The 57,671-nt window shown below is 43.6% G+C and carries 45 protein-coding genes and 1 pseudogene (1 of these 46 running past the window's edge); 24 read left to right on the forward strand and 22 right to left on the reverse strand.

Features of this window, described 5'->3' with window-relative positions:
* Nucleotides 1-352, reverse strand: a pseudogene (locus LAY57_RS14400) (hypothetical protein); the annotation flags it as partial.
* A gap of 211 nt (nt 353-563) precedes the next feature.
* Here LAY57_RS14400 and LAY57_RS14405 point away from each other — a divergent pair.
* A complete protein-coding gene (locus tag LAY57_RS14405; RefSeq protein WP_249067471.1) occupies nt 564-1,115 on the forward strand; it encodes a helix-turn-helix domain-containing protein in 552 nt (183 codons plus the stop codon).
* Nucleotides 1,116-1,182: 67 nt separating this feature from the next.
* Entirely contained in the window at nt 1,183-1,473 is a 291-nt protein-coding gene (locus tag LAY57_RS14410; RefSeq protein WP_249067472.1) for a type II toxin-antitoxin system TacA family antitoxin, read from the forward strand.
* Nucleotides 1,474-1,538: 65 nt separating this feature from the next.
* Here the strand turns inward: LAY57_RS14410 and LAY57_RS14415 are convergent, their stop codons facing one another.
* Nucleotides 1,539-1,883 carry a hypothetical protein gene (locus LAY57_RS14415; RefSeq protein WP_249067473.1) on the reverse strand — a complete coding sequence of 115 codons (345 nt, stop codon included), beginning with the start codon at nt 1,881-1,883 and terminating at the stop codon, nt 1,539-1,541.
* A 403-nt stretch (nt 1,884-2,286) separates the two neighbouring features.
* Entirely contained in the window at nt 2,287-2,922 is a 636-nt protein-coding gene (locus LAY57_RS14420; RefSeq protein ID WP_249067474.1) for a Uma2 family endonuclease, read from the reverse strand.
* A gap of 306 nt (nt 2,923-3,228) precedes the next feature.
* Between LAY57_RS14420 and LAY57_RS14425 the strand changes: the two genes are divergently transcribed.
* On the forward strand, nt 3,229-3,891 hold the full coding sequence (locus tag LAY57_RS14425) for a class I SAM-dependent methyltransferase (RefSeq protein ID WP_249067475.1): 663 nt from the start codon (nt 3,229-3,231) through the stop codon (nt 3,889-3,891).
* A gap of 109 nt (nt 3,892-4,000) precedes the next feature.
* Here the strand turns inward: LAY57_RS14425 and LAY57_RS14430 are convergent, their stop codons facing one another.
* Complete coding sequence (locus LAY57_RS14430; protein ID WP_249067476.1) at nt 4,001-4,285, reverse strand: hypothetical protein; 285 nt, start codon at nt 4,283-4,285, stop codon at nt 4,001-4,003.
* Between the two features lie 184 nt (nt 4,286-4,469).
* On the opposite strand from LAY57_RS14430, the gene LAY57_RS14435 reads away from it, so the two are divergent.
* Nucleotides 4,470-5,360 carry a LysR family transcriptional regulator gene (locus LAY57_RS14435; RefSeq protein WP_249067477.1) on the forward strand — a complete coding sequence of 297 codons (891 nt, stop codon included), beginning with the start codon at nt 4,470-4,472 and terminating at the stop codon, nt 5,358-5,360.
* A gap of 38 nt (nt 5,361-5,398) precedes the next feature.
* Here the strand turns inward: LAY57_RS14435 and LAY57_RS14440 are convergent, their stop codons facing one another.
* The 3 genes from LAY57_RS14440 to LAY57_RS14450 are packed head-to-tail and all read right to left on the reverse strand — an operon-like array spanning nt 5,399 to nt 7,642.
* Nucleotides 5,399-6,184, reverse strand: a complete 786-nt coding sequence (locus LAY57_RS14440; protein ID WP_249067478.1) for a DUF5131 family protein — start codon at nt 6,182-6,184, stop codon at nt 5,399-5,401.
* Nucleotides 6,185-7,078: a three-Cys-motif partner protein TcmP gene (gene tcmP / locus LAY57_RS14445; protein WP_249067479.1), complete on the reverse strand. Its 894-nt coding sequence runs from the start codon at nt 7,076-7,078 to the stop codon at nt 6,185-6,187.
* A 48-nt stretch (nt 7,079-7,126) separates the two neighbouring features.
* Entirely contained in the window at nt 7,127-7,642 is a 516-nt protein-coding gene (locus LAY57_RS14450) for a GNAT family N-acetyltransferase (protein WP_249067480.1), read from the reverse strand.
* 40 nt (nt 7,643-7,682) lie between these two features.
* Between LAY57_RS14450 and LAY57_RS14455 the strand changes: the two genes are divergently transcribed.
* Nucleotides 7,683-8,180 carry a DUF1648 domain-containing protein gene (locus tag LAY57_RS14455; RefSeq protein ID WP_249067481.1) on the forward strand — a complete coding sequence of 166 codons (498 nt, stop codon included), beginning with the start codon at nt 7,683-7,685 and terminating at the stop codon, nt 8,178-8,180.
* Between the two features lie 363 nt (nt 8,181-8,543).
* Nucleotides 8,544-8,894, forward strand: coding sequence for a hypothetical protein (locus LAY57_RS14460; protein ID WP_249067482.1), 351 nt, complete (start codon nt 8,544-8,546; stop codon nt 8,892-8,894).
* A 153-nt stretch (nt 8,895-9,047) separates the two neighbouring features.
* Here the strand turns inward: LAY57_RS14460 and LAY57_RS14465 are convergent, their stop codons facing one another.
* Nucleotides 9,048-9,533, reverse strand: coding sequence for a gluconokinase (locus LAY57_RS14465; protein ID WP_249067483.1), 486 nt, complete (start codon nt 9,531-9,533; stop codon nt 9,048-9,050).
* A 189-nt stretch (nt 9,534-9,722) separates the two neighbouring features.
* Here LAY57_RS14465 and LAY57_RS14470 point away from each other — a divergent pair, with 189 nt between their 5' ends.
* On the forward strand, nt 9,723-9,956 hold the full coding sequence (locus LAY57_RS14470; RefSeq protein WP_249067484.1) for a Nif11-like leader peptide family natural product precursor: 234 nt from the start codon (nt 9,723-9,725) through the stop codon (nt 9,954-9,956).
* A 64-nt stretch (nt 9,957-10,020) separates the two neighbouring features.
* Here LAY57_RS14470 and LAY57_RS14475 read toward each other — a convergent pair whose 3' ends face one another.
* Genes LAY57_RS14475 through LAY57_RS14485 form a run of 3 tightly spaced genes read right to left on the reverse strand, consistent with a single transcriptional unit; the run spans nt 10,021 to nt 11,110 of the window.
* Nucleotides 10,021-10,413: a phosphomannose isomerase type II C-terminal cupin domain gene (locus tag LAY57_RS14475; protein ID WP_249067485.1), complete on the reverse strand. Its 393-nt coding sequence runs from the start codon at nt 10,411-10,413 to the stop codon at nt 10,021-10,023.
* 16 nt (nt 10,414-10,429) lie between these two features.
* Nucleotides 10,430-10,684: an SWEET family sugar transporter gene (locus LAY57_RS14480; protein ID WP_249067486.1), complete on the reverse strand. Its 255-nt coding sequence runs from the start codon at nt 10,682-10,684 to the stop codon at nt 10,430-10,432.
* A 21-nt stretch (nt 10,685-10,705) separates the two neighbouring features.
* On the reverse strand, nt 10,706-11,110 hold the full coding sequence (locus LAY57_RS14485; RefSeq protein WP_249067487.1) for a VOC family protein: 405 nt from the start codon (nt 11,108-11,110) through the stop codon (nt 10,706-10,708).
* 107 nt (nt 11,111-11,217) lie between these two features.
* On the opposite strand from LAY57_RS14485, the gene LAY57_RS14490 reads away from it, so the two are divergent.
* The 3 genes from LAY57_RS14490 to LAY57_RS14500 all read left to right on the forward strand — a co-directional run bounded on the left by LAY57_RS14490 (nt 11,218) and on the right by LAY57_RS14500 (nt 16,821).
* Nucleotides 11,218-12,090, forward strand: a complete 873-nt coding sequence (locus tag LAY57_RS14490) for an SIMPL domain-containing protein (protein WP_249067488.1) — start codon at nt 11,218-11,220, stop codon at nt 12,088-12,090.
* A 356-nt stretch (nt 12,091-12,446) separates the two neighbouring features.
* On the forward strand, nt 12,447-14,528 hold the full coding sequence (locus LAY57_RS14495; protein ID WP_249067489.1) for a dynamin family protein: 2,082 nt from the start codon (nt 12,447-12,449) through the stop codon (nt 14,526-14,528).
* 214 nt (nt 14,529-14,742) lie between these two features.
* On the forward strand, nt 14,743-16,821 hold the full coding sequence (locus LAY57_RS14500) for a dynamin family protein (RefSeq protein WP_249067490.1): 2,079 nt from the start codon (nt 14,743-14,745) through the stop codon (nt 16,819-16,821).
* A gap of 190 nt (nt 16,822-17,011) precedes the next feature.
* Here the strand turns inward: LAY57_RS14500 and LAY57_RS14505 are convergent, their stop codons facing one another.
* Genes LAY57_RS14505 through LAY57_RS14520 form a run of 4 tightly spaced genes read right to left on the reverse strand, consistent with a single transcriptional unit; the run spans nt 17,012 to nt 27,767 of the window.
* Nucleotides 17,012-18,940, reverse strand: a complete 1,929-nt coding sequence (locus LAY57_RS14505) for a response regulator (RefSeq protein ID WP_249067491.1) — start codon at nt 18,938-18,940, stop codon at nt 17,012-17,014.
* 27 nt (nt 18,941-18,967) lie between these two features.
* Nucleotides 18,968-20,803 (reverse strand): two-component system response regulator, encoded by a 1,836-nt coding sequence (locus tag LAY57_RS14510; RefSeq protein WP_249067492.1) that lies wholly within the window; start codon nt 20,801-20,803, stop codon nt 18,968-18,970.
* Complete coding sequence (locus LAY57_RS14515; protein ID WP_249067493.1) at nt 20,800-25,410, reverse strand: PAS domain S-box protein; 4,611 nt, start codon at nt 25,408-25,410, stop codon at nt 20,800-20,802. The genes LAY57_RS14510 and LAY57_RS14515 overlap by 4 nt, the downstream gene beginning before the upstream one ends.
* 2 nt (nt 25,411-25,412) lie before the next feature.
* Nucleotides 25,413-27,767, reverse strand: a complete 2,355-nt coding sequence (locus LAY57_RS14520; RefSeq protein WP_249067494.1) for a response regulator — start codon at nt 27,765-27,767, stop codon at nt 25,413-25,415.
* Between the two features lie 626 nt (nt 27,768-28,393).
* Here LAY57_RS14520 and LAY57_RS14525 point away from each other — a divergent pair.
* Both LAY57_RS14525 and LAY57_RS14530 read left to right on the forward strand, forming a co-directional pair.
* The gene (locus LAY57_RS14525; RefSeq protein ID WP_249067495.1) at nt 28,394-29,170 is read left to right on the forward strand and encodes a TspO-related membrane protein; all 777 of its coding nucleotides are present in this window, start codon (nt 28,394-28,396) and stop codon (nt 29,168-29,170) included.
* A gap of 30 nt (nt 29,171-29,200) precedes the next feature.
* A complete protein-coding gene (locus LAY57_RS14530; protein ID WP_249067496.1) occupies nt 29,201-29,872 on the forward strand; it encodes a glutathione S-transferase family protein in 672 nt (223 codons plus the stop codon).
* Between the two features lie 77 nt (nt 29,873-29,949).
* Here the strand turns inward: LAY57_RS14530 and LAY57_RS14535 are convergent, their stop codons facing one another.
* Nucleotides 29,950-30,549, reverse strand: a complete 600-nt coding sequence (locus tag LAY57_RS14535; protein WP_338022417.1) for a response regulator — start codon at nt 30,547-30,549, stop codon at nt 29,950-29,952.
* Between the two features lie 823 nt (nt 30,550-31,372).
* On the opposite strand from LAY57_RS14535, the gene lipA reads away from it, so the two are divergent.
* A complete protein-coding gene (gene lipA / locus LAY57_RS14540; RefSeq protein WP_249067497.1) occupies nt 31,373-32,320 on the forward strand; it encodes a lipoyl synthase in 948 nt (315 codons plus the stop codon).
* Nucleotides 32,321-32,449: 129 nt separating this feature from the next.
* Nucleotides 32,450-32,590 (forward strand): photosystem I protein PsaX, encoded by a 141-nt coding sequence (psaX, locus tag LAY57_RS14545; RefSeq protein ID WP_249067498.1) that lies wholly within the window; start codon nt 32,450-32,452, stop codon nt 32,588-32,590.
* A gap of 142 nt (nt 32,591-32,732) precedes the next feature.
* Here psaX and LAY57_RS14550 read toward each other — a convergent pair whose 3' ends face one another.
* Nucleotides 32,733-33,644, reverse strand: coding sequence for a branched-chain amino acid ABC transporter permease (locus LAY57_RS14550; RefSeq protein ID WP_249067499.1), 912 nt, complete (start codon nt 33,642-33,644; stop codon nt 32,733-32,735).
* Nucleotides 33,645-33,725: 81 nt separating this feature from the next.
* Here LAY57_RS14550 and LAY57_RS36515 point away from each other — a divergent pair, with 81 nt between their 5' ends.
* Together LAY57_RS36515 and LAY57_RS14555 are read left to right on the forward strand one after the other, a co-directional pair.
* The gene (locus LAY57_RS36515) at nt 33,726-33,824 is read left to right on the forward strand and encodes a DUF4160 domain-containing protein (protein ID WP_420839088.1); all 99 of its coding nucleotides are present in this window, start codon (nt 33,726-33,728) and stop codon (nt 33,822-33,824) included.
* Between the two features lie 229 nt (nt 33,825-34,053).
* Nucleotides 34,054-34,248 (forward strand): heavy-metal-associated domain-containing protein, encoded by a 195-nt coding sequence (locus LAY57_RS14555; protein WP_249067500.1) that lies wholly within the window; start codon nt 34,054-34,056, stop codon nt 34,246-34,248.
* A gap of 225 nt (nt 34,249-34,473) precedes the next feature.
* Here LAY57_RS14555 and LAY57_RS14560 read toward each other — a convergent pair whose 3' ends face one another.
* Nucleotides 34,474-35,364 (reverse strand): carbohydrate ABC transporter permease, encoded by an 891-nt coding sequence (locus LAY57_RS14560; RefSeq protein ID WP_249067501.1) that lies wholly within the window; start codon nt 35,362-35,364, stop codon nt 34,474-34,476.
* Nucleotides 35,365-35,382: 18 nt separating this feature from the next.
* Here LAY57_RS14560 and purN point away from each other — a divergent pair, with 18 nt between their 5' ends.
* From purN to LAY57_RS14580, 3 genes are all read left to right on the forward strand, one after another.
* Nucleotides 35,383-36,039, forward strand: a complete 657-nt coding sequence (purN, locus tag LAY57_RS14565; protein WP_249067502.1) for a phosphoribosylglycinamide formyltransferase — start codon at nt 35,383-35,385, stop codon at nt 36,037-36,039.
* Nucleotides 36,040-36,103: 64 nt separating this feature from the next.
* Nucleotides 36,104-37,066, forward strand: coding sequence for a protochlorophyllide reductase (locus LAY57_RS14570; RefSeq protein WP_249067503.1), 963 nt, complete (start codon nt 36,104-36,106; stop codon nt 37,064-37,066).
* 544 nt (nt 37,067-37,610) lie between these two features.
* Nucleotides 37,611-41,111 (forward strand): two-partner secretion domain-containing protein, encoded by a 3,501-nt coding sequence (locus LAY57_RS14580; protein WP_249067504.1) that lies wholly within the window; start codon nt 37,611-37,613, stop codon nt 41,109-41,111.
* Nucleotides 41,112-41,439: 328 nt separating this feature from the next.
* Here the strand turns inward: LAY57_RS14580 and LAY57_RS14585 are convergent, their stop codons facing one another.
* A complete protein-coding gene (locus LAY57_RS14585) occupies nt 41,440-42,228 on the reverse strand; it encodes a calcium-binding protein (protein WP_249067505.1) in 789 nt (262 codons plus the stop codon).
* A 110-nt stretch (nt 42,229-42,338) separates the two neighbouring features.
* On the opposite strand from LAY57_RS14585, the gene LAY57_RS14590 reads away from it, so the two are divergent.
* Nucleotides 42,339-45,179 carry a CHAT domain-containing protein gene (locus tag LAY57_RS14590; RefSeq protein ID WP_249067506.1) on the forward strand — a complete coding sequence of 947 codons (2,841 nt, stop codon included), beginning with the start codon at nt 42,339-42,341 and terminating at the stop codon, nt 45,177-45,179.
* A 13-nt stretch (nt 45,180-45,192) separates the two neighbouring features.
* Here the strand turns inward: LAY57_RS14590 and LAY57_RS14595 are convergent, their stop codons facing one another.
* From LAY57_RS14595 to LAY57_RS14605, 3 genes are read right to left on the reverse strand one after another with little or no spacing between them, the layout of a single operon-like run.
* On the reverse strand, nt 45,193-45,981 hold the full coding sequence (locus LAY57_RS14595; protein WP_249067507.1) for a DUF928 domain-containing protein: 789 nt from the start codon (nt 45,979-45,981) through the stop codon (nt 45,193-45,195).
* 2 nt (nt 45,982-45,983) lie between these two features.
* Nucleotides 45,984-48,134: a CHASE2 domain-containing protein gene (locus tag LAY57_RS14600; protein WP_249067508.1), complete on the reverse strand. Its 2,151-nt coding sequence runs from the start codon at nt 48,132-48,134 to the stop codon at nt 45,984-45,986.
* A gap of 11 nt (nt 48,135-48,145) precedes the next feature.
* Nucleotides 48,146-49,780: an NB-ARC domain-containing protein gene (locus LAY57_RS14605; protein WP_249067509.1), complete on the reverse strand. Its 1,635-nt coding sequence runs from the start codon at nt 49,778-49,780 to the stop codon at nt 48,146-48,148.
* A gap of 363 nt (nt 49,781-50,143) precedes the next feature.
* Here LAY57_RS14605 and LAY57_RS14610 point away from each other — a divergent pair, with 363 nt between their 5' ends.
* The 4 genes from LAY57_RS14610 to LAY57_RS14625 form a co-directional block, all read left to right on the forward strand.
* The gene (locus tag LAY57_RS14610; RefSeq protein ID WP_249067510.1) at nt 50,144-51,472 is read left to right on the forward strand and encodes a hypothetical protein; all 1,329 of its coding nucleotides are present in this window, start codon (nt 50,144-50,146) and stop codon (nt 51,470-51,472) included.
* A gap of 48 nt (nt 51,473-51,520) precedes the next feature.
* Entirely contained in the window at nt 51,521-51,859 is a 339-nt protein-coding gene (locus LAY57_RS14615; protein ID WP_249067511.1) for a PEP-CTERM sorting domain-containing protein, read from the forward strand.
* A 71-nt stretch (nt 51,860-51,930) separates the two neighbouring features.
* Entirely contained in the window at nt 51,931-52,164 is a 234-nt protein-coding gene (locus LAY57_RS14620; protein WP_249067512.1) for a hypothetical protein, read from the forward strand.
* 287 nt (nt 52,165-52,451) lie between these two features.
* Nucleotides 52,452-57,671 carry the 5' portion of a VWD domain-containing protein gene (locus LAY57_RS14625; protein WP_249067513.1) on the forward strand. It continues 267 nt past the right edge of the window, so only the first 5,220 of its 5,487 coding nucleotides appear in the window; the start codon lies at nt 52,452-52,454; the stop codon falls past the right edge of the window.

Raw genomic sequence — 57,671 nt, forward strand, 5'->3', positions numbered from 1 at the left:
GTCTCTTTTTACTCTTGCTTAGCCTTTTTTTCTCCGTAATTTCCGATTGTGACAGTTGCGGGTGCGGAATGTGGGTTATAGATGGTCCGGGTTCAACGGCATCGGTGTCTAAATAATCTCGATGGTTGGATACAAACAATCTTCCATATACACTGGGACCTGCGATATGACGGATCTGACCACGGTCAACCCAGAAAATCCTACCATCACCCGGATTTCTAACTAGCAGACCGTTTAAATCTGGGCGATTGCGTTGGAATGACTGAGCATTAACGCTTTTATGAAAAGTGCTTTCAGTTGTAGCAAGGAGGAGAACAGACGAGAGGAAAAAGAATGGAATTAACTTGTTCATATTGACAAAGTGAAGTAATAGCTGTTGGCTATATCAATTCTGTATTGTGGCTGACGCTCCAAATACACCTATCGATAATTCGGTAAGTAATTTAACCAACTTGATACTACTTATCATGTCAACCGATCGCAGCTTTGGCAAGTCGGAAAAAAGCGGATAAAGTCGGAAAAAAACGGGTTATACTAAAATAGTGTTGTATTCAGATATACTGATGGATACCCAAGATGTCTTAAACTCTATTGATGAGCTAGTGTTTGCCAAGACAGGCAAACACCTCGACAACCTGCAATTAGCAATCCTCAAGGGAGTCTTGAATCATCGGAAATACTCGCAAATCGCGGAAGAGTATCACTGTAGCCAGGGTCATATAAGGGATACTAGCTATCAGTTATGGCAGATACTATCAAGTGCGCTGGGCGAAGACGTTAACAAATCAAACTTTCGGGCTACAGTAGAAAGATGGAAAGTAGTAAACTTCTCAAATTCTGGAAATCCTGTCCAAATTGGGCATATTAATTTTTGTAGTAATCCTGCACAAGAATCTGAATCATTTTCGTCAGAGCGATCGCAATCAGAAAATAACAGCAATAATAATGTCAAAAAATATCCAAATTATCAAAAACTTTTAGAAGAAGCTGAACGCAAAGCTAAGCGAGAAGCAGTACCAAAATTGGCAAAACTAGGTTTGAGTGCCGAACAAATTGCAGAATCTTTAGAACTGTCGTTAGCAGAAGTGAATCAGGCAATTCAGGCTGGAAAATAGCGATCGCACCTTTTCATTTCCCCCAGATCTCGCTACAATCAAATTAATTCGTCTCTTACCCAGAACTATGTCAACTTCCATCGAGAGTAGCCAAACAACCAAAATTGAAATAACCCTTACTCAAGCACAAAAACAAACCCTAGAAAAAGCCGCTTCTATTAGGTGTCTAAGTCTGGACGAGTATTTGCTGGAAGCAGCTTTGAATCTAGCAGAAGAACAACCCCTACAGCCGGAGTCGATCGTTCTTTCCGATAAAGACTGGCAAATTGTTACCACAGCAATTGAAAATCCACCAAAACTCAACCCTAGTCTGAAAGCAGCAATCAAAAGATACAAAGAAGAATATCAACAGAAATAAGCAATGCAATGGATCTAACTCAACCTCAAAAATCAGTTTTCCCCGTTCCTCAAAGCGTCCCAAAATCATATTAACCCACAATAACCATCTTCATTCAGGCGAAAAGCGGTTAATCTGACTGTACCATTAGACGGATAATGAAGGTTTACTTTTTGCATCAAACCATCAAACTTTTCATCCAGCAAATAGTTACCCGTTTCTGCATCAATAGCGATAAACCAATTGTAATGAGTTGACATTAATTGTGGACGAATTTGCTCAAAAATTTGGCGACAATGCTTACCTAATTTTTCCCTTTGGGCGATGCGTCTAGCGCGACTTTCTGGACTACTCTGCCGATCGGGAAAAATACGACCTCGGCGAACTTGGCGTTTCTGGGTTGATTCTGTCATCGGAGGAAAGGAACGCATGGATTTGGAGATATTCTTATTGTATACCGCAGAAAGCCTTTTTTTGGCAACAGTTTGGATTGGAAACGCGGTTTTCTCGCCTAAAATGTAAAACTATCGGAAATGCGGGTTGATGAAAGAAAGCATATTTTTGGTTTTCGCGTAGGTTCAGTTTACTATATCGTTTGGTTTGACCGAGATCGTAGTGTTTGTCCAGAATGATAAATGAGACTCAAACCGAGTCACAGTAAGAAAAAGCCTAAATCGACATCAAAATATTTTGATAACTGGGTTTGAGCCTATTTCAAAGTCAGCTATTGTTTAAGTTCCAATAGAATCTCCGTCTGGTCTAAAGGATTAGATAAAATAGCGATACGCGCAGGCTACGCCAACGCACTTTCAGGGAAAGGAAATGCGATCGCACTCATTCCCCTTCATTTTTTTCTGAATCTTCTGTCTCTTCTTCTGACTCCCCAGCCTCAAAATCAACCCGATCGTAAATATCTGCCAGAGATACTTCTACTTGGAAAGAACTAAAAACTAGCGCCGCATCTTCTTCATCGTAAACAGAATAAGACCATCGCTTATTTGCTTGCTTAGAATACTGTTCGATCGACATCTGCGTTTGGTCGAGCAAAATATATTCTTGAAAAGTTGGAATTGTTCGATAAAACCCAAACTTATCAGTGCGATCGTAACCTTTAGTCGATTTCGATAAAACTTCAATAATCACTTGAGGATTGATAATTGTATCCTTGCGATTATTGTAATATTCAGGTTGACCTGCAATTACCATCACATCAGGATAGGTAAAGCGTTTGATTCTAGGTATCCACAACCGCACATCACCGATGAATACTCGGTAATTCTTTCCTTTTTGAGCAAGACTTAACGCGATGTAAATATTTCCAGCAATTTGATTGTGATTTGTAGTTCCACCCGTCATTGGTACTATCTCCCCATCGTGATATTCACTTTTGTATTCGGCTGTCTCTTCCAGTGCCAAATATTCCTCTGGCGTGTAGTAGCGCTGTTCTGTTACTTGTAGAGTAGCTGTCATGGTTATTTTTCCCAAACTTAACTCTTGAATTGTGTCTATTTTAACATGAGGAAAAAGAGCAGAGCGATCGGGCCTTCGCTGGCTCGATACAGCAGATTGCAGGTTTATCAAGTACACCCCAGAAACCCGGTTTCTCTGTACCTCACTTACCTGAAAAGTGTTGGCAAAATGCTCTAGCTCGGTAAACTGCTTGTACTAGCAGTAAAATTACTGTCAAAATGAACAGAACAATCAATTTTTATGCCGATCTGCCTCTGCGAATAAGGCTAGTATAGATTGTAGGCGTTGTCGATTTCTAAACTAAAAATGTCAGCAAATACTCTTGGCTTTGACACTCAATTCTATAATTACCTGTTATCCGCGTCTTTGCGGGAGGCAGACGTACTGCGGCGTCTGCGAGACGAGACCACCTCTCATCCCCGCGCCGTAATGCAGCTAGCGCCAGAACAAGGTCAGTTCTTGGCGCTGCTGGTTCAGCTGATCGGAGCAAAGAAAACTCTGGAAGTCGGCGTCTTTACTGGTTATAGTTCGCTTTGGGTGGCTCTGGCACTTCCAGCAGATGGTAAGATGATCGCTTGCGATGTTAGTGAGGAATACACTTCTGTAGCTCGTCGCTATTGGCAAGAAGCTGGAGTGGCAAACAAGATCGATCTGCGAATAGCGCCAGCACTGGAAACGTTGGATCGATTATTGGCAGACGGACAGGCATCCACGTTTGATTTTGCTTTTATCGATGCGGATAAAGGGAATTACGAGGGTTATTATGAGCGATCGCTCCAACTTGTCCGTCCCGGTGGTTTGATCGCAGTTGATAATGTGTTGTGGTACAAACAAGTCGCCTACCCTGAAAGTCAAGATAACATTACCCAAGTTATCAGAGCTTTCAATGAAAAATTGCATCGCGATGAACGAGTTTTCCTCAGTCTTGTTCCCATAGGAGATGGATTGACTCTAGCTCTTAAGCGGTAACAAAATCGGCGTAGGATATTGTAGGGGCGAGTTTAGCTAAAAATTACCGCTTCAAACGAAAATGGTAACAAAAAATCAGCCCCTACCAAGCCTATTTCAATCGGTTTAATTATTGGTAATACTGCTGCTCAATCCACATCCGCATTTCGGCGTCGGAGGCAACGCAGGTAGAGCGACCTGTAGCTGGATCGTAGGCGTGCCACTCCGTATTACCGCTGCGATCGCTCTTTTGCCAAACCCGCAGATCTTTCCCACTCACAATACCTTTGACTAGACTCTGCCAAAATTTATTAAGAAATGCGAATTTGTGTGGCGTATATTCTTTCAAATTAGTCTCAGTATTATCCCTTAATTCCCGTTGTTGGTTATCTAAAGAAGCTGTAGCTAATTTCATATAAATCTCCTGATAAGTAAGAGGGAATTTATCACCTTAATTTCACTGTAACGGTATCTAAATCGATCGACCATACACAAATCGCATGGCTTGTATGAATAAAATAGATAGATAGGAAGGCTAAAATAATTTGGCGGCTTTTGCGATCGCGCAGAAACCGCTTGTATTCCAGGAGGAAAGAAACATGAAGCTTTCCCAGCTTCGTGCTTTAGTCGCGGTGGCAGACTACGGCAATTTCAGCGAAGCAGCACTGCACATGGAGATATCCCAGTCGGCAGTCAGTCATGCGATCGCGTCTCTGGAGGAAGATTTGGGCGTGGTATTGCTTTCTAGGGGGCGTCACGGGGCGCATCTCACCCCTGTAGGGGAGCTAATCACCGCTCATGCGCGGCAAGTGCAGCGGCTTTTGGAGGCGATTCGGAAAGAAGCGAACTTAGAAAAAGGCTTAGAAGGCGGCATTGTGAGGATTGCCTCGTTTCGTAGCGTGGCGACTCATATCCTACCAACTGCGATCGCGCGATTTCGCAACAGCTTCCCCAATATCACCGTCACTATTACAGAGAATGACGCTTTCACAAATATCGAACAAGCTTTGCGCGAAGGTTATGCCGACATTGGTTTCACCTATTTACCTGCAACAGATGAATTTGAAACTTGGGAAATCTTGCGAGATGATTACATTCTGCTTCTACCACCAACAACTCACCTGAGAAATGCCCAGATTACCTGGAAAGAATTAGCCACCTATCCACTGATCGTAAGTTGCTTGACTCCCTGCAATGAGTGGGTTCGCAAATATTTGTCCATCGCCGAATTTCCCCTCAATATTGCTTATGAAATCAAGGAAGATTCAACCATTGTCAGCATGGTTTCACAAGGTTTGGGGGCGGGTATTATGCCTCGTCTTGCTGCCGAACCCGTACCGCCAGGAGTGCAGGTGTGCAGTTTGCCATCTCATCTGGAAAGGGTAATTGGCGTAGCGCTTTTAGCAAATGCACTTCATGCTCCAGCGGTTTATGCGTTTCTCGATGCGATTAGGAATACGGGCAGATTTGCCGTGAAAACGGCAGTTTGAATTCAGATGTTTAGATATTCCTGAGCCGAAACTAAAGTTTACGTGAGAATCATTTGCGGTGGTTCAGGGCTGCTAGACCCCTGAAAGTGTTTCGTAGAATTCCCCAACATTTGCTGAGTGACAGGCATTTCATCCCATGTCCGATCTTCGAGTAATCGCCCAGCCTTCTTTTTATTAGTTCCGCCCCATTGTTTAAAAAAGAAGGGTACTTCAGCCCTTTGACACCGATCCCGGATATCGATAACCCATGATGGATCTATATGTCTGGCTTTAGGGCCAGATTCACCACCTACAATAACCCAATCTATTCCTGCCAAATTGAGATCGTGTAATGGCCCTAAGAGTGGTTCAAGAGAGAGAAACTTAATTTTTGCTCCAGTTTGGCGGAGGTGATCGATCCGAAATATGTAGTTCTGATTTTCTACACTCACGCCCATCCAAATATTAGGCATCCAAGGTAGTTCATTACTAAGTTCTAAAAGTCGATTTGACCTTTTAGTTAGAATTTGAAAATGATGCCAATGTGCTTTTTGCATGACATCAAAAACTTTTCTAATAAACTCAGTTGGCACATCCTTATGGAATAAATCACTCATGGAATTTACAAATATAGTTCTTGGCTTCTTCCAATGCAGTGGCAGATCCAATATCTGTTCGTGCAAAGTGACTTTAAAACCATTTTTGTAATTCGGTTGTCCCATCGCTTGAAGACGTATCGCCATTCTTTCAGCGTAACAGTTACTGCACCCAGGACTAATTTTTGTACAGCCTGTTAGTGGATTCCAAGTTACTTCTGTCCATTCTATCTGTGATTTTGCGCTCATTTATTCTCTCCTCAATATGTCTTGTGCGATTTTAATTGCCGTAGGTGAGCCACGTCGATTGCCTGATGCAAAACATAGAAGATATAAAGGGTTATTTTTAGAATTATATAATAGTTTTGGATGATCTGCTACTCCTGGAAATATAGTTTTTAATCGTCCCACAAAGTACTGCTTTATCGAATCGAAATTGGCAACTTTTACTATGTCTAATTCTTCGCCGAATAATCCCAGTTGTTTGCGTTCCTCGTAAAACACATTGTACCATTCATTCGTGCCAATTATTATATCTATTTTTTGCCGATATGACTCATTTATTTGGCCCTTTTTTTTAAGTAATCTATTTAAGGCCACACCTATTGGGAAAAGATACCAAAGGTCAATAGCTTGTGTTTGGGCAATAGCTGCAACTGTATCCCAAGGAACCTGCATTCCATAAGGATCTAAAAATAGAACAGCCCGCTCGCGCTTCTCAATCCAATTCTGGTTTTGACATATTTGTCTTATAAACATATTGGCATCTGAGTTTGATAATGAAATATCCCTGTCTGGAAACTCCAGTTTGATATTTTCTAGTTGTTCAAATCGTTTTTTATCCTTTTCAACAAAAATATATTTTGTGAATCTCGGCTCAACTTGAAGCGCAATCCGCGCAGAACCTTCTAAATTAGTCTTTGAGTCTTGTTCAACAATTCCAGCAAATAGCGGTAACTCTGATTGCAGTTCTGATTGCTCATTTTGTTTAAGAGTTAGCCATCCGGTTCCTGCAAAGGCATCTATATACATATACTGCTTAAAATTTTGTTTTCTCATGATTGTTGTATATGCCACAAGATATTTGCGTATACGTTGCAATTTATCAGTTGTCCAATTACCACCAAACATCGCTAACTCCATCCATTAGTTTCAATTTAAAGTACCGATTCTTTGTAGCAAAACAATATTTCAGACTCCATCAAAATATGCCGGATATCGCACGATTCCGCTAACATCTTTCAACGCATCCGGCATAAGTTCCAACACCATAAATGCTTCATCGGGAACTGGGAAGGGTGCTTGCACGCCGAAGTTACTCGCTGTCTGGAAACCAAAACGGCGATAATATTGCGGATGCCCAAGAACTACGACAATACTATGGCCTAAGTCACGGCATTTAGACAAACCCACTTGCACCAGTTGGGTGCCAATAGCTTGGCGCTGACGCGCAGGTGTCACGGCGACGGGTGCGAGTGCGATCGCGCCACTTATCTGTCCTTGTGCTTCAATTGTAATAGGGCTGAACAAAATGTGCCCCAGCACATTCTCATCCTCTTTTGCCACTATCGAGAGTTCGGGAAGGAAATTCGGGGAGTTGCGGATCGTTTCTATGAGTTGGGCTTCATTTGTTTGACCAAAAGCATCTGCCACTACTTCCCGAATTTTGGCTATATCGTTGTTTGTTTCGCTAGAAAAAGTCAGCATAAGATTATTGTTGCATCAATCTAATCATTGGAGCTAAAATATGACATCAAGACCAGTCTTAAACATTCCCCGCTCTACCTTAGATACAGCAATAGAAATCGCCGCTGTAGCAGGCATTCTCTTAACTATTATACTCCTCATCACTAAGTGGGCTGCTTTACCTGATGTTATTCCCATCCATTTTGATATTTCAGGAAAGCCAGATTCCACAGGCAGCAAACTGACTATATTACTATTTCCGGCGCTCAGCATATTGATTTATGCGATGCTGACAGTCATAAATCGTTTTCCCCATACGTTTAATTATCCTTGGCCAATTACAGAAGCGAATGCTAACAGGCAATATCAGTTAGCTGTGGGTTTAATGAGATGGCTGAAACTGGAACTTGTCTGGGAATTTGCTTTTATAGAATGGCAAATTATTCTGGCAGCGTCAGGAAAGGCGTTGGGATTAAATGTGGCGCTTTTGTTGATAATACTCTTGGTTGTGTTTGGCACTGTGGGGTATTATCTTTGGCAAGCATATCAGAGCCGTTAAGTTTCGAGGCTGGCAGTTTAAGTGCGAACGGTAGAACCCTTGCCCCTGCCCCCCAACCCCCGACCCGTTGACGAGGAGGAGGGGCAACAGTATTATCCCAAACTAAACGGGCGACACCGCCCAACGCTACCAAAACTCCCAAAATAGCTCTGAACGCTAAACGACAACAACGTACCAAATCCAGAAATTTTACGTTTTGTTACATAGCTTCTTTTTAGATTGCGGATATACTTAGTTAATCATTCTGATGGAACAGAAGGAAAATAGACTTAAGTTAGATGCCATTTTGTAAATCAGGCGACCATACTTTTTCTAAAACTTAGCTTTACTTACAAAAAGAGAAGACTGATTTAGGAGTTGGGTATGAAATACAGCTTTGACCTCCTGGGAGTATCTCCAGTTTTGTACTTTTTTAATCAGCAACAGCAGATCCAGCAGCAAAAACCACAGAATGGTGTAGAATACGTGGGAGCCTATAAATGCACCCTGGATGCTTTACTAGAATCTGTGGAACCTGTGCCTCCAATGCGAGGTTGGGATTCGGATCGAGTTGTGGATACCGTGATTAACTTCTGGATGAACAACTCCGAGAGCATCCAGTATTGGAAAGAACGATTGCAGGATGCCGGAAGCGACAATCTTTTGGTGGCACGAGTTGGGGATATCGAATCATTACAGGCTGAATTTGAATCCCTGTTAGGGAAGAACAGTTAAAGAATTCCTAGAGCTAGGATTCAGTCATCTCAAAAACCCGGTTTCTGTCGCTCTATCAACTGATATTTCGTTAGCCTAACTCAAAGAAACCGGGTTTTTAGCCCCTATACCTCAGACTGAATCGGTGTTCTAGCAGGGGAGTTTAGCTTTACTTCATATACCAAGAGTTGTTATAATCTGTTGCACGATCGCATCTGGCGGCTGGGACGCATCTACACAAATAGCCGATTCAGGTTCCTCAAGGGTGTCAAACTGGCTTTGCAGCAACTCTTTACTCATAAAGTGGTGCTGACGTATTGCCAGCCGCTTCTGGATAAGTTCAAAGCTTCCCTTCAGGTAAACCAGCCGTATTCGTTCCGGGTCAAAGTAAAGCATCTCGCGATAAGAAGATTTTAGGGCAGAACAGGCCAGTACCATGTGGCGTTCTTCTCCCAGCCATTGAGCTTGAGCCGACTGCATTGCCAAAAGCCACGGAATCCTGTCCGCATCGGTGAGGGGAATGCCTTGGCTCATCTTTTCAACGTTCGCTGGGGAGTGAAAGGAATCCGCGTCGCTAAACTCCCAATTAAGCGCTGACGCCAGCATCATTCCAACGGTAGATTTTCCCGAACCGCTAACCCCCATAATTATAACGATCATCTTGCCATTATTAAGAGTTTTTAGCTATGAATAGTTCAGCTTAATCCTGCTTAACACAGTCGCCTCTTACTTAAGCAATAAAAATTCTGTTTCCCCGAATTGTTAAGATTCTGCCTTAAGAGCAAAGAACAAGTTTAGAGTGGGAGATAAAATTAGTTAAGGTCGTACATAATAGAGGGAGTTTACCAAATGTCCAGAGAAAGCGCGGATCTATTTTTAGAAGCTGCTACTCAAGACGCGATTTTACGCGATAAATTGAAAGCAGCAGGCAATCCAGATGAATTCGTAAAAATTGCTGAGGCTTTGGGCTACAGTTTTACAACTCAGGAGTTAAAGTCTGTAGTTAGAGAAAATAGCGAGCAGGTGACGGTGAGAAGAAAAACAGGTATTTGGCCTTGGCTGCGGCAGGTCACCTGGATTTGATCCGCTCGGCTTGTTACCCCCCCCTTAGCTACCTAAATTCGGGGGAGCGGGATATTTTCAAGCATCAGGTTTCGTTATTGTCGGAAAAACGGATAATGTCATCTTCTCCAAGATATTCCCCATTTTGCACTTCAATCATTACTAGGGGAATCACCCCTGGATTTTCGACCCGGTGAGGCGTAGACAGGGGAACGTAGGTAGACTCTTTTTGCTTGAGCAGTGTTTCCTTACCATCGCAGATGACTTTGGCTGTGCCAGAGACGACAATCCAGTGTTCGCTGCGATGATAGTGCATTTGAGTACTGATGTGATGACCTGGTTTTACCTCGATGCGGTTAATCCGGTAGCGTTCCGCTTCTTCTAAAAGTGTAACCGTACCCCAGTGTCGTATCCGAGTTTTAGCAGGCTCAGAAGTCAAGGTCGTAGTAGCTTGTTCGTCATTTTGGTTTTCAGGCATAGCAGTCTCCTCAAATTCACTTGTACTTTGTTTTTAGGACAATTATTATTAAATTCAAGACAAAGGTTAGCAGGTTGGCGAGAATAACGGGCAAATCATTTTTGGCAATTCCATAAAGTAACCACAGAAACACGCCTAGACTGAAAGTAATTAGCATTCCAAACGAGAAATCTTTAGCTGACTGGGATTTCCAGGTTTTAATTACTTGCGGCAAAAAGGCGATCGTTGTTAATGTACCCGCTACTAGCCCCAAAATAGTCAAAAAATCCATACTTATTTATATTTATAAACATTAAGGCTGTGGTTGGTGGCAGACTGCTTCGATGTTATAGCCATCTGGGTCTAGAACAAAAGCTGCATAATAATTTGGGTGGTATTGGGGCCGCAATCCTGGCTGGCCATTGTCGGTTGCGCCAGCTGCTATAGCCGCCGCATAAAAGGCATCTACGGCTGTTCGCGTCGTAGCCTGGAAAGCAATGTGGAAGCCTGCTGAAGGTGTAACGGCTGTGGGTAGCTCGTTTTTATGACCAATCCAGAAGGGGGGTTCAGTATCGGAATCGGAGCCATAGCCCGCTGCTTTGATCCCGTCAAATTCAATATCCATGCAGCGCTTGAAACCTAGTTCTGCCAATACGGTATCGTAAAAAGCTAGACTTAGCGCAAAGTCTGACACGCCGATAGAAAGATGGTCAATCATGTTAATATTTGCTTTCCGTTTGGTACTGTGTTGCTGCGATCGAATCCCAACTCAACACTAACTCAGACTCTGATTTTGAGCATTTCCTTTGATTGTGCTATCTACTCATGTCTAAATTTTTACCAGGAGTTTACCATACCCTATTCACAGCTGCAACGATTGTGGGACTGTGGATAGGCGCACCTAAAAACAGCAGCGCCGAGAACTTGGTTACCGTAAAATTGAGTAACTTTGACACGCAGCAACTTTCGTCTTCGGGTGGGGAGGCAGGCTTTAGCGTATCGCAGGCTGCTGATAGTTTAACACCAAGTCTGATTAACCGACGTGCGATCGCAGTCATCGGTCAAGGTCAAGCAACCGCACCAGCAGACACAGCACGTCTTGAATTTCGCTTCGCCAGTCGCGCACCCGCCGAGCCACCACCGCCAGCAACAACAGAAGCACCCGCACAGGAAAGTGCTTCTCTACCGGGAGAGGAACTGCTCAAGCCTGTAGTTGACGCCCTCCTTGCCATTAAAGTACCAAAAGATCGCATCACAATTGAAACCAGTTCTTTAGAAAATCCCAAGCTGCTGGTGAAGCTCGACAAGCCAACTCGCGAACGAGTGCAAGAAGTTGTCAAGGTGGCGAGTTCAGCTCTGCAAGGGGGTGACGCTCTGTTTATTCAGGGTATCGGTGCAGAGTATGCGGTGAATAACTGTCAGCCACTGGAGAGTACCGCTCGTCGTGCGGCTTTGAAAGATGCTCAAAATCAGGTGAGAGGTATTGCGTCGGAAATGGGTGTGCAAGTTGGAGAACTTCTGTTGGTAACAGTTTATCCGATCGTCAGTCCTGCATCTGTTTCCGCTTGCGGCTCGAAGGTTGCCGTTCCAACCTCCCCCTTTGCTGCATTCAGTGAAAATACACCCCCTTATAATCCTTCTGCTCCAACGGAGGTGCAGGTGAGGAGTCAAGTCAGCGTCACTTATGCCATTAAATAGGGGCTAGGGAAGTCAAAAGTCAAAAGTCAAAAGTCAAAAGTCAAAAGAAAGAAGAAGGGGGTAGGGGCTAGGGAAGTCAAAAGTCAAAAGTCAAAAGAAAGTAGAAGAGGCTAGGGGCTAGGGCGTGGGGGAGTGGGGCTAGGGGAAGAAGGGGAAGAATCCTTCTTTTGACTTTTGACTTTTGACTTTTGACTTCCCTAGTTAGATCTAGGCAGTTATGAGGCTCTGAAGTTACAGTTGTAGAGACTTGGGTGAGAGTAGGCATACGTGCTTATGCGGATGACGCGATCGCACCCCATATCATACCCGTTACTCGGCCCGATCGCTCAGTCGATCGTTTAATCAGGTAATAAATTATGACTTACACAACTGAACCTGGAAGTTTCATCAAAGATTTGGATAAAGTCGCCAAAGTGCGGCATGATTTTGCCCGCGCTTTCGCTAAAATGTCTGATACTCTCAAAGAAGCCGAATCAGAAGCAGAAGCAGCCTCTGGTGGACTGGGTTTAGCAAGAGATATAGAAGATATCGATTTAGCCAGAAAAAACTTACAGCACGGTGTATTTCGGCTCCTAATTTTAGGAGATATGAAACGGGGCAAAAGTACCTTCCTGAATGCCTTAATCGGTGAAAATTTATTGCCCAGCGACGTGAATCCCTGTACGGCAGTGCTAACCGTTCTCCGTTACGGGCCCCAAAAGAAAGTTACCGTCTACTTTAAAGAAGGTAAACTTCCCGAACAGATGGATTTTCCTACTTTTAAACAGCAGTACACAATTGAACCAGGGGAAGCTAATAAACTAGAAGAAGAGAAAAAAATAGCTTTTCCCAATGTCAATTATGCCGTAGTGGAGTATCCATTACCGCTACTGGAAAAAGGGATTGAAATTGTTGACAGTCCGGGTCTAAACGATACGGAAGCGCGAAACGAACTTTCTTTAAGTTACATCAATAATTGCCATGCTATTCTCTTCGTCTTCAGAGCCGATCAGCCTGTTACGATGACAGAGCGTCGTTATTTGGAAAATTACATCAAAGGGCGAGGGTTAACTGTTTTCTTTTTAATCAACGCTTGGGATGAAATACGCAAGGCGCTGATTGACCCCGATGACACTCAAGAACTGCAAGAAGCTGAAGGGAAACTGCGTCAAGTTTTCCGAACCCATCTAGCTGAATATTGTCAAGTCGATGGTTACGATATTTATGATGAAAGAGTATTTGAGATTTTTTCGCTCAAGGCTCTGCGTCGGCGGGTTAAAAATGTAGATGAGAGTTTAGAAGGGACGGGATTTACAGAGTTTATGGGTGCATTGAATACGTTTTTGACGAAAGAACGGGCAGTTGCACAATTACGGCAAGCTAAAATTCTAGCACGTCAAACTTACAACCACGTCAACGAAGCGATCGATCGCCGCATCCCTTTGCTAGAGCAGGATGTTGAGGAATTGAAACGGCGGATAAGTTCGGTGGAACCGGAATTTAAGAAACTGACTGAGATACGCGATCGCTTCAAAGATGACATTATCAGCACGCGAGACAGGAAGGCAAGAGCGATCGCAGATTCTTTTCGAGCATACATTTTGAATTTAGGCAATACTTTTGAATCTGATTTTTTACGCTATCAGCCTGACATAGGCTTTCTTGATTCCCTAAGTAAAGGTAAACGGGAAGAGTTTAATGCAGCATTCAAACAAGCGTTCGAGCAATACATCAACGATAAAATTTCCGGTTGGGAACTTACCGCCGAACGAGAAATGCAAGATGCCTTCGCCCAACTATCCCAGAGTGCTTCCCAGTACGGTTCCGCCTATACAAAGGTAGCAAATGCCATCAGTGAAAAGTTGATCGGGCAAAAGGTATTCGCTTCTCAAAATATAGGTAGTGAAGAAAGTTCGCCAGCTTGGGCGAGTTGGGCGATGGGATTTTTCTCATTAGCTTTGGGTAACGTTGCTGGTATAGGGCTTGCTGCGGCAGGATTCGATTGGAAAAATATCCTCGTAAACTCTCTAGCAGTAATTGGAATATGGAGCTTTTTATCCATTTTTTCCATTTCTTTGATAACTGGGCCTGTGGGTCTTCTTATACTAGGTTTGGGTGTTGGTGCTTGGCAAGCAGATCAAGCCCGAAAAGAGTTGATCAAAGCCACAAAAAAAGAGTTTGTCAAGTATCTTCCAGAAATAGCGCAGTCACAATGGGAACCCATTCATCAAGCTGTCAAAGATTGTTTTGATGCTTACGAGCGCGAAGTCACCAAGCGGATTAATGATGACATTAACTCTCGACAAGCTGAGTTAGATAATCTACTTCAGCAAAAGTTATCCCGCGAAATTAATCGCGATAAGGAATTAAAGCGTCTGAAAAATGTAGATGCTGAGATTTTATCCGAATATCGTAATCTTGAGTCTGTGTATGAGGATTTACTTTCATACCAATCTTAACCAGAGGCGACACTGCTTTTGTGGGATGGGCGTCTCGCCCGTCCCCACAAACTCAAGGGCAGGTGAGCTACCTATTTCCAGAGTAGGTTGGGCTTTTGGTAACGAAACCCAACACAGCGGCGATCGATGTTGGGTTTCGCTATTGCTCAACCCAACCTACAATTTTAATTCACAAAAAACCCTACTTCCTAATCCATAATAAGGTGTCATCAAAATGAGTTACAAAGTGGAAACCGATCGCTTTCTCAAAGATTTGGAAAAAGTCGCCGAAGTGCGAGCTGAAGTATCCACATCTCTTGGCAGAATGGCCCAAACCATAGAGCAAGCCGAATCGCAAGGAAAACAAACCTCTGGTGGACTCGGTTTAGAAAGAGAAATAGAAGACATCAAAATAGCCAGTAAAAATTTAAGCAAGGGTGTATTTCGACTGATGGTTTTAGGGGATATGAAACGGGGAAAAAGCACGTTTCTCAACGCTTTAATCGGTGAAAACTTATTACCGAGTGACGTCAATCCCTGCACGGCATTGCTAACAGTCCTCCGTTATGGCCTCGAAAAGAAAGTAACTGTTCACTTTAAAGATGGTAAAAGTCCTAAACAGCTTGATTTTAAGAGCTTTAAGCAGGATTACACAATTGACCCCGCAGAGGCAAAGAGATTAGAACAAGAGAAAAAGCAAGCTTTTCCCGATGTTGACTATGCTGTAGTCGAGTATCCGTTACCTTTGCTGGAAAAAGGTGTAGAAATTGTTGATAGTCCCGGATTGAATGATACAGAAGCGCGAAATGAATTATCGCTGGGTTATATCAATAACTGCCACGCAATTTTGTTTGTCTTGAGAGCATCGCAACCTTGCACTTTAGGAGAGCGTCGCTATCTAGAAAATTATATCAAAGGTAGAGGGTTAAGCGTATTCTTTCTAGTCAATGCTTGGGATCAGGTGCGCGAGAGTTTAATTGACCCTGACGACACGCAAGAATTGCAAGAAGCTGAGGGGAGATTGCGGCAGGTTTTCAAAGCTAACCTAGCTGAATATTGCGTTGTTGATGGTTATGATATTTATGATGAACGAGTGTTTGAAGTTTCCGCAATTAAAGCGCTGCGTCGGCGGATGAAAGATGCCTCCGCTTCTCTGGAAGGGACTGGTTTTACAGAGTTTATGGGCGCACTCAACACATTTTTGACGAAGGAAAGAGCTATTTCGGAAATCCGGCAAGCTAGAACTCTAGCACGCCAAACTTCTCACCGAGTTTGCGAAGCGATCGAACGTCGTATACCATTGCTCGATCAAGATGTCAAGGAATTGAAAGAAAGGATTAATTCGGTTGAGCCAGAGTTTAATAAACTGACTAAGATTGGGGATGAATTCAAGCAGGAAATTAAAGCGATCCGCGATCATAAAGCGAGAGGAATTGCAGATTCTTTTCGCACTTATGTCCTCAACTTGGGCAACACCTTTGAAACCGATTTTATGCGCTATCAACCAGACCTAAGATTTGGAGATTTTATCGACCAAGGTAAACGGCAAAGGTTTGAAGCGGGACTTAAACAAGCATTCGAGCAGTACATCAACGACAAGTTTTCAGCTTGGACTCTTACTGCCGAACAAGAAATGAATGCAGCTTTTACACAGCTTGCCAAAAGTGCGGCAACCTATGGCGCTTCATATACCAAGGTAACAGACAAGATTACCGAGAAACTAACCGGAAAAAAGATATCAGCAGACAATACTACTTTGCCTGAAGATAACTCTCCTGCTTGGGCAAATTGGGCGATGGGTTTGGTTTCTTTGGCTTCGGGAAATATTGCCGGAGCCGCACTGATGGGAGCAGGTTTCGATTGGAAAAATATCCTGCTTAATTTAATCGCTGTGATAGGAATCAGCGTGACTGTTTCTACTGTTTTCGGGATTATTTTAGGCCCAATAACCCTAGCGCTGGTTGGATTGGGTGTTGGTCTTTTCCAAGCAGATCAAGCTCGCAAAGAATTGGTGAAAGCTGCCAAAAAAGAGTTGGTGAAATATTTGCCGCAGGTGGCGGATCAACAATGGCAACCAATTCACGATGCCGTCAAAGAATGTTTCGATGTGTATGAAAAAGAAGTGAGCGATCGCATAAACGATGATATTAAATCCCGCCAAGCTGAATTAGATAATCTGCTTCAACAAAAAGAGTCTCGCGAAATCAATTACAAAACGGAATTGGAACGTCTCAAGAAAATTGAATCTGATGTCTCATCTGAATCCCAAACGATTGAGGGTGTATATCAAAATTTTCTGTCTGCTGTTGGGTGAACCTTACCCCCCTGCCCTCCCCTTCAACGGGCAGGGCAGGGGGTTTCATCCAAAAATAAAAAAATATGAATTCGGATGAGCGATCGAATGTCTACAACCAAAAAATATGAATCCGATCGAGCAGTTGCAGCAAATACTTACTATCAGCACATTCGGGGACGAAGACATGAACTGTGGTTGGTATTCTTGCTCATATTACTGGGAGCAACTTCGGGTGTAAAATCGGAATTGCAATAGTAAATTTTGCTCCTTCTCCAATAGCACTTTCGCAACGAATCTCCCCTCCATGTTGCTCCACAATAACTTGATAACTAATCGACATTCCTAATCCCGTCCCAGAGCCAACTTCCTTCGTGGTAAAAAATGGATCGAATACACGCTTTCTTACCGCTTCTGTCATCCCTTGCCCATTATCGGTAATTGTTATTGCCACCCGCTGTGCCTCAACTAATTCAGTGTGAATGGTAATCGTAGGATTGTCATTTGTTAATAATTTAGTAGTCTCCACCAATGAGGAACGATCGATGACAAATGATTTTGCGATCGCATCGTTGGCGAAGCGTGACTCCAAAGAGTCAATCGCATTACTCAGAATATTCATAAACACCTGATTAATTTTTCCCGCATAGCACTCAACCAAAGGTAGCGAACCAAATTCTTTTACCACTGCAATCGCAGGACGATTGGAATTACCTTTGAGGCGGTGCTGCAAAATCATTAAAGTACTCTCGATTCCTTCGTGGATATCCACTCTCTTGAGTTCGGCTTCCCCAAGGCGGGAGAAGTTTTGTAAGCTAAGCACAATTTTGCTAATCCGTTCGGCTCCCGCGTTTATGGAACCAATGAGTTTCGGCAAATCTTCATCCAAAAACTCTAACTCGATCTCTTCAATAAATTGCTGGATATCTGTTGTAGGATTGGGCAAAGCTTCTTGGTACATTTTCACCAGCCGCAACAAGCCAGAAGTATAGCTACTCACATAGGAGAGGTTGCCATAAATGAAGCCGATTGGGTTGTTAATTTCGTGGGCGATGCCTGCCACGAGTTGCCCCAAACTAATCATTTTTTCATTCTGAATTAGGGTTGCTTGCGTCCGTTTAAGTTCGTTCAAAGTTTCTGTTAGCTGTGTTTTTTGCGCTTTCAATTGTGCTTCCGATTGCCGCATCTCTGCCTCAGCCCGTTTTTGATCGGAGATATCGCGCAGAATCGCCAAAACTTCATCCGCTCCGCTAACTACATACCTCGCTTCGTAATGATGCCATTGACCATTGACCTGTTGAACGTACTCGCCTATTTGCATCGTTTGGGTGGAGAGGGTTTCTTCGACGTAGTGCATCGTCCACGCAGCTAAGTCCTCAGAGAAAATCTCCGATACTTTTTTGCCTATCGCTTGGCGATCGCGTACCGTTTGTCCGTAGGGCAAATCGCTGTAATGCGAACTGCAAAAGGGTTTGGTCAATTTCTCATCCTCAAACTCTGTGGTTGAGAAGCGATCGAATTTTGCACCCCGGTAGTCAAGAAAGATACCATCGGCATTGATGCGAAACATCACATCCGGGATAGCATCAACTAAAGCGCGATTTTTCGCTTCCGAAGAGCGAAGCGCCGCTTCTACCAGCTTGCGTTCTTCGATTTCCCGTTGCAGAATTGCATTTTGCTCGCCCAGTTGCTTTTGGAGACGCTGAGCGGTTAGCTGATTTTTGACTCTAACCAAAACTTCTTCAAACTGAAACGGTTTGCTAATGTAGTCCGATCCACCCACATTAAAGGCTCTCACCTTGTTCAAAACATCATCCAGGGCACTCAAAAAAATTACCGGAATATCGCGAGTTTTTTCTGAAGCTTTTAGCTGAGTGCAAACCTCATATCCATCCATTTCCGGCATCATAATGTCGAGCAAAATCAGATCGGGGGGAGCCGCCTGTATTGCCATCAAAGCCGTCTTTCCGTTAAGTGCCTTGCGAACTTCATACCCCTCTTTGCTCAACATATTGGATAAAAAACGCAGGTTATCAGGCGTATCGTCAACGAGCAAAATGTTATCTTTTTTTTCGGATTTTAGATTGTTATCAACCCCGATAATCTTGTCTTTGTTCGCTTCGTATGGATTTTTAATCATTGTTTTACCCCCTGAAGTACATAACAATTACCATTGGGGTTCAGATGCGAGCAAAGCGAAAGCTAACTTACTTTCCAAAGGTTTAGAAAACAGATAACCCTGACCGAAATCACAGTTTAAAGTTCTCAATTGAGCTAACTGCTCGTGGGTTTCTACACCTTCAGCGATCGCACTTATCCCCATTCTGTGGGCCATGCTGATAATTGCCGGAACCAGACCCTTCTTTTCTAGTTTTCCATCCATCCGATTAATGAAAGATTGGTCAATCTTGAGCGTATTTACAGGAAAACTGTCCAGGTAACTCAAAGAAGAATAGCCAGTGCCAAAGTCATCAATACTTAACTGGATTTTACGTTTTTTGAGTTCATCTAAAATTATTAGAGCAGATTCCTTATTTTCCATTATGGCACTTTCGGTGATCTCCAGCTTTAAAGTTTGAGGATTTAAATCTGTTTTCTGAAGAACTTGTGCAATATATTCGATTAAGTTGGGCTGCGAAAGCAGCCGCACCGAAAGATTGACGCCCATCGTCAGCGGTTCTTCAGCTGGTTGCTGCTTCTGCCAGATACTTAGTTGATGACAAGCTTCTTGCAATACCCAAGTGTCGATCGAAGCAATCAAACCCGTTTCTTCCGCCACCGGAATAAACTCTCCCGGAGAAACTAAACCGCGAGTGGGATGTTTCCACCGCACGAGCGCTTCAAATCCGCTAATTCGGCCTGTATATAGGGAGATGATCGGCTGATAGTAAACGATAAATTCTTTCCGTTCCACAGCCCTTCGCAGGTCATTTTCTAGCTGTAAAAGTTGGAGAGCTTGTTGGTGCATAGCTGGATCGAAAACGTGATACCGAGCTTTTCCCAGTGCCTTAGCGCGATACATTGCGGTGTCGGCATTCCGAAGCAGATATTCTGGCTTATCGTCGTAAGTATTGCTCAGAGTAATGCCAATACTCACATTGATAAATACTTCATATCTGGATAGTTGAAAAGGAGTTGATAGCTCTTGAAGAATTTGTTCGGCAACTTGTGTGGCCATGCCGAGGTCTGTAATATTTTCTAGGATAATGGCAAATTCGTCGCCGCCTAATCGTGCTATAGTATCAATAGGTTTTAGACAACCTTGCAGTCGGTGGGCGATCGCAATCAGCAATTCATCTCCCACCAGATGACCGAGGGAATCATTGACGATTTTGAAGCGATCGCAATCCATAAATAGTACAGCAAACTGATAATCTGGCTGTTCTTTAGCGCGGTTGAGACTCTCTGACAAGCACTGCATAAATAGAGCCCGGTTCGGCAAGTCAGTAAGTGAATCGTGCAGCGCTATATGCAGCAGTTGATTTTGAAGTTGCTTGCGTTCCATAATTTCTACCAGGAGTTCTTGATTTGCCACTTCCAGCTGAAAAGTGCGCTCCTTAACCCGTTCTTCGAGTTCAAGATTAAGTTGGTAAATTTTTATTTCTGCCTCCCTTAGTGCCAGTTGACTTTTGACGCGAGCGATAACTTCTTCAAATTGAAACGGCTTGGTGATGTAGTCAATACCGCCAACTTTAAACCCTTTTACTTTGTCGAAAACATCACTTAAGGCGCTTATAAAAATTACCGGGATCTTGCAAGTTTGCTCATCCGCTTTCAGACGCAGACAAACTTCATAGCCATCCATATCGGGCATCATAATATCGAGTAATATCAGATCCGGCAAAATCATTTGACACGAAGTAAGCGCTATTTGCCCGTTCAAAGCTTTGCGGACATTATACCCCTGAACCGTGAGAATCTTGGCTAAAAAACGCAGGTTTGCTGGCGTATCATCAACTATGAGAATATCTTTTTTAGACAAATCAACGCTCTCGTTATTCATTTTGTACCCTGTTGTGTCAATTGCATAATTTTTTCAAACTGAAAGTTATTTGCCAAATCTGTAATAGCGTCTACCAAAGTGGATTTTTCTGGAGGAATTTGTTCTAGCAAATCCAAAATTAGCTCATCGCTACATTGAACGGCAGCATGGTATAACTGTGCTATCCACTCAGCAGACATTTCAGACAAAAGAGAAACTAAATCTGCTTCTGGCAAAAAATCTGTTTGCTGCATTGCGTTCGCTATTAGATCTTCTTGTTCATAGATATATTCAACCCCTAAATGTTGACTGATTTTTCCTAACAAAACCTCCTCTCGAAATGGCTTACCAACAAAATCGTCACACCCAATTGACAGAATCATCTGTCGCTGTTCGTCGAAGGCGCTAGCAGTAAGGGCAACGATCTTAGTTGTCTTACCCAGAGGATGTGCTTTAATCTGTTTAGTCGCTTCATAACCATCCATCACCGGCATCCTCATATCCATCAAGATCAGGTGAGGTAACCAACTTGACCAGGCGCTAACTCCCTCTCGACCATTTTCTGCCACCCGCACGGAGAAGCCGATTAATGTGAATAGTCTGACTAACAAAAGACGGCTTTCTCTAGCGTCATCAACTACCAAAATGCGATATTCTGGCTGATTTGGCGCTAAACCAATTACTTTGCATTTACTTTGGCGTGTCTTAATTTTAGCCGCGTCAGTCAATTTTATTTGAATATCAAAAGTAAACAAAGTTACCTTACCGGGGGTACTGCTGACTTTAATATCTCCACCCATCAATTGTACGTATTTTCGGCTAATAGGTAGACCCAATCCCGTTCCTTGCTGAGATTTTCGCCCCGTTTCTGTTTGCCCAAAAGCTTTAAATAAAAGGTCAAGTTCTTCGGGTTTGATGCCGGGGCCTGTGTCTTCTATTTCAAAATATAAAGATTGATTATTGATACTTTTTTCGCCGGTTTTTAATCCCCTCTTTACTCGCAACGCTACAGTACCTTTTTCTGTAAATTTGATCGCATTGCCTAGCAAATTAATCAAGACTTGACGCAACTTATTTTCATCGCTTTGCACATATTGAGGCAGGTCTGAGGCAGATTCAAATCGGAGTTGTAGACCCTTAGATTCGGCTTTGAATCGCAGCATTTTTTCTAGACTGTCTAGCAAGTAAATTAAGTCAAAGCTGTTTTCATTTAATGTGGTTTGACCGGCCTCGATTTTGGACATTTCCAGAATGTCGTTAATCAGTTCGAGCAGATGTTCGCCAGCACGATTGATAATTACTAGGTTTTCCTGTTGCTGGCTAGATAGGGAAGTGTCACGAGTCATGACTTGGGTAAAACCGAGTATAACATTGAGTGGCGTTCTCAGTTCGTGGCTCATGTTGGCGAGAAATTCGCTTTTGGCGCGGTTGGCTGCATCGGCGGCTAGAGCAGATTTTTGTAGTGCTTGCGATTGTTTCTGAGTTTGTTCGAGTAATTCTGCTTGCTGCAAAGCGACTCCCAACTGATTGCCAATTTGAACTAGGACATTAATTTCTGTTGTTTTCCATTGGCGGGGAGCAGAATTTTGATAAGTTGCCAACAATCCCCACAGTTTATTGCCAGAGAAGATGGGCACAATGATATAAGCTCTGGCTTGAAATCGCTCCAAGAGTTCGAGGTAACAAGGGGTAAAATTAGCAGAGTAAATATCTTCAACAACTAAATAGCTTGCGCCTTCATTGTATACACCGCCTTGGGTTTCTTGCAGATAAGTATCCCGCCAGATCGGGGAATCTAAGCTATTGAGTGCTTTCACAGTGCAATGCTGTTCTTCAACTGCATTTTCTGCCAATTTGGGATAATTTGCTTGTTGTTCCAGTAGAGAATTCCACTCATTTCCTACAGACTCTGCGACTAATTCTCCACTCCAGTCGGGATGAAAATGATAGACGACAACGCGATCGCAATCGATGACTTGCCGTAATTCTTGGGTTGTGGCAGCAAATATCGTTTCAATATCCAAAGTTTGGCGCATTCTTTGAATAACTTGGGCTAGAGCTCTTTCCCGTTCTGCACTCTCCTGCAATGCCTCCTCTACCTGTTTGCGTTGGGTAATATCGGCCATTGTCCCCGTAACTCGGTAAGCTTTCCCTCCTGAGTCGCGCTGGCATTTAGCCTTCGCCTCAACCCACAACCATTGACCATCTTTGCGTTGGATTCGATGGGTGTTCTGATAAATGGGGGTTTTGGCCTCAAGGTGGTCTTGAAATTCTCCCAAAGCTTTGGGTAAATCATCTGGATGCACCCTGTCTAACCAGGTGCTAATTAGATAGGGCAATTCTCCTTCGCTGTAGCCCAACATTTTCATCCAAACAGGAGAGAAATAAACTCGATCGGTCCTCAAGTCGCCATCCCAAATGCCATCATTGGTGCCAGAAACGGCTAGCCCAAAGCGTTCTTCACTTTCTCTGAGGGCTGCTTCTGTGCGTTTGCGATCGCTAATATCGGTAATCGTACCGACGTAGCCTTTAATTTCGTCGTCATTCCCAATTTCTGGCAATGCTTGACCGATTACCCAAACTAGAGTCCCATCAGGGCGCTGGAAACGATACTCAGACTTAAACTCCACCCTAGCTTCGACTGCAAAAGCCCACTCGGTAAAAACGCGATCGCAATCATCTGGATGTAAGTTACTTGTCCACCCTTCTCCCGCCGCCATTTCTAAACAAAGTCCTGTCATCTCGCTCCAGCGCTGATTGACGTAGAGACAATTTCCATCAGCATCGGTGTTGAATATACAAACAGGTGAGGCTTCTGCTAAGGTTTGATACCGGCGTTGACTCTCCCGCAATGCAAATTCTGCTTGTTTGCGATCGCTGATATCTACCCAATAACCAATACATTCGACGTGGTTACCAGCTTTATCCCTGACTAACCTACGCTGATCGTAGACCCAACGATAAGTGCCGTCTTTGTGCAAAAAGCGATATTCGCAGGAGTAAGAGCGCTGCGATAACAAGTTCGCTAATCCGATAAAAATACGATGGACATCTTCTGGGTGAATATGGTAGCTCCAGAAACTGGAATCTTCTAAAAATTCTCGCGCTTCGTAGCCCAACATTGCCTTGACGTTGCTGCTGATAAAAGTAGTGCCAAAATCCTCTCCTGCGTTGCAGCTGTAAATAATTGCTGGATTAGAAGTAAGCAGATATTGCAGGCGTTCGGTTGCCGATTTCAGTGCCACATCCGCTTTTTTGCGATCGGTGATGTCCTTCTTTGTGCCAAGTAGGCACTCTTGTCCGTCAATTTCGATCAGTTCTGCTGAAAATAGTACCGTTTTTATCTCGCCTGATGCTGTGCGAACATCTACTTCGCAATTGCGAATGGCTCTTTTCTCTTGCACGCTCTGGACGATTTTGTTACGCTCTTCTAGATTGACCCAAATATTCAGATCTCGGACGGTGCGACCGATCGTCTGTGCGCGATCGTAACCGAAAAAGTTACAGAAGCTATCGTTGACTTCGATGTAGCGTCCCTGGGGGAAAGTTACCAGTCCGATCGGATCTGGAGAAGAGCGAAAGGCGGATGCTAATTTTGCTTCAGAGGAACGTCGCCCTGCTTCTGCGCGTTGACGTTCTCTTGCTTCGAGTGCCAAAGATATTAAATCTGCGATCGAGCGAGAGAAATTTTGGTCTTCTGGTGTCCAATCGCGAACAGATCCGATGTGTTCCAAACATAAAACTCCCACCGTTTCTCCCCCCAGCCGAATGGGTATATCGAGCATAGAAGCAATCCCTAATGGAGTCAAATAAGACTCGGAAAACTCTTTAGTTCGCGGGTCTGCGTGCGCGTCCGCAGCTGCGATCGGTTCGTCTTGCTCCAAAGCTTCAAAATAAGCCGGATAGTCTCCTATTGCCAGTTCAAATCCTTCGCTATGTTGGTTAATACTTTGCTCAAATAAATCAACGCATTTTAATTTTGTCTTTGTCTCGTCGTACAGCCAAACACTGGCTCGTTCAACTGCCAAATTAAGGGCAGTTGCTGCTGTAATTTCTTGGACAGCAGGTTTAATATCTCCCTGATTAAGAGCTTTATTTTTGGCAATTTTTGCTAATATGATGTTTTGCTCCCGTAGCTTGTCAGCCCATAACCGCAATGCTTCTTCTGCACAACTGCGATAACGAATTTCTTGTTGTAGTTGTGCATTTTGTTCCGCTAACTGCTTTTGTAATGACTGCAAGCGCAATTGATTCTCAACGCGAGCCAAAACCTCTTCTTCATGAAACGGTTTGATGATATAATCTACTCCTCCGATCGCAAAGGCTTTTACTTTATTAACAACTTGATTCAATGCGCTGAAAAAGATAATGGGAATATCCCTAGTTTGAAAATTTTCTTTGAGGTGTTGGCAGACTTCATAGCCATCTATTCCAGGCATCATTATGTCAAGCAAAATTAAGTCTGGAGGACTTGATTTCACAGACTTGAGAGCCAGCTTTCCATTCGGTGCTACCCGGACTCTATAACCTTTTGATGACAACATACTCATTAAAAGTTTCAAATCTTCAGCGTTATCATCAACTACTAAAATATTGGCTTTAAAGTCATTAACTTGCTTTAGGATCATATTTAACCTGTCTCGCTCTGGATTAAGTTTAATAGCTCTTCAAACTGAAAATTGTTAGCTAAATAAGCTAGCGCATTAGCAATCCGATCTTCTTGTTCGCGAATTTCGTCGATCAGGAGCAGCATCATCGCTAAATCGCACTGGATTGTGGCTTGTTGCAAGGAAACTAACCAATCAGCAGGTAAGGCAGCGACGACATCCGAGTTGAGAATCAGCGCGTCCGTTTCGGTTGAAGCTGGGGAGTGGGTTAGTTGTTCGTAAACATATAGCACCCCAATATGTTTATTCATTGTTTTAAAGAGATCTTCTTCTCGGAAGGGCTTGCGGATAAAATCATCGCAACCAACTTCTAGAATAATGGCTTCTTCTTCCTGAAAGCTACTGGTTGTTAAAGCAATAACGGCAGTGGTTTTGCCTTTAGCGGTCGCTTTAATCCGTTTGGTGGTTTCATACCCGTCCATTACCGGCATCTTCATGTCCATCCAGATCAGATGCGGCTCCCAATATTCCCATATCTCAATAGCCTCTTTACCGTTGCTGGCTTCTTTGATATCAAAGCCAAGTGGGGAAAGCAGTTTCACAAGTAGCTGGCGATTGTCCCATTTATCATCCACAATCAGAATGCGATAGCGGGGTTGGTTGGGTTCTAAGCCAATGATTCGCTGTGTCGCTTGTTTGTACTCGATCTCAGTAGCCTCGATCTGGCTGATTTTAATATCAAATTTGAAGGTTGTACCTTTGCCAACTTCGCTGCTGACAGTTATTTCGCCACCCATCAGTTGGACAAATTTCCGGCTAATAGGCAACCCTAAGCCTGTCCCTTCCTGCGCTTGTTGTCCTGTTTTTGTTTGCACAAAGGCTTCAAAGACACTATCTAACTCGTCGGGATCGATGCCTGGACCGGTGTCTTCAACTTCAAAGTGTAGGGAACAGCGAGTCGCACGAAAGCCTTCCCTACGCTCCACTTCCCACTCGCCCATTCCCCGTCTTACCCTTACCGACACTGTGCCCGATGTTGTAAACTTAATCGCGTTGGTCATTAAGTTAATCAAGACTTGAAGCAATTTAACTTGATCGGTTCGCACATATTTAGGCACGTCTAAGGAAACAAAAACTAACTCCAATCCCTTATCTTCAGCTTTGAGTTGAAACATTTGTTTCAAGTCGTTCAGCAGGCGATGGAGGTCGAAGTTAGTTTCGTTGAGGGTGGTGCGTCCGGCCTCAATTTTGGCCATGTCTAGTACGTCATCGATCACGGTGAGCAGGTGTTCGGCGCTACGCCTAACGATACCGAGATTTTCACCGTGTTCGGAGGGTAGGGTTTGACTGAGGCTCATTATTTGGGCAAAGCCAAGGATGGCGTTGAGGGGCGATCGCAATTCGTGGCTCATATTGGCAAGAAAGGTACTTTTGGCGCGGTTTGCAGCTTCGGCAGCCGCTTTTGCTGCCTGCATTGCTGCCTCTGCTTGCTTGCGTTCGGTGATGTTACGCGCTACCCAGATGACTGAGTTGTTGGGTAAAGGGGAAATGCTGGCGGCAAACCAAACTTCCTCGTTGTCAAGAGGTAGGCTGTAGTCAAAATCGATCGTTTGCTGTTCATCTAAGGCTAGCCGTATTTTGCCGAACCAAACTTCCCCTGACTCTTCCCGAAAAAATTGCTCTATAGTTGAGTTGAGCAAATTGGCGTCAGTTTGGCCCGATCGGGCCGGATTTGTCGGTACAACTTCTATGGCTCCTTCTTCTCTAACTATCAGTACAATGTCGGTCATCGCCTCGAAGACTGCACGTATTTTCCGCTCAGAAAAACTTAGCTTTTCCTCAAGTAAGTTGCGATCGACAATTTCCTGTTCAAGTCGGGTATTGGCTGCGGTTAGTTCCAGAGTACGCTTTGCGAATTTTCGTTCTAGGGACGCCTTTAATTTTTTCAGTACCGCATTTTGTTTGGCTAATTGTCGCTCTTGTGTATAACGCCGCAGGGCTTCCTTTACAGTCAATGCTAAGTCAATTTCATCCCAAGGTTTAGCAATGTAGCGATACAAGTTCGCAGCGTTCACCCCATCGATTTCTACCTCAGTAATTGCCTGTTCAGTTAACGCTATTTGCAGCATTTTTGGATGCCACGTCTGAAACGCGATCGGCAGTTTATCTCCTTTTATCCCTGGCATGAATTGAGCGAAGATAATTAGATTAATTTCTATTCCCTCGTTATACAACTTTTCGGCAATTTCTAAAGCTTGTTTGCTGCTTTCTGCCACTTCAATGTAACAACTATCTCCCAAGTGGCGCTTTAATTGCTCCAGGAGTAGTTTTAAAACGAATGGATCGTCATCTACACACAAAATGGCACTGCTATTCATCACTTCCTCCCATCCAAAGATAATCTCTTAACTCTGGTAACTATAGCAAAGTGCAAGGTCAGCAATGCTGAGTGTAAACACAATCGCTTCCTTGCGGCGAATAGTTCTATACTGTCCTAACATATCTGGCTATGGCTATGTCATTAAATTATCACGCTTATTTCTTTTTTTCGAGTAACCAAGTTATCTAGTAACTGTTGCCTCCGACTGGGTGAACCGCCCAAAAGAGTTTAAGCGTGCTTACCAATAATATCGCCAAGGGACTATAACGCGCTTCAGTAATCCCAGAAACCGGCAATATCGCCCTTTACAACCAAATAAAGCCGGTTTCTCATCCCCATCCGCTGTTATAGCGTCGGTCACAATCCTAAAAAAATGCTTAAGCTTAAAGAAATAGCAGCTATAGCTAGGGACTAGGGGAGGGGGCAAAGGGGCTAGGGGCTAGGGTAAGAAAGCTTTATTATTGTTTCAGGAATTAAGAATGCCTTGAGCGCCTTGGCGGTTGCTATATATAGCCTGTGTAGCCCCAGCATTTCTAGGCTGAGGACGATTTATAGGTACGTTATTTTAGCGCAACAACGTACCTAGCAACTTGAGTTATTAAAACAACAGGAGTATCCATACTTATGAACTCAAACTCTGGCCGCTTCGACTCAAAGATTCTCAACCAATGGGTAAACTTCATTGCGATTCTTGCCGCATTCTTGCTGAATATTTTAGCCAATATCGCTCCCCTCAACGGTCTGACAATTGGCGAAATTTCTAACACTTTTTTTAAAGAAGTTCAAATCATTCCCGCCAACTATGCTTTTGCAATTTGGGGAATTATTTATTTTGGGTTGATTAGTTTAGGGTTTTATCAACTACTACCCGCTCAACGAGAAAATCCTATGTTACATAAACTTGGCTATTTATTAGCAATAGCGAGTTTTGCTCAAATCATCTGGATATTTCTGTTTCAGTATCGCTTATTCCCACTTTCTTTGCTGGCAATGGTGATGATTTTGATACCACTAATTGCGATTTATATGCGCCTGGGGATTGGTTTAGAAAGAGTTAGCAGAAAAGAGTTGTGGTTTGTACATATTCCCTTGAGTATTTATCTGGGTTGGATTAGTGTAGCGACGATTGTCAATGTGGCGATCGCGCTCTACAGTATTAATTGGAACGGTTGGGGAATTAGTCCGCAAGTATGGACAGCAATCATGCTGATTGCCGGAGCGGGTATTGCGGCCACAATTACGGCTAAACGAGCCGATATAGCTTATCCCCTGGTAATTATGTGGGCATTTGTCGCAATTGCTGTGCGTCAGGCTAATCAACTTCCTCTAGCAGCGACAGCAGGTGGTTTAGCGATCGCGTTGGGCTTGTTAGTATTAATACGTCTACTGCGCCGCGCTTAAATTTAGAACCCCACCTTAACCCAAGATGCCATGCTCAAGCTTTACCACACACCAATTTCCCCAAACTCTCGCCGTGTCTGGATTGCACTACTAGAAAAGCAGATTCCTTTTGAACTGGTGACACTCAACCTGGATGGGGATCAGTTGCAACCAGACTTTATCGCGATTAGCCCTTTCCATCACATCCCCGTTTTAGTCGATGATGATTTTAGCATCGTGGAATCTTTGGCAATCCTCGACTATCTGGAGGCGAAGTATCCCACGCCTGCTATGCTGCCTACAGATGCCAAAGCTCTAGCAACCGTGCGGATGGTGGAATTGGTGACTGTCAACGAACTGTTTCCTGCTATGAATCCTTTGACTTATCGGATGTTGGGCATTCCTACGGATGACCCACAGAAGCTGGAACAAGCAGAACAGCGAATACACACGGTACTGAAATTTTTTGAGGGGTTACTGAGGTCTAGCACTTATTTTGGTGGTAGCCCTACCATCACTCTAGCCGAACTCGTCGCCGGAACAGTAGTTCCTTGGATGCCTGCGCTAGGTGTGCCTCTAGATAATTATCCCCATCTGAGTGCCTGGTGTGAACGCTTGAGTGCCCGTGAGGCGTGGCAAAATACGCAAGTAAGCATGGAGGAAGTTGAAGCTTTTTTAAAGCCTCGATTCCAACAGCTAATCACAGCACAGCAGAATCACTGAACGAACTCCAGCTAAAAAAAATACGCCTAGCAGCATCCCGCTACTAGGCGTATATAATCGGCTTGAAACGGTAGCTACTACTTCTTCATCTTCTGGAGAAAACCCATAATTTGCTGGTTTTGTTTCTTCAAAGCATCTATCTCAGCCTGCATCTTAGCCATTTGCTGTTTCAGAGCTTGGATTTCCCCTGCTGCTGCTCCATCGCTCGCTGCTGCGGCAGCACCTGCGGCAGGTGCTGCGGCAGGTGCTGCGGCAGGTGCTGCGGCAGGTGCTGCTTTAGCCGCACCTGGGACACTCGCTCGCGGTTTTTTCGATTTCTCCTGCGCCGTTTTCAGAGCTGCCATCAGTTGCTTTTGGTCAAACGGCTTGGGCAGAAACTCAAAAAACTCAAATGGTTCCGCAATTTCTTTAGTAACTTCGTCTTTACGACCTGACATTACCACTAAAGGAATCGTCCGCAGTTCTGGTTGTTTTTCAATTTCCTGAAAAACTTCCCAACCACTTTTTTTGGGCAGGATGAAATCCAACATAATCCAGTTCGGACGTTCCTTGCGGATTAAGTTGAGTCCTTCTACACCATCTTTGGCTTCGATAATCTCAAACTTAGCCGCAGGCAACATATCTTTTACGGTTTTTCGGATGACTCCGCTATCGTCAATAACCAGGATTTTAGGCACGACCGATTCCTCTGGCGGGGACTGTAACTTTCTTCTAGAACTAATGCTATCGAGTGGGCTTCTTCACCGCGCCGCACACTGCTGCGCTAACACGGTTTGGAGTTTTTTGTTTTGTCGGCTGTTTGGTACGGACAGACTTTATTGTAGCCTTACAACCGACCCAGGTAGACACGATGGAATCCAACGAGTTTCAATCAACCATATTAGTCTTTTTTGAGCTTGACACGAACAGTGTTTTACTTATCCAAAGTAAGTATATAGAAACCCCCTAGACTCACAAGCCTTAATCTCAGTACCGACAATGAAATTGTCTACTACGACTAATATATCTATGTCTATGCACCGATCCTACCAGTTCCTTGCCTACCCAAGTAGCATTTTCTCTGAGATGAGCGTAAGGACAGCCCAGGGTGTGGTCATAAGTAGTTGGTTGAAACGAAAAGCTTTTCTTCTGGGCCTTGTCCCCCTTGTCCTCCTTGTCCCCCTTGTCCTCCTTGGGGTGTGGTCATAAGTAGTTGGTTGAAACGAAAAGCTTTTCTTCTGGGCCTTGTCCCCCTTGTCCTCCTTGTCCCCCTTGTCCTCCTTGTCCCCTACATCACCAACGGGTTTTGACCACACCCTCCTCCTTGTCCCCTACATCACCAACGGGTTTTGACCACACCCGACAGCCCAGGCGGAGTACCCTGGCCTAGATTTTAGGTGCGGTTAGAGTCCGAGGCGGCCTTCTAAACATAATGCCAGTTTAACTAAAGCTCTACAATTTGAAGCACAGCAATTTTAAAAGAGCCGGTAGCCTGTTTTAAAGTATAAGTACTTATCTCCTATGCCTTCTGAAGCTCATCCAACTGCCCTAACCCCAAAAGCGCATTCCCAGATGCGATCGGAAATTGAGGCTATGCCGCCTTGGTTGCGAAGTCGAGGGATTGGCAAAGCTAGCGAAATCTCTACGGTGCAGCGCATTATTAAGCAGCGCCAGATTCATACGATTTGTGAAGAAGGGCGCTGTCCTAACCGAGGCGAGTGCTATTCCCAAAAAACGGCAACTTTTCTGTTGATGGGGCCGGTTTGCACTAGGGCTTGCGGTTTTTGTCAAGTGGATAAAGGTCACGCGCCTATGCCCTTAGACCCCCAAGAACCCCAAAAGGTGGCAGAATCGGTGCAGTTGCTGGGTTTGCGCTATGTGGTGCTGACTTCGGTAGCGCGAGACGATTTGGCGGATGGGGGAGCGGGCTCTTTTGCGGCGACGATGCAAGCTATTCGCCAGCTGAACCCCCAAACGCTTATTGAGGTGCTGACGCCAGATTTTTGGGGCGGACAGGGTGATGAGCGGCTAATGCCGGAGGAAAAACAGCGCCAACGGGTTGCTATGGTGGTGAAGGCAAATCCAGTTTGTTACAACCACAATGTGGAGACGGTGCGACGGCTGCAAGGCCCGGTGCGGCGGGGGGCTAAGTACGATCGCACTCTTGCTGTTCTCCAGATCGTCAAAGAACTTGACCCCACAATTGCTACCAAATCGGGGTTGATGTTGGGACACGGGGAAACGGAAGCCGAAGTAATTGAGACAATGGCGGATTTAAGGGCGGTGGGGTGCGATCGCATTACCTTGGGTCAATATATGCGTCCTTCCCTAGAACACCTGCCAGTGCAAAAGTACTGGACGCCAGCAGAATTTGACAACCTGGGTGCGATCGCACTCAAAATGGGCTTTGCCCACGTTCGTTCCGGGCCACTCGTCCGCAGCTCCTATCACGCTGGTGAAACCGTTTGAGAGAACCTGCGTTAAGGTTCGTAACTTGGGGTATAGCTGCCAAACCTGTAAATCTTTCTCGCAGGTTATGCTATTGGGGATCGATTTTTGGTATGTGTTAATCAAGTCACAAAATTAGGAGAATGCCCTATGACTACTAAAGCTACGAAAACTACTGGTGCTACTCGTCCTTCCACAACACCCCCCTACCCCTATCGCACAGGCTGGTTCCTGTTTCTGTTAGCTATCAACTTCCTGGTGGCAGCCTATTATTTCCACATTTTGGTATAGTTTCGACGATTTGACCGGATGGGGACTTACCCACTGTTCCGAAAGAAACCGGGTTTCTGGACTGAGATCGATCGCCTAAACGACTTATTCTCCTAAAGAAACCGGGTTTCTGCGTAAATCCTACCGATTTTATTAGTGCTGTTCACAGCGTGCCTTTGAACAAACCTTGGGGACGGACGAGCAGCACTAATACCATAATTAAAAGTGCTACAGCCAGCTTGTATTCGTTGCCAATGGCTAGCCAGGGAAGGTTGAGGGATTCTGCTAATGCGGTTGATAGGTAGGGTAGCAGTTCTTGGGCGATCCCAATTATAAAGGCACCGGCGATCGCACCGTAAGGGTTACCAATGCCACCCAGAATCACAGATGCAAACATCGGCAGAATTAAAAACCAGCCCATATTTGGCCGCACGGCGGTGATCAGTCCATACATACCGCCACCAAACGCCGTTAAAGTGCCAGCAATCACCCAAGTCCAAATAACGACGCGATCGACATTGATGCCAGTCACGCGGGCTAAATCGACATTATCCGCCACCGCCCGCATCGCCTTACCGATTTTGGTATTCTCCAACAGCAAGTGCAGCCCCACAATTGCCAGTATTGCTAAAATTACGACCACGATGCGGTAAAAAGCTACTTTGACGCCCAGGATGTCTATAGCTGAGGCAACTGGCAAATCATAAGACTGGTTTCCACCCCCCCAAATGAAGATAATCCCGTTGCGGATAAACAAGGCGAGTCCGATCGAGATGATAATTAGAGTGGTGGAAGTGGCGCGGCGCTCACGCATCGGCGACCACAGCAGCTTTTCCGACAGCAGCATCCCCCCCACCGTTCCTATTGCCCCTAAAATTAGAGCCAGCCAGATATTTACCCCACTCGTATTAGCTAACCAGGTGAGATAAGCTCCCAGCGTCATAAAATCACCGTGAGCAAAATTGGAAAGTCGCAATATTCCATAAGTCAGCGTTAGCCCGACAGCCGCCAGGGCAATAATACTGCCCACGGCAATACCATTCGCAAGTAATTGTGCAGTTTGTTGCAGATCCATAAAACAAAATGAAATACTCTAAAAAGAGATTTGGGGAATGTCTGTATAATGCCTTAAATTAGCCGTTTCTTTGGCATCATCATTTCAATGTACTATAACGACCATCCGCCACCGCATTTTCATATTCGATATAGGCAGCAAAAAGGTATAAGCTGCTACGCATTTAATTTGTATGTTTAGCGGGAGTGGGAGAGTGGGGGAGTGGGGGAGTGGGAGAGGAATTGAAGGTTTGATTGCCGGATTAGAAATATCCGAATTAGATGCGTGTTAGCTTAGCCGGTTGTAGGGAGCGTCACACCCCCAAAATTTGCAAGACGATCGCTAATTTTATCGCTCTGACGCACCCTACTTAATGTAAATAGCAACTTGCGTTATTATCCAATTTGTTATCAAACACAAGGAGAATTTCATGGCATTAGAATTAAAAGTTCCTAGTATGGCTTGTTCTGCCTGTGCAGATACAATTACTAAAGCAGTCAAAAAAGTCGATCCAACTGCTGAGGTGCAAGCCGACACCAAAACTAAAATTGTCAGTATCCAAACGCAACAGCCCGAAACAGAAATCAGAGAAGCGATCGCCCAAGCTGGATATCCAGTTGGCTAAGTAGATCGGCATAATTAAACGTAAAACAGTTACATCCTTAGAAACCGGGTTTCTCCAAAAAACCCAGTTTCGTATTCTTATTCTTATCTGCGTTTATCTGCGTACCCTGCGGTAAGGCTGCGCCTACATCATTCTTCATCTGCGGTTAAAATTTAACCAACGATGACAACAGAAAATTTACCGATATCGCTCATTGGGTTTTCCATTAAAAAATCCCATAAAAATTCATTTTTCCTCACCCCAAGTACGCAATTGTAGATAAACCAAAAATAAGGTTACCACCAACAATAACGTTGCTGCTGCCGCTGCATAGCCAAAGTCAAACTGAGCAAATGCTTGGTCATAAATGTAGTAAACCAGCAAATTGGTAGAGTTCAACGGCCCGCCGCCAGTGATGACGTAAACCTGCTCGAAACTCCGCAGTGTAAAAATCACAGTAGTGACAGTGGCAAATACTATAGTAGGTCGCAATCCAGGCAGGGTAATATGCCACAATTGTTGCCAGAAATCGGCTCCATCTAACTCAGCTGCTTCGTAAAGTTGCTGTGGAATTGCTTGCAGTCCTGCCAGAAATACCACCATATTAAAACCCAGCTGCTTCCAGGTACTCAATAAAATCAGCACAGGCATCGCCCAAGTTGTGCTACCTAACCAAGGAATGGGTTGAATTCCAATCAAATTAAGGAGGGCGTTGACTGGCCCTTCGGTTTGAAACAGCCAGCGAAATCCCAATCCAACTGCAACTAGGGATGTGATTGAGGGAATAAAATAAGCAGTTCGCAGTATTCCCCGCCATTTTACGGTGCGGTTTAAAAATACGGCTAATCCTAACGGGATAACTAGACTGGGAATGACGGTAGCGATCGCAAAATAAGCGGTATTACCCAGAACTTGCCAAAAATCAGGGGTCAGCAGTAAGCGCCAGTAGTTTTTCAAACCTACCAGACGAGTGCCAGCTTGAGTGAAGTTACCGGCGGTGAAACTAAGGTAAAACAGGTAAGCGATCGGCCCCAGGACAAAAACACCCAGTAAAATGAGTGCTGGAGCTAAAAAAGTCCAGGCGGCTCGCTCGTCGTTATCCAACCAAGATTTAGCATATACTTTTGGCCTGAGCAATTTTTCCTCCCAGCTGCCATGACTGCGAATCCAATACCAGCTAATTCTACCCCTAGCTTGATTTCACCCGATGTTCCTTGCTCTAGCATCCCAAGCTTTCCCTTAAAATTGGGGATAATGGCTTCTGGGAACGGTAGTAATTTTGAGGCAGTTGCCGAAGCGATCGCATCTAAACGACTCAACGCCCAAATTCAGGCCGTAATTTACAATAATCCCGGTGCAAAAGTGGCAGCAAGAGCCGAACGCTGGGGCGTTCCCTCAGTCCTCATCAATCACCGGGATTATCGCAAGCGCGAAGATTTAGATGCCAAAATAGTCGAGATTTTCCGACAATTCGGCGTCGAGTGGGTAATTATGGCCGGTTGGATGCGAATTGTCACCCCCGTATTAATTGATGCCTTTCCCAACCGAGTAATTAATATTCATCCCAGTTTATTACCTAGTTTTAGGGGTGCAAAGGCTGTAGAGCAAGCCCTTGCCTCTGGTGTAAAAATTACTGGCTGTACCGTTCATCTAGTTGTCCCAGAAGTGGATAGCGGCCCAGTTTTGATGCAGGCAGCGGTGCCAATATGGGCGGATGACACGCTGGATACTTTGCACGATCGCATCCAAGTTCAGGAACATATCATTTTACCGAGAGCGATCGCCCTAGCCGCAACTCAGCAGCAGATGTAATCAAAATATTTAATCGTGTGAGATCCTAGAAACAGTCAACGATGGTCAATAGAGTTTGAGCAAAATGGAACAACCACGGAAGTCAACAGTCGTAATCACAGGTGCCTCATCAGGAGTCGGCTTGTATGGTGCAAAAGCACTTGCCCAAAGGGGATGGCACGTGGTAATGGGCTGTAGAGATTTAGAGAAAGCACAAAAAGCCGCCGAAACAGTAGGAATGCCCCAAGGCAGCTACACTCTAATACATATCGATTTAGGCTCCTTACAGAGCGTTCGACGGTTTGTAGAGAACTTCAGGGCACGGGGCCTGACCTTGGACGCTTTAGTGTGCAACGCCGCAATTTATATGCCCTTATTAAAAGAGCCCTTGCGAAGCCCAGAAGGCTACGAATTGACTGTGACCACGAATCATCTAGGTCATTTCCTCCTCTGCCAGATCATGCTGGAAGACCTGAAAAGATCGTCGTATAGCGATCGCAGACTCGTCATTTTAGGAACCGTCACCCACAATCCAGACGAACTGGGCGGCAAAATTCCCCCACAGCCAGACTTAGGAAATCTCGATGGCTTTGCAGCAGGATTTCAACAACCGATATCAATGATTGACGGCAAAGAATTTGAACCCGTCAAAGCCTACAAAGACAGCAAAGTCTGCAACATATTGACAGTCCGGGAACTGCATCGGCGCTATCACGATTCAACAGGCATCACTTTCACATCTCTCTATCCCGGATGCGTTGCCGAAACGCCCCTATTCCGCAACCACTATCCCCTATTTCAGACACTCTTCCCATTGTTCCAAAAATACATCACAGGAGGGTATGTCTCTCAAGAATTGGCAGGCGAAAGAGTTGCAGCAGTAGTCGCCGATCCTGAATATAGACAATCCGGTGCCTACTGGAGTTGGGGGAATCGCCAGAAAAAAGATCGTAAATCATTTGTTCAAAAAGTCTCTCCCCAAGCACGCGATGATGAAAAAGCTGAGCGTATGTGGGAAATGAGCGCCAAGCTAGTTGGACTTGCGTAACGGGACACCGACAGTGAATTATAAGCTGCTCCGCATTTAAATCGAATAAAGAGACGGGGCTTGTATGCCCATCCCACCAGAATCTCAGAAATAGTAAAATTAGATGCGTAGCAGCTTAGCAAAGTGCAAGGTCAGCCGTGTTGAGTGCTGAGTACAGCGGTTTCTAACTCCGTGTAGTACAGTAGCAGCAATAAGTAAACCAATTTTCAATAAGCTAACACGCATCTAATTCGGATATTTCTAATCCGGCAATCAAACCTTCAATTCCTCTCCCACTCCCCCACTCCCCCACTCTCCCACTCCCGCTAAACATACAAATTAAATGCGTAGCAGCTTATCTTTAAGGTCTCAAAACCAAAACGGGGAAAGTAATTATGGCGTTTGGGTTGAAACCTGTGGCTCCGGTACTGTGGAAGCGCGAAAACTTTTGGCTTTACGGTATGGTCGAACCTTTGAGCGCTTGACATTTTTGCCAGGAATATAACCAGCCTAATAACCAGGGATTTGATAACATCAACAGTCTGCTGATGGCATTGGAGGTAAAATGAAGCAAATTTGTTTTTTGTATTTGAGATTATGGCTAGTATTTTTATTAAGTCTTTGGGGATGGATTGAATTTTTTAGGAGTAATACTTTAGCCCAAATTATACCCGATCGCACCCTCGGTGTAGAAAGCACAATTGTCACGCCCAACGTCGATATCGACGCGATTCCTACTGACAGAATTGATGGCGGCGCGATTCGCGGCAACAATCTCTTCCACAGTTTTCAAGAATTCAATATCGATGCAGGAAAAGGAGCTTATTTCGCCAATCCAGACGGAATTGCCAATATTCTCAGTCGGATAACTGGCGGTAATTCTTCCAAAATATTCGGGACTTTGGGAGTTTTGGGTAATGCCAACTTATTTCTTATTAATCCCAACGGCATTATCTTTGGGCCGAATGCTCGTCTGGATTTGGGCGGTTCGTTTTTGGCGAGTACGGCAAATAGCTTAATATTTGATAATGGATTTGCTTTTAGCACCAATAATCCACAAATTCCACCGCTGCTAACCGTAAATGTTCCCATTGGATTGCAAGTTGGAGAAAATCCGGGAAGTATTATGAATCAATCCAAATCTCCTAGCAGCAGCGGAGTATCTGTCGGTTTGCGAGTTCCGCTCGGTCAAGACATAATTTTTGCAGGCGGGAATGTAGCATTACAAGGTGGAGGTTTACTGGCTCCTGGCGGACAAATTGAAGTAGGTGGATTGCTGGAAGCGGGAATAATGGCTTTGGAAAGTAATAACAACAATATGCGCTTGCGTTACCCGGATGGGGTGGCGCGAGGGGATATATCTCTGACAGAAGATGCTACTATATTTGTTGGTGGTATTGGCGGTGGAAATATTGCGATTAATGCGCGTAATTTAGAAATTTTGGCAGGCAGCCAAATTGCAGCGGGAATACTTAAAGATAAAGGTTCGCCTGAAACTCAGGCGGGCAATATTGAGATTAATGCCACAGATAGAGTGCTAGTAGATAATAGTGTAATTACTAACACGATCGCAGATGGAGCAACTGGAAAGGCGGGAGATATATCGATCGATACTGGTTCTTTGAGCGTTACTAATTTAGGAATAATAGGTTCTGTTACTTTTGGAAATGGAGATAGTGGTAAAATAATTATCCATGCTAGAGATGCAGTTTCTATTTCTGGAGTCAATGAAGAAAATAATAGCGTAATATTCACGACCGTTAACAAAGGGGCAGTCGGCAATACAGGGGATATCGAAATTACCGCTAAGTCTCTTTCCATAACTGATGGCGCAGGATTGCTGACTGCAACCGAAGGACAGGGAGATGCTGGCAATGTCAAGATACAAGTTAGCGATACTATTTTTATATCAGGCGTAACACCAACGGGAATACACGCTGATAGTTTATTTTCAGAATCCGGTAAAGCGGGAAATATTGAGATTGTTACTGGATCTTTTTCTGCCAATAACGGCGCTCAATTAACTACAGCAACTTATGGGCGGGGAGATGGCGGCAATATCAACATTCAAGCTAGCGGTGCGGTTTCTTTTGAGGGGGTAGAAAATTCGCTAGCGGGAGCATACTCTTTGGCGGCGGGTGGAATTCCGCAATTTGGATTAACATCTGAAGGTAAAGCGGGAAATATCACAATTACAGCGTATTCTGTATCATTAACAAATGCAGCTAGATTATTCACCTCTTCTAGTACGGAAAAGGGATCTGGAGATATTGTTATTGATGTTGCTGATTCTGTGTTTGTCGGTGGAGGAGCAGTTTTGCTGACTTCCGGATTCGGTTCTGCCAATTCTGGTAAAATTATTATTAAAGCTGGGAATACAGTTTCTTTTGATGGTGCGGGAAATAGTTTTAAGGGGATTAACAGTGAAAATTTCCCTAGCGAAGTTCTCTTAACGGGAAGTATTCTTGGTGCGCCTTTAACCAGCGGGGTATATGCTACTGTAACACCCGTACCTTTAGTAATTCCTAACAGCACTGGTAAAGGGGGAAATATTGAAATTACGGCCCGATCGATCTCTGTAACAAATGGCGCTCTCTTGTCTACCAGCACTCTGGGGCAAGGGGATGCGGGGGATATAATTATTAAAGCTACCGATCGTGTTTCTTTTGATGGTTCGGCACCTGTTTCTTTTACACTGCCAGAAGGAGGTTTGATACCCACTCCCGGTACAATAAGTCGTCCTATATCTGGCGCAATTAGCGATGTGGGAGCGGTGGGAAATATAGTGGGTGGCGGCAAAGGAGGAGATATAATAATTGAGGCCCGATCGCTTTCGGTAACAGATGGAGCGCAACTATCAACTTTAACTGCTGGAAAGGGAAATGCAGGTAATATTTATATTACTACTTCAGATAGTGTTGATATTAGCAGAAGCGATCGCACATTACCCGAATCTGGCGGTTTGTTAAGCAGTACCGAGAAAGGTGCAGAAGGCAAAGGCGGGGAGATTAATGTTACTGCGAGAACTCTCCGAGTTGGTGATGCTTCGGTGTTGAGTGCGAGAACGCGAAGCGCATCTAGGGGTGGCGATATCAATGTGCAGGTAGACAATCTCGAAATTACTGGTGGAGGACAAATTCTGACTACTGCTTTTAGCAGCGGCAATGCGGGTAATATTGTTGTCAATGCTAATGATGCAGTTACTATTTCTGGTAGTATGCTTGGCAATATATTTCCTACTAATGATGGTTTTAATAGCGGGGTTTTGGTGCGATCGCAACAAGTGGAAGCAGGCGCGGGAGATGCAGGTACAATAGAAATTAATACTCCCACTCTAATTTTAAATAACAAGGGAACTCTTACAGGTGCAAGCGCTTCCGTTAATGGGGGAAATATTACTTTGCAAGTGCCAGATTTAGTGGTGATACGCGACAACAGTACGATATCTGCATCTGCTGGAACTGCACAAGCGGGTGGAAATGGGGGCAATCTTACTATTAATACCGATATTTTAGCTGCTTTGAGAAATAGCGATATCACTGCCAATGCTTTCGAGGGTGATGGCGGCAGAGTTAATATCACCGCAGAAAGTATTTTTGGCACAGAGTTCCGATCGCAAGAAAGCGATCTCAGCGATATTACCGCCAGTTCTACGTTTGGTCGTCAGGGAGAGGTGAATCTGAATATTTCTGATGTTAATCCTTCTGAGGGATTGGTCGAATTGCCCACAAATTTTGTAGATACAGATAGTTTAATTGCTCAGAATTTTTGTAGATTGGGAAGAACAAGTCAATTTACCGTTATCGGACGTGGCGGTTTGCCACCCAGTCCCGCAGAAGTGCTTTCTGGCGATGCGATTCGAGTTGGTTTGGTCGATGCTGTTTTGCCTACGGAAAGTCATCCCAATGCAAGCCTGAAAAAACCGCGAATTCGCCCTACCAATCCGCCAATTATAGAAGCGCAAGGATGGATTATTAATGATAAAGGTGAGGTGATTCTTACAGCTGACAATCCCAGTGCGATCGCAACTCGATTTGCTTCGCAAATTTTTGCTGATTGTCGTTAGTTATCAGTCATTGGTCATTGGTTATTGGTTATCGATCGTTGGTCAGATATTGCGTTTGGTGTTGAAAGCCCGCCTGCAATTCAAATCGCAGCGTCATAGCGAAAGCCCTACCAAGAGACAAATATGTATAGCAACCGCCAGGGCGATTAAGCCAACTCCAACTGTTACATGAAGTCCATAATCCCTTACGGAGTAACGTCTTCCCTCTTCCCTCTTCCCTAGCCCCTAGCCCCTAGCCCCTAGCCCCTAGTCCCTAGCTATAGTAGCACAGCGTCCGAGATATTTTGGACTAGAGAATAAGGTTATTTATGCCGTGCTACTACACAAGTTAAACATCCGGTACAGAAAAGATATGTCCCTGAACGTCAGTCGGTAACGCATTAACAACAAACCCCAAAGGAGTACCGCCATTAATTTCAATAGCAGTGCCGCTGATAATGCCATCGCGATTGGGATCGACATCTACACCTGTTAGCAACTCAAATATTTCCACGATAAACTCAACACTCAAACCGAGACCTGCTAACAACGGATTGTTAAGTGCTTCAGCAATGGGTAAATCTTGTTGTCTGATTACGACATTTGCTTCTGTCAGTCCGCCGGTAATGCCAATGCGATCGCTAAATTTATTGAAATCTAAAATTAAATCCGCACTCTTCTCTCCCTCAATTAAAACTGTGTCCGTCCTCAATATAAATAAATCGCTGCCAGCACCTCCTGTGAGCAAATCCGCACCAAAATCACCGATGAGAACGTCGTCACCGTCTTCAGCCATTAAAAGATCGGAATCTTTACCACCTCGAACCGTATCGTTTCCTATACCTGCATAAATTAAATCTTCACCTATGTTACCGTTGAGCAGATCGTTGCCATCATCTCCCATCAAAACATCTTGACCTTTACCGCCTTGTAGAAAATCATCTCCACCAGCGCCAAAAAGGTAGTCGTTGCCAAGATTCCCGTTCACAATTTCCGCAACTTGGGAACCTTGAATAGTATCGTTGCCATCAAGCGCACGCAGTCCTCTCGGCAACCCAGCAAGCAATCCTGGGGTTATTAAGAAATCGTCATCCCCGAAACTTAGGTCATAAAAACCATCTGGAGTTGGCCCTGGCATTGCTATATCCTTAATAAATCAAACTTTCGTCTATTGTACTTTCGGTATAGAATGGGGTCAATAAAAGTATAAAATTTTTACATCCCAATCGAAAACTATCCTTTTTGGCAATGACTCCTTGGCGAAAGACTTTCAGACTGCTGTTAATATTCCTATTATTTATCCTCTCCCTTGGCATACCGTCTGTGGTGGCGAAGGTTTCTGCACAACCTCCCAGTGTCCAAAGTTTGTATCCTGCACTACAACTGGTGAAAGAGGGCAGAACTTTGTATGAAGGCGGACGCTTTGCGGAAGCGGCGGAGGTTTGGAAACAAGCGATTTCGGCTTTTGCAACTCAAAATGATAAGCTGAATCAAGCAATGGCATTAAGCAATCTTTCCCTTACCTATCAGCAATTGGGAAAGTTGCCGGATGCAGATAAAGCTATTACTGAAGGTTTGCAACTTCTGAAAACGGAAAGAAGCACAAAAGAGCAGTTGCGAATTCTTGCCCAAAGTCTGGATATCCAGGGACAGTTGCAATTAATGAAAGGTGAATCGGAAGCAGCTTTGCAAATGTGGCAACAAGCTGCCGAAAATTACAGTCAGATTGGCGATAAATTTGCTATAGTTCAAAATGAAATTAACCAAGCCCAAGCTATGCAAGCTTTGGGACTTTACAGTCAAGCTGTAAAAAGGCTTACTGAAGTCAAGAAATTCCTAGAAGAACCGTTTTTCCAGACGCAGGATAGGGCGACTTTACAACTTAAAGCTACTGGGTTGCGATCGCTTGGCAATGCTCTCCGTATTTTTGGTAATTTAGATTTGTCGAAAAGTATCTTACAGCAAAGTTTGAACGTTGCTAAAGAGTCTCAATACATTGAGGATATTATTGCTGCCGAACTGAGTTTAGCTGATACCGATCGATCTATAGCCAACCGGAGCAGGAACTTATTAGACGACCCCATAATTACAACAATTATCGATACCAAAAACTATCAAGAAGCCGTAGAAAATTTGTACAGTTTGGCTTTCGATGGATATCGTAATATAACTAATTCAGAAGCTACGCCGATCGCAAAAATTCAAGCCGAACTCAATCATCTAAGCTTATTGCTAGACATCAAGCGATGGTGGGTAGAACAGATTAACAAACGCCAAATGACTTGGCCTGAACTTGAGTTGCAACTCACCCAAAAAGCACTTTTTTTGTGGTCTAAAATTGAATCGCAAATTAATAATTTATCTGCCAGTAGAGCGGCTGTTTTTGCTCGGATTAACTTAGCTCAAAGTTTAGTTTGCCTTACGCAGACAAAGGCAAAAGCAGAATACTCATCCCCGATCGCACAATCGTGCCCTTTTTCCGATGAAAAAGTTGAGGATGAGCGGAAAATTTGGCAATTAGAAAATGTTCCTACTTGGCAACAAATTAGTCAAATACTGGCAACTGCTGTCCGAGAATCTCGCGCTCTAAATGATGTGCGATCGCAAGCTTATGCACTTGGTTATCTCGGTGGTATTTATCAACAAAATCAGGATTACGAAAATGCTGAATTTTTGACAAAAAAAGCTTTAAAATTGACCGCTGATATTGATGCGCCTAACATTGATTACCTCTGGCAATGGCAATTGGGAAGACTGCGAAAAGCGAAGGGAGATGAAAAAGGTGCGATCGCAGCTTACACTACCGCATTTGATACTCTCAAATCTCTGCGAAAAGATTTGGTTTCTATTAGTAGAGACGTGCAATTTAACTTTCGGGATAGTGTAGAACCATTCTATCGCGAATTAGTCGAATTGTTATTAAAAGAGGCGCAACCCAGTCAAACTAATCTGAAGCTAGCACGGGAGGCAATAGAAGCACTGCAATTAGCTGAATTAGATGATTACTTTCGGTCAGCTTGCGTGAGTGGTAGGCCGGAATTAATAGATCGAGTAGTTGATGAAGATAAAGCAGAATCAAAAGCCGCAGTGATTTATCCCATTATTTTAAACAAAAAAATGGCAGTAATTGCCAAATTACCCAAGAAAGACCTACTTTACTATTCAGCCAGTATAGGCAAAAAAGAGATAGAAAGCATTTTACAAAAATTATGGCAAGAATTAAAACTACCATCTCCATCTGCCAAGGGAAAGGAATTATCTAAACAAATATATAACTGGTTAATTCAACCAATCGAAACAGATTTAATGGCAAGTCAAGTAAAAACTTTAGTATTTGTGCTAGATGGGAAATTGCGTAACATTCCAATGGCAGCACTTTTCGATGGGAAAGAGTATCTTATGCAAAAATATGGTATAGCTCTAGCTCCAGGCTTACAACTAATAAGCCCCAAACCTTTATCTCGACAATATTTAAATGTTTTAGGTGCTGGAGTGAGTATGGAACAAGAACTTATGGAAGGCGTAAAATATACTTCTCTACCTAATGTTAAAATTGAATTAGAGCTAATTAAGGAGAAACTTTCTAGTGAAATACTTCTCAATCAAAATTTTACAGATGCAAAATTTAAACAGCAAATAGGCTCAGATAAATTTTCTGTTGTTCATATAGCAACGCACGGTCAATTTAGTTCTAACCCTGACCAAACTTATATCGTTATTTGGGGTAAACGCTTGAAAGTTACAGAACTAGATAATATCCTTCGGGTTAGTGATCGCGTAAATTCCAAACCTATCGAATTGCTCCTTCTTACCGCCTGCGAAACCGCCAAGGGAGACGAACGAGCTACTTTAGGAATTGCGGGAGTAGCCGTGAGAGCAGGCGCACGCAGTACCTTAGCTTCTTTATGGCGAGCAGATGATAAAACTACTGTTGTTTTAATAGATGAGTTTTACCAACAGTTAAAAAACAACCCCCGGTTACCTAAAACAGAAGCACTCCGCTTGGCTCAACAGAAACTTTTAAAAGATAACCCCGCTACTCCACCATCTAAATGGGCTCCTTACATCCTGTTAGGAAACTGGCAGTAGAAGCCCCAAAAATTTAGTTAGTGGGAGGTTTATTAAACGTACAGCATGGTACGAAAGGTTTGGAGGCAATATCACCTAAATCGAGCGATCGCATTAGCTTATCCCAATCTGCTTTCAGCGCCGCATCCTCAGAATTATTCATGCGAGCTTCTGCCAAAACATTAAAAGCATCATACCAAAAACCATTTCCTAAATACAGATTAGACCGTTCTCGCGGTCTAGCTGTATCTAACTGCTGCATCAGTTCTCGACTAGGTGCAACGCGCTCGATTTCTCCTTCCACAGAAATGCGATCCTCTGAATTTTTTGGATCGCAGTTAATTGTAAAATACCAACGATAACGTTTGCCAATTTCAAGTGTCGGAGATCCGGATGGAAGACGTAGACTAATAAAGCCTGGTGTTGCAGATAGGGGCATTTTTGTTAGCGGCAGAACATCGTTTCCTGCTTCGTCTTGAACTTCAAAGCTGAAAGAGTCTACATCTTGGGACGCAAATGAAATATAAAACCAAAAAGTTTCTTGGGCAGCGATCGCTTTTCCAGATGCAGGCATGAGGGCAATTATAGGAGATTTTTCAGAAGATTCTCCACTCGGACACTTAGAATTACCAGGACGACCTCCACCTCCTCCTTGTGGGCCACCGGGCGTACCTGTTTTGGGTGGATTTGGAGGAGGTGATGTGTTTTTGCTCAACTGTATTTCCCCTGAGAAATTGCCGATAAAGCTAGCGATCGCGTCGGGTGCGCGTAGAGCGATCGCTAAGATCGCAATCAGGCTGAATTTGATTAGCTGTACGGGCATTTTTATTTGGATTGTCGAGTCTGAAATGAAGTATAAGCTATCCCAGACACTCCTGTTACAACCCAAGCTAAAATAGAAGGGATAAGTGGTAGCCAAGCACCTTGAATAAACAAAGCAAAGTAAAATACATATAAAATAGCAATGAAAATTGTTAGGGCTAACCATATAATTAATAATGGTGAATAACGCCAATACCAAACAATTATTCCACCTATTAACGAGCAAATCAAAACTAAAATTGCATCTCCCCACTGAGGCAACCACCACAATAAAGGACGCTTATCCAAAACTGTACTTAGAATTTGACTTACCATGTGAGCGTGAACGAACAAACCTGGCATTATACCCAGTGGTGTATTGTGATTATCTTTCACACTATCGGCAATAGTTCCGATCAGAATTATTTTATCTTCGATCAAACTAGAGTTAACGCGATCGCTCAAAATATCCGTCACCGTGACTTGCTTGGCAACTTCAGAACTTGAACGATAATTTAGTAGCACTTGGTTGCCTCTTGCATCTATGTTTTGATATCCCCCAGCGCGACTTTCTAGCGATTTAAATACTATGTTATACTCTGGTTTTTCAAACACCCAATCTTGTTCTGAGGTAACCTTTGTTTGAATATTTTTTTCATCCAGGTATCTATAAGCTAATTGAAAGCTAAAACTATGGCCTGTATTACAATCCTGAAAACCTTCTTTTGCATCTGGATAACGAGATAAAAGATAACGACGAACAGTATTTATGCCATCAATATCGTACAATAAGTTAACAAAACCTAACCTTTCTATGGTGCTTTTAGGTGGGGGTGCAATACTTTCTTTGTCAGCAGCAAATTTACATATAGCAATCAGACGATTATTTTTTTTCAGATGAGCGACAAATTTATCATAGCCCGGTGGTACAGGTCGATCGCGATAAAGATCTAAGCCAATTACTATTGGTTGATACTGTTGAAGTTTATCTAAAAGTTGCGCTAGGATCGCATCTGGCAGCGGATGACCGTATTTGGCGATATCCTTTTCATTAGCTACTACCATGAGGATGCGAGAATCTAGACGTTCGGGAGGACGCGATCGCATTAAACGATCGTAAGCTTGTAACTCCGACGATTGCAATATCCCAAACCACCTTATCCCCATCACTGCGCTTGTTACCAACACACTCGCCAGCAACACTTTTGGCAAATCCCGCCATCTAAACCTAACTTTTGGCTTAGTTTGACGCGATTTCAACCTTTCTAAAATAACTTGCGTATTTTGAGGTCGATTTTTTGGCAAAGTCGCCATCAAATCATCAATTAACTCTGCAAACCACTTAGAAATATTTGTAGCTTCATCTCGCCAAATCAACCTACCCTTTGCGTTTGTGCGAAATTTATTGGGGTTTTTGCTAGTCAACAAATGCACAAATGTGCGCCCCAAAGCAAAAAAATCAGATTGCGGAACTGCTTGTCCTTGATGTTGTTCTGGTGCGGTATATCCTTGCGAAAAAACTATCGTGACATTGTGTTCTGACAGTCGATCGATATCAACAGGCGTAATTTCTCCTACTGTACCGAAATCAATTAACGCCAGTTGCCCATCTGGGCGAAGCATAATATTGGATGGCTTAATATCACGATGAAAAATTTCTCTTTTGTGTATTATACCTAAAATTATTGCTAATTCTTTCAGCCAATTAATTGCTAAATTTTCAGTTATTTTCCCATTTCTTTCTAACCACTGTTCCAAATTATGTCCTTCAATTTTTTCCATTACTAAGCAATGCAATTGCTTGCCTCTCTTGCCATACGAAATCGTAAAATAACCTTTAACGCTGACTCTAGGAATTCCCGGATGTCTAAGCGTCATTAAAACCCGCGCCTCTCGCTCAAACAGGTGTACCATACCGGAATTGCGGTTGATTTTTAAAACTTTTGGTATTTGCCAATCTTCTTCCCCAACACCCCAATCTTGCACCTCAAATATTTCCGCATTACCTGTTTCGTTTAAGTCTCGCAAAGGTTTGATCAATCGATAGCGATCGTTCACAAACAACGACGTACCACAACTTTGACACTGTTTGAGATTGTCAGGATTTTCTCGTCGATCGCACTCAGGATTAATGCAGTAGTTTACACCGAAAGATTCTTCGTTAATGTTACTCATAAAAATCGTAGTTATTTAAGCAGATTAAGAATATTTTCCCTCGCATATCCAACAAAGTGAGGCGATTTATCTTGCAACATAAATAAAATTTGGTTAAAATAATATGCGATTCTGCTTTCTTCTCTAAAAAATTCCTTCAACTTATTCTTAATTGGTGTAATTATCAAACGTAATTGAATAGCATTTACCTCTGAGTCTTCATCCGCAGAAGTGACAAGCGCGTGGTTCCTTAAACGCTCAAAGTTATCAACATTTTGGTAGCTTATTGCTTGTAGAATTTCTTCATATACCTGAACGATTAAGTGCTTAGTTACATACCTCATAACTAATGGTTGTAGTGTAAAAAGAACTGACTCACCTTCTATGTTTTTTTCAACTAGCGATCGCCTACTCAAAGACTCCAAAGCTTCGATAGATTCCGACCTGGATACTGTTAGCAAAATCTTCTCTTGCATCCTCAAAGGAAAACAAAGACGATTTTCGATCGCCAGCCAGTACATTATCTCTTTTTCTAACACTGACAAACGATCGAACTGCTCGTCTAGTAAATTCCGAAAAATCTCCCCAATTACCAAAGTATTTTGTGCCAAAAATTGTTTTATATTCCCTTCAAATAAGTTTTTAATAGTATGACAAACTAGCTTTAATGCCAAGGGATTACCTCGATATGAATCTATTAGGTTACCGCATTCTTTTTGGTAAGACAAACCTTGTACCTGCAAAAGTTCCTGTGCGTCTGGCAATTTCAAACCATCCAATTCCTTGCAGCGAACGGCAAAACCCTCCCTTGATAGCGAGATAAATTCTTGGGGTTTCTCCCGACTCGTTATTACCAGACAACTTTGATGGTTTGATTGTCCTGCAATCCTGAGTAATTCACCATACTTTTCATATCCTTGGAGATGTTGTCCTGCCAAATTACCACCGCGCAAAACGCCTTCATAATTATCCAAAACAATCAGACACCGATGCTTACGCAAATACTCGATTAACCGTGATAAACTAATAGTAGATATTAGAGAGTAATCGGTTGTGACTCGTTGCGAAAGAGATAATATTAAATTAGTAAGAATTTCTTCAAAAGGAGGAGCATGACGAAGCGATCGCCAAATAACAAACTCAAAACTATCCTGTAACTGTTGAATTAACTTCACAGTTAGGGCGGTTTTTCCAATTCCACCCATACCAAACATAGTCAGCAAGCGACAGCGATCGCTCAAAATCCATTCTTTGAGCGTTTTTAGTTCCTCTTGGCGACCGAAAAAAACAGGTACATCCGGCGCTTCACCCCAATCTTGATACGGTTTGATCGATGGCGATTTTCTGTATTCTGCCAGCCAATCAATAATGTTTCTCCAGTTTGATAACGAATTTGGGTTTCGTTTGCTCAGATTCTCAACATATCGATACAAAGTTTTAGATAAATCCGCTTCTACCCCTCTGGGAGTCTTATGCAGTTTTTGGGCCATTGCCGCCGGACTGTAACCGCAAAGCAATCCCCGCAGGTGCAGCTTTTCAGTCTCCGTTAGTTCCCTTCTTTTATAAGCTGCCAAAACCTGCTTAGCTTGGGCCAAGTCTGCGTACAGCTTATCGAGGTTCCAATCATTTGCGGCTTCTGTGAATTCAGCTGATGATCGATCGCACATAAATGCCATTACAGACAACCGTTGTAAAATTCCTAACCTAAATCCTAACCTAATTCACAACCTCTGTTGTGCTTGAGCCACTGCTTGCCTGGGCTATCCTCTTCTCATGCTCACCAAAGAGCAGACAATCAGAACGTTCTCACATACTCTCCCTGCTTAATCGAGAATAGCAGGCGCAAGACCGGGTTTTCCAGAAAACCCGCGTTTTTTCTGCAAATCGAAACTGCAAATACAGGGTAGTTCTACTGCGGGAGAAAACATTGTAGCGGTTACACCACGCCAGAAGCAAAGGAGCGATCGTTACACATTAGTTAGGCTGCATTCGCATTCTTAATTCTTTTTATTACTTTCACCGAGGTTTCTATGCCATTCAATATTGAATTTGACTACCGATTTGATAGCAAGGGGTTTTTCAACGATCCAGCACGAAGGCAGGCTTTAGAAGCAGCAGGGAATATTTGGGAAAGCTACATCCAAGATGAATTTCCCGATGTGGGAGCTGGCATTCAGTTAAATGCGATAAATCCTGAAACAGATCAACCAGTTCCAGTTACTTTACCTTCTGGAATTGACGATTTGTTGATTTTCGTTGGTAGTGAAGATCTCACAGGCAGTACCCTTGGCGAGGGAGGATCTTCAAGCGGCGCTGCTGGCACTATTTTCGAGAAGCGATACTTCGGCTCTAATTTTGAGCCTCACGTGGGTCATATCGTATTTGACACGAATAGTCCAGATGGAAGTCCACGTCTGTGGTTTTTTGACCCCACACCCACCACAGGCAATGATATTCCACCCGGACAATCTGACTTTATTTCCATCGCCTTGCATGAAATAGGGCACGTTTTGGGAGTGGGACAAGCCGAAATTTTTGACACACTAGGTAACGGAGCCAAATTTAATGGCTTGAATGCTCTAAGCGTTAACGGAGGTCAACCAATTCCGCTTGAAAGCGACTTAGCACATATTAAAGAAGGTTTCCTAAGCGATAATCAGCCTGTCCTTATGGACCCATCAGGAACCCCCGGACGCACTTTACCGACACCGGCTGACTTGGCAGTATTGGCAGATATTGGCTACCAAATTCCAGGCTATCAAGCTCAAGGTTCAACGCCACCAATAGCGACAGAAGGTGCTGACCAAATATTTGGCACAGTTTTGGCCGATATGATCAACGGGTTAGATGGCAACGACCAAATTCAAGGAGATCTTGGCAACGATATGATCTTGGGGTTAACAGGCGATGATAACATTTTTGGTCAGCAAGATAACGATGCTCTCTTTGGCAATCGAGGTAACGATCAAATCCTGGGCGAGTTAGGCGATGACGTTATTTATGGTGGAAGAGACGATGATAATTTGTTTGGCGAAGAGGGCAACGATTATCTATCAGGCGATCGCGGCAATGACCAACTTAGAGGCGGTGCTGGCAGGGATACCTTTGTTTTTCGCGCCGAAAGCAGTACGGATGTAATTAGTGATTTTGTAGTAACAGAAGACTTCATCCAGGTGGCTGGTGGTCTGGGTTTTAATAGTGGAGCAGATTTGTTAGGCGCTATTGCCACTCCTATCCCAGTTACAGGTGGAGGACTGCTTTCGGAAATTACCCTTAGTGCTGGAAACACCATTAGAGTCTTTAGCGATGTTGCTTTGACAGCGGCAAACTTTACGATCGCAGGCCCTACTACCTTGTAACAGAACTGTAAATTGGCTGGTATTTTCCTAACATTAGGACGAAAAAAAATGACTGAACTATCTAAGTATTTGATGACCGCTGTTATTTCCTCTGTTTTAGCTTCTGGATGCTTAATTGCTACTTCCAGTAAAGCTTTTGCAGATATAAAAATAGGAAATAATCAACAGACAAATCAGACTAAAACAAACTCGCAAGTTTACTCTATAGATGAGTGGCCTGAAGTACGAGAAGAGCTTTGCGGTAAATGTAAGTCCGATCGCAATTCTGACGAAAACAAAGTTTCCGTTCCCGAACCATCTTCGGTAATTGCCCTGGTAATACTGGGTGGCTCTTTGTTGCTGACCAACAAGATAAAGCCCAGATATATCTGGCTTAGGAACAAATAGCTGTGTTTCCAAAAGCGATCGCATTCCTAAAAATCCGATCGCTTCCCCTTCGCTCTATCTAGGATGTAGAAATGTCATCAGAATCTGACAATCCGCCAACTACCATTAACGAAATTTTCGCCCGGATTGAGAGCCTTCTGCTTGAAACTTGGCAAGAAACGGGCTTTGGGTGTTTGACCATCGAAAGCGATCGGCCCAAAGATAAAAAAATTCGGATAATTATCAAGGGTGGCACTCATTATCGGTATGTTATTACTGATGAAGAAGTTGTGAGGTGGGCTGGAAACAAATCTTTACGATCGTAATTCTACCCCTAGTGGTATAATTCATGCAAATGCTGGAGTGAGGCAGATGCCCGCACCGCAAAAAGCATCCCTAAAGGGTGCAAGATGCAGCTTGAGGCGTAACGGCTAAAAGCAGGGACGCTGTACGATTGTAAGTATCGACAGCCAACAACTTTAAATCAACTTAATATTTAGAGAACCTAGTCTGTGACGGATGTGAGTTTCGCGGGGCTGGGGAAATGGTTAAATTTGCCATTTCCCCAGCTTTTTGTTTTTGTCAACCAATAATTTTGTGAGGAATTTAGATTATGCAATCCCTAACAAATTATGCTTCCTTCGGTACTTTAAATCCTGAATTATTGGATGTTGAATTGTCAGATGAACTGAAAAATGCCCAGAATTACTTGAGAAGTTTGGCGACAAGTCCAGATTTTGTGACGAAAATGCAGGTGGCTTTTGGTAACGGCTTTGACTTGCAAAAGGTAGAAGAGTTAGCTGCATCTTGGGGAAAAGGAGATTTTGGCAATTTTCCACAAATTGAGATGCGCGATGCGGCTGAAATTAATGGTGCGAGGGGCGCTTTTGCTGCTGCTACGAATACGATTTATTTATCGCGGGAATTTGCGATCGAGAGTGAGGGGAATGTGGATGCGATCGCATCTGTTCTCCTGGAAGAATACGGTCATTATATAGACTCGCAGATTAATGCGATCGATGCTGCTGGCGATGAAGGCGAAATTTTTGCTGCACTTGCTCAGGGGAAGGTGTTGAATGAGTCGGAATTGGCGGCGTTGAAGGGTGAGGATGATAGTGCGATCGTTGTTTTGGATGGGGAAGAGGTGAGAATTGAGCAGGCTGAAATGACGAGTCAAACAGACAAACTAAACTTTTTTGCTGGAAAAATTGGAAATTGGGGTGGTGGTTCTTCAGGTCTGGAAGAAGATTTATTTAAACCAATAGAAATTTCAGCCCCAGGTGGAACAGTTGATAACCTATTCGCTAAATTTGATTGGGATTTAAAATCTGAATTAAAAGGTTCTGTTTTTGTCACTCCTGGCAATTTTGGAGAAGCAAAGTTTTCCTACCCAATCGATGTTGCTGTAGAATTACCCAAAGAAGTAGATTTAGGTGAAACTTTTTCAATCATACCAGGAGTTGGAGTCAAAAATTCAGCCGCAGAATTTGATTCACAAGGAACTAAAGGATTTGAATTGCCCAATGCCGGATTCAAAATAGAAGCTAATTTAAGAAAAGCTACACTAAAGGATCTGACAATTAAAAATCCGTTCGGTCATCCTTTTCAACCAGATATAGCCATAGAAAGTAGTGGAGGTCAGGCTGAACTAAGTTTTGATGTTATTAAGTATCCTGAAGGTGGTTTTGAATTTCCTGGTGGAATAGGTTCAATCACCGCTTCAATACCCAAAATTGAGGATGGAGAAATACAACCTACGGCTGCTCGTGACAGTAGCGATCCACTACTACCAGATATTGCTGCTTCTGGTAAATCGAACAATATTATAAATTTAGAAGGAGATTTAGATAAAATATTTGCTCTCTCTTTTCCAGCACTGAGAGTGCTAGGGAATGAAGTAGAAGCATCCTTACCAGAAGAAAGAATTAAGGCTAAATTAAGTTACGATCTTTTAGACATCAAAGCTAATATTGGATTAGGTCTTCAGCAAGATTTTACATTCGATCCTGACAGAGCAGAAGTCACAATGTCAGTAGATGGACAATCTGAACAAAATGGAGTTTTAGGTAATCAAAATAACAAGTTTGAATTTAAAGCTCCTTCTCAAGGCTCTGGACTGGTAAAAGTAAAAGCTAAATATGAACTTTTCGGTAACGTAAAAAATAACATCGGTTCTGTTTTTCAAGGTGGTATCGATGTTAGCGCTCTCCAAGCCGGAGGAAGTTTTGAAATTGGAAACTTATCAGGTAGTTCTCAGTTTGGCCCACTGTTGTCGCTAAAGATACCAGAAGGTGGTTTTGCAACCGATCCATTACCCTTGATTGGTAGTCCTCCAACCAAGCCTAGTGATTTCGATCCAAAATTTAAAATTTTGAAAACAATTAATACCAAGGAAGTTGAAGGAACAGAATTAGATGATAAGAATCCAGATCAAAATGCCAGCAAAAATCTCATAGTTGAGGTTGAGTACGAAATTCCCTACAACCTACCTTTTTCCATCTCAGATGCGCGTGCAACAGAAGGAGACAACTTAGTATTTACAGTATCGCGCCGCGAACCATCAAATCAAGCAGTAAACTTGATAGTCGAATACGAAAATGGAAACGCAACAGCAGGCGAAGACTATTCTCCCAGTCAAAGGACAGTAACAATTCCTGGCGGACAAGTTAGCGCTGATATTACTGTACCAACTACCGGAGATAACAAACAAGAATCAACTGAAACTTTCAAAGTTAAACTGAAAAAACCTGATGGTTCCAGCTTTGCTACTAACGATCCAGTTACTACAATTGATGCGACAGGCATAATTATCGACGACGACCAAAAACCCGATCGACCTAAAGACGGAGGCAAAACCTACAACGACCCCCGCATCGTCACTCTCGACAAGCAATACCACGACTTTCAAGCAGTTGGAGAATTCGTATTAGTTGAATCAACTAGCGGCGATCTAAAAATTCAGGTACGACAACAACCACTGGGTAGCGATCGCCTCGGTAGCGTCTCCGAAAACACAGCCGTAGCCACAGTTTTGGCTGGACAACGCATCGGCATTTACAGAGATCGAGGACTTTTAATCAACGGCAACCCCACCACTATTGCTAATAATGACTCACTCATTATTGGAGATGGTCGCATTTATCGTGAAGGTGGTCAATATACCATTGTTTACGGCACTGGCGATCAACTGGTTGCAAGTGTATCAAATCGCGTTAATGTAAGCTTTTTTGCCAAAGAAGAACGACAAGGACAAATTAAAGGATTACTGGGTAACTTCAACCGAGATCCGAAAGACGATCTCACTAAACGAGATGGTACTGTACTAACTCCTCCTGTCACCCTCAGTCAGCTTTACAACGAGTATGCGGATAGCTGGCGCATCAACCAAGCTGAGTCTTTATTTGACTACAAACCCAGTGAAAATACTAACACTTTTACTAACAGAAACTTCCCGCGCAAGAAGGTCACTCTCAGAGATTTAGACCCCACAGATATTCGGCGTGCAGAACAAGTAATTGGCGATCGCATTTCCAACCCCATTGTCCGCGAAGCTGCCATCATCGATTATATTCTCACGGGATTTGATGAAAGCATCATCGAAGAAGCGATCGCATCCCTCACCCCCGAAAGCGTACTCGCGATCGCCATCCCCACCCAAGCAGTTGACGACTTCACCGCTACCACCGTCAACACACCCATCAGACTTGATGTTACCAGCAACGACGATCGCACTATCGGTGTCCCCATCTCCATCTTCAACTTTGACCAAACCTCAACCGCAGGTAGCATCATCAGATTAGATGATAACAGCACTCCCGACGACAAAACCGACGACCAATTAATCTACACCCCAACTGCCAATTTTACTGGTAACGATACCTTCAACTACACTGTAACCGATGGCACTCAAACCAGTACCGCCAAAGTAACAGTAAATATCGCCGCTTTCAACCTCTCAAACCTCAACGGTAGTAACGGTTTTACCCTCAACGGAATTAACGCGGGTAACTTCGCTGGCGTTTCCGTCAACACGCTGGGAGATTTCAACGGCGATGGTTTCCATGACTTCATTATCGGAGCCTTCGCAGCCGATCCCAATAACAATAATGCCGCCGGAGAAACTTATGTAGTCTTCGGCAAAAAAGGCGGATTTCCTGCTAGCATAGACTTACCAAAACTAGACGGAAGCAACGGTTTCATCCTCAACGGTATCGATACCAATGGTTTTAGCGGCGGTTCTGTCAGCAGTGCGGGAGACATCAACGGCGATGGACTTGACGACTTAGTTATCGGTGCTTTTGGAGCAACAGCTAACGGTCAAAATAATGCCGGAAAGAGTTATGTAGTGTTTGGTTCAAAAGCAGTTCTTCCTGCTCGATTAAACCTTTCTGACCTCAACGGAAATAACGGTTTTGTAGTCAACGGAATTAACGAATTCGACTATTTAGGTTTATCCGTTAGCGGTGCAGGCGATATCAACGCCGATGGGATTGATGACTTGTTAATGAGCGCTCCTGGCCCATTAAACGGTACTCTCAGCAAGAGCTATGTGATGTACGGTCACAAAGGAAATTTCGCCGCCAATCTCAACTCTTCTGATATTAATGGTAGCAACGGATTTGTTATTAACGATAATGATGGAAAATCCGGTACTTCCGTTAGTGCTGCTGGGGATATTAATGGAGATCGCATCGATGATATCATCATCAACGCCGAAGAAAACGACTCGAATAACTACGTAGTATTCGGTTCCGCTAAAGGATTTCCGGCTAATTTTAACTTATCGGAACTCAACGGCAGTAACGGTTTCATTCTCGATACTCTAAATGAAAAATCCGGCACTACTGTCAGCAAAGCAGGAGATATTAACGGCGATACCATTGATGATTTAATTATCTCCCTGGCTAGCAGCAATTCTAACATTGGAAAAACCTACATTTTATTTGGCAACAACCGAGGCTTTGCTCCTCGCTTCGATGTTTCCCAATTCAATGGCAGGAATGGTTTTGCAGTTATTAACAACATCGATGGTAACTCAATTAGTGCTGTTAGCGGTGCGGGAGATATCAACGGAGATGGGATTGACGATTTAGCGATCGCCACTTCCCAAGCTAACGCTAACGCAGGCAAGACTTACATCCTATTTGGCGATAATGCCGGATTTACTCCCACTTTTTACCTCTCCAAAATTAATGGTACTAACGGCTTAGTTATCAATGGTATTAAGGAGGACGATTTATCTGGAACTTCTCTCAGTCAGGGAGGAGATATTAACGGCGACAATATAGACGACTTAGTTATTGGTTCTCCGGGTAACTTGTTTAAAAATTCGCCCGGTCAAACTCATGTGGTATTTGGAAATACGCTTTTCGGTAGCAGCAAAGACACCAGCAATTTAGCCAAACTTTTGTTTGATTCCCGCTATTACAGCAACCAAAATCCAGATGTGCGATCGGCAGTTTCTAATGGTTTATTCCATAACGCCTTTGAACATTTTGTTAAGTTTGGTTTAAATGAAGGACGCGAACCAAGTGCGACATTTGCTGGTGATTATCTAACTAATAATCCAGATGTTGCAGCAGCCGTTAATACTGGTATTTTCCATAGCGGTTTTGAACATTTTATCAAAGCGGGTTTGGCGGAAGGACGACAACCAGATTCAATTCTCGGTTCTTTAGCTTCCTTAGAAGTATTTTATCGCTCCGAAAATCCAGATGTGGTACAAGCTATTCAACAAGAAATTTTAAGCAGCGGATTGGAACATCTAATCCGGTTCGGAATGTTTGAGGAACGTCCTCCCTTTACCCGCTTTAACGCTTTGTCGGAAACCTTC

Origin of the sequence: Argonema antarcticum A004/B2, assembly GCF_023333585.1 — a bacterium.
In the GTDB taxonomy this organism is placed as follows: domain Bacteria; phylum Cyanobacteriota; class Cyanobacteriia; order Cyanobacteriales; family Aerosakkonemataceae; genus Argonema; species Argonema antarcticum.

Bases quoted from the DNA above. Each gene is read 5' to 3' on its own strand.
- lipA (WP_249067497.1), top strand. From the start codon at position 31,373: ATGCCTTCTGAAGCTCATCCAACTGCCCTAACCCCAAAAGCGCATTCC.
- LAY57_RS14410 (WP_249067472.1), top strand. From the start codon at position 1,183: ATGTCAACTTCCATCGAGAGTAGCCAAACAACCAAAATTGAAATAACC.
- LAY57_RS14595 (WP_249067507.1), bottom strand. From the start codon at position 45,981: ATGCCCGTACAGCTAATCAAATTCAGCCTGATTGCGATCTTAGCGATC.
- LAY57_RS14495 (WP_249067489.1), top strand. From the start codon at position 12,447: ATGACTTACACAACTGAACCTGGAAGTTTCATCAAAGATTTGGATAAA.
- LAY57_RS14415 (WP_249067473.1), bottom strand. From the start codon at position 1,883: ATGCGTTCCTTTCCTCCGATGACAGAATCAACCCAGAAACGCCAAGTT.
- LAY57_RS14610 (WP_249067510.1), top strand. From the start codon at position 50,144: ATGCCATTCAATATTGAATTTGACTACCGATTTGATAGCAAGGGGTTT.
- LAY57_RS14620 (WP_249067512.1), top strand. From the start codon at position 51,931: ATGTCATCAGAATCTGACAATCCGCCAACTACCATTAACGAAATTTTC.
- LAY57_RS14435 (WP_249067477.1), top strand. From the start codon at position 4,470: ATGAAGCTTTCCCAGCTTCGTGCTTTAGTCGCGGTGGCAGACTACGGC.
- LAY57_RS14525 (WP_249067495.1), top strand. From the start codon at position 28,394: ATGAACTCAAACTCTGGCCGCTTCGACTCAAAGATTCTCAACCAATGG.
- LAY57_RS14590 (WP_249067506.1), top strand. From the start codon at position 42,339: ATGACTCCTTGGCGAAAGACTTTCAGACTGCTGTTAATATTCCTATTA.
- LAY57_RS14580 (WP_249067504.1), top strand. From the start codon at position 37,611: ATGAAGCAAATTTGTTTTTTGTATTTGAGATTATGGCTAGTATTTTTA.
- LAY57_RS14570 (WP_249067503.1), top strand. From the start codon at position 36,104: ATGGAACAACCACGGAAGTCAACAGTCGTAATCACAGGTGCCTCATCA.
- psaX (WP_249067498.1), top strand. From the start codon at position 32,450: ATGACTACTAAAGCTACGAAAACTACTGGTGCTACTCGTCCTTCCACA.
- LAY57_RS14555 (WP_249067500.1), top strand. From the start codon at position 34,054: ATGGCATTAGAATTAAAAGTTCCTAGTATGGCTTGTTCTGCCTGTGCA.
- LAY57_RS14465 (WP_249067483.1), bottom strand. From the start codon at position 9,533: ATGATCGTTATAATTATGGGGGTTAGCGGTTCGGGAAAATCTACCGTT.
- LAY57_RS14440 (WP_249067478.1), bottom strand. From the start codon at position 6,184: ATGAGCGCAAAATCACAGATAGAATGGACAGAAGTAACTTGGAATCCA.
- LAY57_RS14420 (WP_249067474.1), bottom strand. From the start codon at position 2,922: ATGACAGCTACTCTACAAGTAACAGAACAGCGCTACTACACGCCAGAG.
- LAY57_RS14480 (WP_249067486.1), bottom strand. From the start codon at position 10,684: ATGGATTTTTTGACTATTTTGGGGCTAGTAGCGGGTACATTAACAACG.
- LAY57_RS14530 (WP_249067496.1), top strand. From the start codon at position 29,201: ATGCTCAAGCTTTACCACACACCAATTTCCCCAAACTCTCGCCGTGTC.
- LAY57_RS14585 (WP_249067505.1), bottom strand. From the start codon at position 42,228: ATGCCAGGGCCAACTCCAGATGGTTTTTATGACCTAAGTTTCGGGGAT.
- LAY57_RS14615 (WP_249067511.1), top strand. From the start codon at position 51,521: ATGACTGAACTATCTAAGTATTTGATGACCGCTGTTATTTCCTCTGTT.
- LAY57_RS14510 (WP_249067492.1), bottom strand. From the start codon at position 20,803: ATGAATAACGAGAGCGTTGATTTGTCTAAAAAAGATATTCTCATAGTT.
- LAY57_RS14605 (WP_249067509.1), bottom strand. From the start codon at position 49,780: ATGTGCGATCGATCATCAGCTGAATTCACAGAAGCCGCAAATGATTGG.
- LAY57_RS14550 (WP_249067499.1), bottom strand. From the start codon at position 33,644: ATGGATCTGCAACAAACTGCACAATTACTTGCGAATGGTATTGCCGTG.
- LAY57_RS14500 (WP_249067490.1), top strand. From the start codon at position 14,743: ATGAGTTACAAAGTGGAAACCGATCGCTTTCTCAAAGATTTGGAAAAA.
- LAY57_RS14520 (WP_249067494.1), bottom strand. From the start codon at position 27,767: ATGAATAGCAGTGCCATTTTGTGTGTAGATGACGATCCATTCGTTTTA.
- LAY57_RS14470 (WP_249067484.1), top strand. From the start codon at position 9,723: ATGTCCAGAGAAAGCGCGGATCTATTTTTAGAAGCTGCTACTCAAGAC.
- LAY57_RS14485 (WP_249067487.1), bottom strand. From the start codon at position 11,110: ATGATTGACCATCTTTCTATCGGCGTGTCAGACTTTGCGCTAAGTCTA.
- LAY57_RS14430 (WP_249067476.1), bottom strand. From the start codon at position 4,285: ATGAAATTAGCTACAGCTTCTTTAGATAACCAACAACGGGAATTAAGG.
- purN (WP_249067502.1), top strand. From the start codon at position 35,383: ATGACTGCGAATCCAATACCAGCTAATTCTACCCCTAGCTTGATTTCA.
- LAY57_RS14505 (WP_249067491.1), bottom strand. From the start codon at position 18,940: ATGATTAAAAATCCATACGAAGCGAACAAAGACAAGATTATCGGGGTT.
- tcmP (WP_249067479.1), bottom strand. From the start codon at position 7,078: ATGGAGTTAGCGATGTTTGGTGGTAATTGGACAACTGATAAATTGCAA.
- LAY57_RS14425 (WP_249067475.1), top strand. From the start codon at position 3,229: ATGTCAGCAAATACTCTTGGCTTTGACACTCAATTCTATAATTACCTG.
- LAY57_RS14405 (WP_249067471.1), top strand. From the start codon at position 564: ATGGATACCCAAGATGTCTTAAACTCTATTGATGAGCTAGTGTTTGCC.
- LAY57_RS14490 (WP_249067488.1), top strand. From the start codon at position 11,218: ATGTCTAAATTTTTACCAGGAGTTTACCATACCCTATTCACAGCTGCA.
- LAY57_RS14460 (WP_249067482.1), top strand. From the start codon at position 8,544: ATGAAATACAGCTTTGACCTCCTGGGAGTATCTCCAGTTTTGTACTTT.
- LAY57_RS14475 (WP_249067485.1), bottom strand. From the start codon at position 10,413: ATGCCTGAAAACCAAAATGACGAACAAGCTACTACGACCTTGACTTCT.
- LAY57_RS14455 (WP_249067481.1), top strand. From the start codon at position 7,683: ATGACATCAAGACCAGTCTTAAACATTCCCCGCTCTACCTTAGATACA.
- LAY57_RS14600 (WP_249067508.1), bottom strand. From the start codon at position 48,134: ATGAGTAACATTAACGAAGAATCTTTCGGTGTAAACTACTGCATTAAT.
- LAY57_RS14450 (WP_249067480.1), bottom strand. From the start codon at position 7,642: ATGCTGACTTTTTCTAGCGAAACAAACAACGATATAGCCAAAATTCGG.
- LAY57_RS14515 (WP_249067493.1), bottom strand. From the start codon at position 25,410: ATGATCCTAAAGCAAGTTAATGACTTTAAAGCCAATATTTTAGTAGTT.